The organism is Thauera sp. WH-1 (assembly GCF_047806685.1).
Classification (GTDB): Bacteria; Pseudomonadota; Gammaproteobacteria; order Burkholderiales; family Rhodocyclaceae; genus Thauera.
On record NZ_JBLQGP010000011.1, the window covers coordinates 1 to 54,310 of the forward strand.

Annotated in this window: 62 protein-coding genes and 4 tRNA genes (1 of these 66 cut by a window edge); 60 read left to right on the forward strand and 6 right to left on the reverse strand. The window is 64.5% G+C overall.

Annotated features, from left to right (window positions below; genetic code table 11):
• Window positions 1–136: 136 nt before the first annotated feature.
• Window positions 137–565: a DUF2721 domain-containing protein gene (locus ACMV5O_RS11795; RefSeq protein ID WP_416163660.1), complete on the forward strand. Its 429-nt coding sequence runs from the start codon at window positions 137–139 to the stop codon at window positions 563–565.
• A gap of 14 nt (window positions 566–579) precedes the next feature.
• Here the strand turns inward: ACMV5O_RS11795 and ACMV5O_RS11800 are convergent, their stop codons facing one another.
• Both ACMV5O_RS11800 and ACMV5O_RS11805 read right to left on the reverse strand, forming a co-directional pair.
• Entirely contained in the window at window positions 580–1,704 is a 1,125-nt protein-coding gene (locus ACMV5O_RS11800; RefSeq protein WP_416163661.1) for a peptidoglycan -binding protein, read from the reverse strand.
• 3 nt (window positions 1,705–1,707) lie between these two features.
• Window positions 1,708–2,787 (reverse strand): flagellar motor protein MotA, encoded by a 1,080-nt coding sequence (locus ACMV5O_RS11805; protein WP_324537439.1) that lies wholly within the window; start codon window positions 2,785–2,787, stop codon window positions 1,708–1,710.
• Between the two features lie 172 nt (window positions 2,788–2,959).
• On the opposite strand from ACMV5O_RS11805, the gene ACMV5O_RS11810 reads away from it, so the two are divergent.
• From ACMV5O_RS11810 to ACMV5O_RS11860, 11 genes are all read left to right on the forward strand, one after another.
• Entirely contained in the window at window positions 2,960–4,264 is a 1,305-nt protein-coding gene (locus tag ACMV5O_RS11810) for a signal protein (RefSeq protein WP_416163662.1), read from the forward strand.
• Window positions 4,265–4,274: 10 nt separating this feature from the next.
• On the forward strand, window positions 4,275–4,697 hold the full coding sequence (locus tag ACMV5O_RS11815; RefSeq protein ID WP_416163663.1) for a hypothetical protein: 423 nt from the start codon (window positions 4,275–4,277) through the stop codon (window positions 4,695–4,697).
• Window positions 4,698–4,731: 34 nt separating this feature from the next.
• Entirely contained in the window at window positions 4,732–6,324 is a 1,593-nt protein-coding gene (locus ACMV5O_RS11820) for a diguanylate cyclase (RefSeq protein ID WP_416163664.1), read from the forward strand.
• Window positions 6,325–6,519: 195 nt separating this feature from the next.
• On the forward strand, window positions 6,520–8,511 hold the full coding sequence (locus ACMV5O_RS11825; protein WP_416163665.1) for an AMP-dependent synthetase/ligase: 1,992 nt from the start codon (window positions 6,520–6,522) through the stop codon (window positions 8,509–8,511).
• A gap of 14 nt (window positions 8,512–8,525) precedes the next feature.
• Complete coding sequence (locus ACMV5O_RS11830; RefSeq protein ID WP_416163666.1) at window positions 8,526–9,344, forward strand: ABC transporter ATP-binding protein; 819 nt, start codon at window positions 8,526–8,528, stop codon at window positions 9,342–9,344.
• A gap of 12 nt (window positions 9,345–9,356) precedes the next feature.
• Entirely contained in the window at window positions 9,357–10,286 is a 930-nt protein-coding gene (locus ACMV5O_RS11835; RefSeq protein WP_324537428.1) for a branched-chain amino acid ABC transporter permease, read from the forward strand.
• 15 nt (window positions 10,287–10,301) lie between these two features.
• Window positions 10,302–11,378 (forward strand): branched-chain amino acid ABC transporter permease, encoded by a 1,077-nt coding sequence (locus ACMV5O_RS11840; RefSeq protein WP_416163667.1) that lies wholly within the window; start codon window positions 10,302–10,304, stop codon window positions 11,376–11,378.
• Between the two features lie 52 nt (window positions 11,379–11,430).
• Window positions 11,431–12,762, forward strand: a complete 1,332-nt coding sequence (locus tag ACMV5O_RS11845) for an ABC transporter substrate-binding protein (protein ID WP_416163668.1) — start codon at window positions 11,431–11,433, stop codon at window positions 12,760–12,762.
• A gap of 54 nt (window positions 12,763–12,816) precedes the next feature.
• Window positions 12,817–13,632 carry an ABC transporter ATP-binding protein gene (locus ACMV5O_RS11850; RefSeq protein ID WP_416163669.1) on the forward strand — a complete coding sequence of 272 codons (816 nt, stop codon included), beginning with the start codon at window positions 12,817–12,819 and terminating at the stop codon, window positions 13,630–13,632.
• A gap of 58 nt (window positions 13,633–13,690) precedes the next feature.
• A complete protein-coding gene (locus ACMV5O_RS11855) occupies window positions 13,691–14,926 on the forward strand; it encodes a phenylacetate--CoA ligase family protein (protein ID WP_416163670.1) in 1,236 nt (411 codons plus the stop codon).
• Between the two features lie 88 nt (window positions 14,927–15,014).
• Window positions 15,015–16,202 (forward strand): CaiB/BaiF CoA transferase family protein, encoded by a 1,188-nt coding sequence (locus ACMV5O_RS11860; protein ID WP_416163671.1) that lies wholly within the window; start codon window positions 15,015–15,017, stop codon window positions 16,200–16,202.
• Between the two features lie 29 nt (window positions 16,203–16,231).
• Here the strand turns inward: ACMV5O_RS11860 and ACMV5O_RS11865 are convergent, their stop codons facing one another.
• Window positions 16,232–16,660 carry a PhaM family polyhydroxyalkanoate granule multifunctional regulatory protein gene (locus ACMV5O_RS11865; RefSeq protein ID WP_416163672.1) on the reverse strand — a complete coding sequence of 143 codons (429 nt, stop codon included), beginning with the start codon at window positions 16,658–16,660 and terminating at the stop codon, window positions 16,232–16,234.
• A 70-nt stretch (window positions 16,661–16,730) separates the two neighbouring features.
• Window positions 16,731–18,683, reverse strand: coding sequence for an ATP-binding protein (locus ACMV5O_RS11870; RefSeq protein ID WP_416163673.1), 1,953 nt, complete (start codon window positions 18,681–18,683; stop codon window positions 16,731–16,733).
• A gap of 277 nt (window positions 18,684–18,960) precedes the next feature.
• Between ACMV5O_RS11870 and ACMV5O_RS11875 the strand changes: the two genes are divergently transcribed.
• Window positions 18,961–19,590, forward strand: coding sequence for a response regulator (locus ACMV5O_RS11875; RefSeq protein WP_416163674.1), 630 nt, complete (start codon window positions 18,961–18,963; stop codon window positions 19,588–19,590).
• A gap of 16 nt (window positions 19,591–19,606) precedes the next feature.
• On the opposite strand, the gene ACMV5O_RS11880 is transcribed toward ACMV5O_RS11875, so the two are convergent.
• Complete coding sequence (locus ACMV5O_RS11880; RefSeq protein WP_416163675.1) at window positions 19,607–20,314, reverse strand: hypothetical protein; 708 nt, start codon at window positions 20,312–20,314, stop codon at window positions 19,607–19,609.
• 128 nt (window positions 20,315–20,442) lie between these two features.
• Complete coding sequence (locus ACMV5O_RS11885) at window positions 20,443–21,189, reverse strand: class I SAM-dependent methyltransferase (RefSeq protein WP_416163676.1); 747 nt, start codon at window positions 21,187–21,189, stop codon at window positions 20,443–20,445.
• Window positions 21,190–21,411: 222 nt separating this feature from the next.
• Here ACMV5O_RS11885 and ACMV5O_RS11890 point away from each other — a divergent pair.
• From ACMV5O_RS11890 to galE, 47 genes are all read left to right on the forward strand, one after another.
• Window positions 21,412–21,496: transfer RNA gene (locus ACMV5O_RS11890), tRNA-Tyr, on the forward strand.
• Between the two features lie 87 nt (window positions 21,497–21,583).
• Window positions 21,584–21,657 (forward strand) — tRNA-Gly (locus ACMV5O_RS11895).
• Window positions 21,658–21,684: 27 nt separating this feature from the next.
• Window positions 21,685–21,759 (forward strand) — tRNA-Thr (locus ACMV5O_RS11900).
• A gap of 85 nt (window positions 21,760–21,844) precedes the next feature.
• The gene (gene tuf, locus ACMV5O_RS11905) at window positions 21,845–23,035 is read left to right on the forward strand and encodes an elongation factor Tu (RefSeq protein ID WP_416163677.1); all 1,191 of its coding nucleotides are present in this window, start codon (window positions 21,845–21,847) and stop codon (window positions 23,033–23,035) included.
• Between the two features lie 59 nt (window positions 23,036–23,094).
• Window positions 23,095–23,170, forward strand: a tRNA-Trp gene (locus ACMV5O_RS11910).
• A 24-nt stretch (window positions 23,171–23,194) separates the two neighbouring features.
• Entirely contained in the window at window positions 23,195–23,542 is a 348-nt protein-coding gene (secE, locus tag ACMV5O_RS11915; protein ID WP_416163678.1) for a preprotein translocase subunit SecE, read from the forward strand.
• A gap of 1 nt (window position 23,543) precedes the next feature.
• The gene (gene nusG / locus ACMV5O_RS11920; RefSeq protein ID WP_416163679.1) at window positions 23,544–24,077 is read left to right on the forward strand and encodes a transcription termination/antitermination protein NusG; all 534 of its coding nucleotides are present in this window, start codon (window positions 23,544–23,546) and stop codon (window positions 24,075–24,077) included.
• 119 nt (window positions 24,078–24,196) lie between these two features.
• Window positions 24,197–24,628 (forward strand): 50S ribosomal protein L11, encoded by a 432-nt coding sequence (gene rplK / locus ACMV5O_RS11925; protein ID WP_416163680.1) that lies wholly within the window; start codon window positions 24,197–24,199, stop codon window positions 24,626–24,628.
• A gap of 2 nt (window positions 24,629–24,630) precedes the next feature.
• Window positions 24,631–25,329: a 50S ribosomal protein L1 gene (rplA, locus tag ACMV5O_RS11930; RefSeq protein ID WP_416163681.1), complete on the forward strand. Its 699-nt coding sequence runs from the start codon at window positions 24,631–24,633 to the stop codon at window positions 25,327–25,329.
• Between the two features lie 254 nt (window positions 25,330–25,583).
• The gene (rplJ, locus tag ACMV5O_RS11935; protein WP_416163682.1) at window positions 25,584–26,087 is read left to right on the forward strand and encodes a 50S ribosomal protein L10; all 504 of its coding nucleotides are present in this window, start codon (window positions 25,584–25,586) and stop codon (window positions 26,085–26,087) included.
• A 57-nt stretch (window positions 26,088–26,144) separates the two neighbouring features.
• Window positions 26,145–26,519 (forward strand): 50S ribosomal protein L7/L12, encoded by a 375-nt coding sequence (gene rplL, locus ACMV5O_RS11940; RefSeq protein ID WP_004298409.1) that lies wholly within the window; start codon window positions 26,145–26,147, stop codon window positions 26,517–26,519.
• Between the two features lie 195 nt (window positions 26,520–26,714).
• The gene (gene rpoB / locus ACMV5O_RS11945) at window positions 26,715–30,848 is read left to right on the forward strand and encodes a DNA-directed RNA polymerase subunit beta (protein ID WP_416163683.1); all 4,134 of its coding nucleotides are present in this window, start codon (window positions 26,715–26,717) and stop codon (window positions 30,846–30,848) included.
• A gap of 76 nt (window positions 30,849–30,924) precedes the next feature.
• Window positions 30,925–35,139 (forward strand): DNA-directed RNA polymerase subunit beta', encoded by a 4,215-nt coding sequence (rpoC, locus tag ACMV5O_RS11950; protein WP_416163684.1) that lies wholly within the window; start codon window positions 30,925–30,927, stop codon window positions 35,137–35,139.
• 134 nt (window positions 35,140–35,273) lie between these two features.
• Window positions 35,274–35,651 (forward strand): 30S ribosomal protein S12, encoded by a 378-nt coding sequence (gene rpsL / locus ACMV5O_RS11955; RefSeq protein WP_002931569.1) that lies wholly within the window; start codon window positions 35,274–35,276, stop codon window positions 35,649–35,651.
• Window positions 35,652–35,684: 33 nt separating this feature from the next.
• A complete protein-coding gene (gene rpsG / locus ACMV5O_RS11960; protein ID WP_416163685.1) occupies window positions 35,685–36,155 on the forward strand; it encodes a 30S ribosomal protein S7 in 471 nt (156 codons plus the stop codon).
• A 107-nt stretch (window positions 36,156–36,262) separates the two neighbouring features.
• Complete coding sequence (gene fusA, locus ACMV5O_RS11965; RefSeq protein ID WP_416163686.1) at window positions 36,263–38,362, forward strand: elongation factor G; 2,100 nt, start codon at window positions 36,263–36,265, stop codon at window positions 38,360–38,362.
• 39 nt (window positions 38,363–38,401) lie between these two features.
• The gene (gene tuf, locus ACMV5O_RS11970; RefSeq protein ID WP_416163677.1) at window positions 38,402–39,592 is read left to right on the forward strand and encodes an elongation factor Tu; all 1,191 of its coding nucleotides are present in this window, start codon (window positions 38,402–38,404) and stop codon (window positions 39,590–39,592) included.
• Between the two features lie 77 nt (window positions 39,593–39,669).
• A complete protein-coding gene (gene rpsJ / locus ACMV5O_RS11975) occupies window positions 39,670–39,981 on the forward strand; it encodes a 30S ribosomal protein S10 (RefSeq protein ID WP_107494444.1) in 312 nt (103 codons plus the stop codon).
• Window positions 39,982–40,092: 111 nt separating this feature from the next.
• Window positions 40,093–40,731, forward strand: coding sequence for a 50S ribosomal protein L3 (rplC, locus tag ACMV5O_RS11980; RefSeq protein WP_416163687.1), 639 nt, complete (start codon window positions 40,093–40,095; stop codon window positions 40,729–40,731).
• 10 nt (window positions 40,732–40,741) lie between these two features.
• Window positions 40,742–41,362, forward strand: a complete 621-nt coding sequence (rplD, locus tag ACMV5O_RS11985; protein ID WP_324537978.1) for a 50S ribosomal protein L4 — start codon at window positions 40,742–40,744, stop codon at window positions 41,360–41,362.
• 5 nt (window positions 41,363–41,367) lie between these two features.
• Window positions 41,368–41,664, forward strand: a complete 297-nt coding sequence (gene rplW, locus ACMV5O_RS11990) for a 50S ribosomal protein L23 (RefSeq protein ID WP_306415759.1) — start codon at window positions 41,368–41,370, stop codon at window positions 41,662–41,664.
• A gap of 6 nt (window positions 41,665–41,670) precedes the next feature.
• Window positions 41,671–42,498: a 50S ribosomal protein L2 gene (gene rplB, locus ACMV5O_RS11995; RefSeq protein WP_416163688.1), complete on the forward strand. Its 828-nt coding sequence runs from the start codon at window positions 41,671–41,673 to the stop codon at window positions 42,496–42,498.
• A 10-nt stretch (window positions 42,499–42,508) separates the two neighbouring features.
• Window positions 42,509–42,784 carry a 30S ribosomal protein S19 gene (rpsS, locus tag ACMV5O_RS12000; RefSeq protein ID WP_004332378.1) on the forward strand — a complete coding sequence of 92 codons (276 nt, stop codon included), beginning with the start codon at window positions 42,509–42,511 and terminating at the stop codon, window positions 42,782–42,784.
• Between the two features lie 9 nt (window positions 42,785–42,793).
• Complete coding sequence (gene rplV, locus ACMV5O_RS12005; protein ID WP_416163689.1) at window positions 42,794–43,123, forward strand: 50S ribosomal protein L22; 330 nt, start codon at window positions 42,794–42,796, stop codon at window positions 43,121–43,123.
• Window positions 43,124–43,132: 9 nt separating this feature from the next.
• The gene (gene rpsC / locus ACMV5O_RS12010) at window positions 43,133–43,900 is read left to right on the forward strand and encodes a 30S ribosomal protein S3 (RefSeq protein ID WP_416163690.1); all 768 of its coding nucleotides are present in this window, start codon (window positions 43,133–43,135) and stop codon (window positions 43,898–43,900) included.
• On the forward strand, window positions 43,900–44,316 hold the full coding sequence (gene rplP / locus ACMV5O_RS12015) for a 50S ribosomal protein L16 (protein ID WP_324537987.1): 417 nt from the start codon (window positions 43,900–43,902) through the stop codon (window positions 44,314–44,316). Before rpsC ends, rplP begins: the two co-directional genes overlap by 1 nt.
• Before the next feature lie 2 nt (window positions 44,317–44,318).
• On the forward strand, window positions 44,319–44,513 hold the full coding sequence (gene rpmC / locus ACMV5O_RS12020) for a 50S ribosomal protein L29 (protein WP_324537975.1): 195 nt from the start codon (window positions 44,319–44,321) through the stop codon (window positions 44,511–44,513).
• Complete coding sequence (gene rpsQ / locus ACMV5O_RS12025) at window positions 44,510–44,779, forward strand: 30S ribosomal protein S17 (RefSeq protein WP_324537974.1); 270 nt, start codon at window positions 44,510–44,512, stop codon at window positions 44,777–44,779. Before rpmC ends, rpsQ begins: the two co-directional genes overlap by 4 nt.
• Before the next feature lie 155 nt (window positions 44,780–44,934).
• The gene (rplN, locus tag ACMV5O_RS12030; protein WP_075148071.1) at window positions 44,935–45,303 is read left to right on the forward strand and encodes a 50S ribosomal protein L14; all 369 of its coding nucleotides are present in this window, start codon (window positions 44,935–44,937) and stop codon (window positions 45,301–45,303) included.
• An 11-nt stretch (window positions 45,304–45,314) separates the two neighbouring features.
• Window positions 45,315–45,632: a 50S ribosomal protein L24 gene (gene rplX, locus ACMV5O_RS12035; RefSeq protein WP_002931597.1), complete on the forward strand. Its 318-nt coding sequence runs from the start codon at window positions 45,315–45,317 to the stop codon at window positions 45,630–45,632.
• Window positions 45,633–45,641: 9 nt separating this feature from the next.
• Entirely contained in the window at window positions 45,642–46,181 is a 540-nt protein-coding gene (gene rplE / locus ACMV5O_RS12040) for a 50S ribosomal protein L5 (protein ID WP_416163691.1), read from the forward strand.
• A gap of 7 nt (window positions 46,182–46,188) precedes the next feature.
• Window positions 46,189–46,494: a 30S ribosomal protein S14 gene (gene rpsN, locus ACMV5O_RS12045; RefSeq protein ID WP_002931601.1), complete on the forward strand. Its 306-nt coding sequence runs from the start codon at window positions 46,189–46,191 to the stop codon at window positions 46,492–46,494.
• Between the two features lie 13 nt (window positions 46,495–46,507).
• A complete protein-coding gene (gene rpsH, locus ACMV5O_RS12050) occupies window positions 46,508–46,903 on the forward strand; it encodes a 30S ribosomal protein S8 (protein WP_324537972.1) in 396 nt (131 codons plus the stop codon).
• Between the two features lie 10 nt (window positions 46,904–46,913).
• A complete protein-coding gene (gene rplF / locus ACMV5O_RS12055) occupies window positions 46,914–47,447 on the forward strand; it encodes a 50S ribosomal protein L6 (protein WP_416163692.1) in 534 nt (177 codons plus the stop codon).
• 11 nt (window positions 47,448–47,458) lie between these two features.
• The gene (gene rplR / locus ACMV5O_RS12060; protein ID WP_416163693.1) at window positions 47,459–47,812 is read left to right on the forward strand and encodes a 50S ribosomal protein L18; all 354 of its coding nucleotides are present in this window, start codon (window positions 47,459–47,461) and stop codon (window positions 47,810–47,812) included.
• A 12-nt stretch (window positions 47,813–47,824) separates the two neighbouring features.
• Window positions 47,825–48,349 (forward strand): 30S ribosomal protein S5, encoded by a 525-nt coding sequence (gene rpsE / locus ACMV5O_RS12065; RefSeq protein ID WP_324537969.1) that lies wholly within the window; start codon window positions 47,825–47,827, stop codon window positions 48,347–48,349.
• A 3-nt stretch (window positions 48,350–48,352) separates the two neighbouring features.
• Window positions 48,353–48,535: a 50S ribosomal protein L30 gene (gene rpmD, locus ACMV5O_RS12070; RefSeq protein ID WP_324537968.1), complete on the forward strand. Its 183-nt coding sequence runs from the start codon at window positions 48,353–48,355 to the stop codon at window positions 48,533–48,535.
• 1 nt (window position 48,536) lies between these two features.
• Window positions 48,537–48,974, forward strand: coding sequence for a 50S ribosomal protein L15 (rplO, locus tag ACMV5O_RS12075; protein WP_324537967.1), 438 nt, complete (start codon window positions 48,537–48,539; stop codon window positions 48,972–48,974).
• Window positions 48,975–48,989: 15 nt separating this feature from the next.
• Complete coding sequence (gene secY / locus ACMV5O_RS12080; protein WP_416163694.1) at window positions 48,990–50,315, forward strand: preprotein translocase subunit SecY; 1,326 nt, start codon at window positions 48,990–48,992, stop codon at window positions 50,313–50,315.
• A 4-nt stretch (window positions 50,316–50,319) separates the two neighbouring features.
• The gene (gene infA / locus ACMV5O_RS12085) at window positions 50,320–50,538 is read left to right on the forward strand and encodes a translation initiation factor IF-1 (RefSeq protein ID WP_004298457.1); all 219 of its coding nucleotides are present in this window, start codon (window positions 50,320–50,322) and stop codon (window positions 50,536–50,538) included.
• A gap of 25 nt (window positions 50,539–50,563) precedes the next feature.
• Window positions 50,564–50,677, forward strand: coding sequence for a 50S ribosomal protein L36 (rpmJ, locus tag ACMV5O_RS12090; RefSeq protein ID WP_004258276.1), 114 nt, complete (start codon window positions 50,564–50,566; stop codon window positions 50,675–50,677).
• A gap of 53 nt (window positions 50,678–50,730) precedes the next feature.
• A complete protein-coding gene (gene rpsM / locus ACMV5O_RS12095; RefSeq protein WP_324537965.1) occupies window positions 50,731–51,093 on the forward strand; it encodes a 30S ribosomal protein S13 in 363 nt (120 codons plus the stop codon).
• Window positions 51,094–51,105: 12 nt separating this feature from the next.
• Window positions 51,106–51,495: a 30S ribosomal protein S11 gene (gene rpsK / locus ACMV5O_RS12100; RefSeq protein ID WP_002931621.1), complete on the forward strand. Its 390-nt coding sequence runs from the start codon at window positions 51,106–51,108 to the stop codon at window positions 51,493–51,495.
• A 14-nt stretch (window positions 51,496–51,509) separates the two neighbouring features.
• The gene (rpsD, locus tag ACMV5O_RS12105; protein WP_324537964.1) at window positions 51,510–52,139 is read left to right on the forward strand and encodes a 30S ribosomal protein S4; all 630 of its coding nucleotides are present in this window, start codon (window positions 51,510–51,512) and stop codon (window positions 52,137–52,139) included.
• 33 nt (window positions 52,140–52,172) lie between these two features.
• On the forward strand, window positions 52,173–53,159 hold the full coding sequence (locus ACMV5O_RS12110) for a DNA-directed RNA polymerase subunit alpha (RefSeq protein WP_416163695.1): 987 nt from the start codon (window positions 52,173–52,175) through the stop codon (window positions 53,157–53,159).
• A 25-nt stretch (window positions 53,160–53,184) separates the two neighbouring features.
• On the forward strand, window positions 53,185–53,583 hold the full coding sequence (rplQ, locus tag ACMV5O_RS12115) for a 50S ribosomal protein L17 (RefSeq protein ID WP_416163696.1): 399 nt from the start codon (window positions 53,185–53,187) through the stop codon (window positions 53,581–53,583).
• Between the two features lie 99 nt (window positions 53,584–53,682).
• Window positions 53,683–54,310, forward strand: partial view of a UDP-glucose 4-epimerase GalE gene (galE, locus tag ACMV5O_RS12120; protein ID WP_416163697.1) — the 5' portion only. Its footprint extends 392 nt past the window's final position; the window shows 628 of its 1,020 coding nt (coding positions 1–628); it begins with the start codon at window positions 53,683–53,685; the stop codon falls past the right edge of the window.

Below are 54,310 nucleotides of genomic sequence, written 5' to 3' on the forward strand. Positions count from 1 at the left end.
ACCGCCCGGTGCGGACCCGCATGCCGGGTGGTGTGGGAGGGGAACGGTCAGGTAGGCTGACCGCCCCTATCCCGATTTGCGGCATCACGCTCCGCGCAGGCGAAAATGGGGGCTGCTCAGCCTTCCCCTTGCCCTCATGAACCTCACCACGCCTGCACTGCTGTTCCCGGCGATCTCCTTGCTGCTGCTCGCCTACACCAACCGGTTCCTGACCCTCGCCCAGGTGGTGCGCCAGCTCGCAGCCTCGCTCGATCGCACCGCGCCCCTGGTGCAGGGGCAGCTGCCCGGACTGAAGCGACGGATCGTGCTGACCCAGTACATGCAGAGCTTCGGGGTGCTCAGCTTCCTGTTGTGCGCGCTGTCAATGTTCGCGCTCTTCATGGAGGCGCAGACGACGGGGCAGCTCATGTTCGGCGCCAGCATCCTGACGCTTGCGCTGTCGCTTGTGCTGTCGCTGATCGAGGTGCTGATCTCCACCGAGGCGCTGTCGGTGGTGGTGAAGGATCTGGAGCAGGCTGCACGTCCTCAGGACAGCGTCGCCCGGGACCCCGCCGGGCGGCGCTGAGCAGGCCCGCGCGCTCAGCGGCTGGTGAGCTTGAGCTCGATGCGCCGGTTGCGCGCGTAGGCGTCCTCGGTGCCGCGTGCATCCAGGGGGTGGAACTCACCATAGCCGGTGGCGGCCAGGCGCTCGGGCGGAATGCCCTGGGTACGCAGGAACTTGACGATGGCGAGCGCACGCGCGGTGGATAGCTCCCAGTTCGACGGGAAGCGCGCGGTGGCGATCGGCCGGCGGTCGGTGTGGCCATCGACCTGCAGGACCCAGGGCAGGTCGGCCGGGATCTCGGCGGACAGCGCCTTCAGCGTCTCTGCCAGGCGGGTGAGCTGGATCATGCCCTCGGCGCTGACCTCGTCGGACGCAGTGGGGAACAGCACCTCGCTCGAGAACACGAAGCGGTCGCCGACGATCTGGATGTCCTTGCGCTCGCCGAGCACGGCCTGCAGGCGACCGAAGAATTCGGAGCGGTAGCGGGCGAGCTCCTGCACCCGCGCCGCCAGCGCGAGGTTGAGCTCGCGGCCCAGCTCCTCGATCTTGAGGTCCTTCTCGCGTGCGGCGAGTTCGGCGGTGGCGAGCGCTGCGTTGAGCTGTTCGAGCTGCTCGCGCACCGCGGCGAGCTGACGGTTGAGGAGTTCGACCTGGGCGATCGCGGCGGCCGACATCTCGGCCTGCTCCTTGAGGCCGCGCTCGCTGTCGTCGAGTGCACTGGCAAGCCTGGCCGCCTCGGCCTCGAGCTCGGCCTTCAGGCGCTGCAGCGCCGCGATGTCGGCAGTGAGTCGGGCGGCTTCCTCGCGTTGGGCCCGGGCGTCGTCCTGCGCGGCGTGGAGCTCGTCGCGAGCGGTCAGCAACTCGGTGGACAGGGCCTCGCGCTCGCGCTCGGAGGCGGTGAGGGAGGCGCTCAGCTCGCCAACCTGCAGGTCGGCACGCTCGCGGGCGGACTTCTCCAGACTCAGGGTCTGGGCGAGGGCGGCGAGTTCGGCGTTGAGCTGGGCCAGCGCGCGGTCGCGCCCGCTCACCGCGTCGGCGAGCACGAACTGGCCGATGACGAAGATCAGGATGACGAACACCAGCACCATCAGCAGTGAGGCGAGGGCGTCGACGAAGCCGGGCCAGAAGTCCATCGGCCGGCGGCGGGCGAGACGGGCCATGGTTCAATCCGCCTTGTGGCTGCCCTGGCCGCCGAGTGCGGCGGCGATGGTGCGCGACAGCAGGCGCAGCTCGGCGCGCAGATCCTCCGAGAACTGCGCGCCTTGTGCGGGTTGCTGGGCGAGCTGGCGAATCAGGCCGCGCAGATCGTCCTGCGAGGCCGACAGCGTCGACAGGTCGCGCGACTCGCGGGTGATGAGGTCGGCGAGGCGGCCGAGCTGATTGTTGAGTTCGCCCAGATGCTCGGCGGTGGCGCGGCGTTCGCGTTCGGACTCGGCAGCCGAGCGCTGCATGCGCTCGATGCTCTCGGCGGTTTGCTCGAGCAGGGCCTGGACGTAGGCGGGCACGTTGCCCTCGGCTTCGACGCCGACGCCCGAGGGCAGCTTGGTCATGTGCGACAGCCATTCTTCCAGCTCGTTGTAGAAGCGGTTCTGCGCGTGACCGGACTGCAGGTCGAGAAAGCCCACGATGAGCGAGCCGGCCAGACCGAACAGCGAGGTCGAGAAGCTCGTTGCCATGCCGCCGAGCGGTTCGTCGAGCTTGGTCTTGAGCGCTTCGAACATCGCCACCGGATCGGTGCCGACGCTCATGTTGCCGATGATCTCGCCGATCGAGCGGATGGTGACCAGCAGGCCCCAGAAGGTACCGAGCAGGCCGAGAAAGATCAGCAGGCCGATCAGGTAGCGCGACAGGTCGCGCTGCTCCTCGAGGCGGATCTGCACGCTGTCGAGGATGGAGCGGGTGGAAGTGGGCGAGAGGTTGAACTTGCCGCGCTGGCGCGTGGACAGCAGGCGCGCCATCGGTGCGAGCAGGACCGGGCGCAGCCCGCTGGGGGGACTGTTCGGCTCGGCGTGCTGGAAGTCCTCGATCCACAGCACCTCGCGCTGCAGCCGCCAGACCTGGCGCAGATTGACCGCGATGCCGATCGCCAGCACGAACAGGATGACGCCATTGAAGGCGGCATTGGCGAGGAAGGCATGCTTGAGCTGGGGAACGAGTGCGGCGGCGAGCAGGGCGACGAGGGCGAGGAAGACGGCCATCCAGGTCGTGACATGAACGGGTTTGGTGAAGGCCTTGCGTTCCATCGACGAAGCTTCCTGATCGCGGGGCGCCATAAAGGCGCCCATTACGGGTAGAGATCCGCGCGCCAGTCTAGCGCGAATCGTGCAGCATTCGGGCCGCGCGAATCCCCTTTTGTGATCCACGTCATGTTCAGCAACCACAATAATCGGTTACTAATTGCAAATGCGGCGCAGTATGGACAAAATAATTAAAAACATCAAAAACAAGAACGAATTCCGGATTCCCTGTGTGAAAACCAGATTACTCGCGGCACTCGGGACCTCGATCCTGGGTGCGAGCCTGTCCTGCTTCGCGGCGGAGCCCGTCGTGGCCGATCGCGCCCTGCCGCCGGTTTGGTCCGTGAGCGGCTTCGGCACGCTCGGTGTGGCTTACCACGATGAGGACGACACGCTCTTCAGGCGCAGCGTCGACCAGCGCGGCGGCGCGCGCAGCGGTCATTTGGAGACCCGGGTCGACAGCCTGCTCGGCCTGCAACTCAATGGCCAGATCGATGGCAACTGGTCGGTCATGGGCCAGATCGTGAGCCGCCAGGACATCGACCGCAAGTGGACGCCGCAACTGACCTGGGGCTTCGTCAAGTACGCGCCCAACGATTGGTCGGAGTTTCGTGTTGGCCGGATGGCGGTGGATATCTATCTCGATGGCGACTCACGCCATGTCGGCTACAGCTACACCACGGTGAGGCCCTACGCGGATGTGTATGGCCGGCTGACGTATGACACCTTCGATGGGGGGGATGCGGTCTTCCAGCGCATCGCGGGGGACAACCTGCTTCGGTTCAAACTCTTCGGAGGGCGAACCCGAGGTTCGGTGTTCCTGAACGGTGAGGAGCACGCTGTCCCGCTCGGGAGAACCTTTGGTGCGACCCTGGACTGGATGGGCCCGGAATGGAGCCTGAAGCTGTCCTGGGGCAGCATGGTCGCGACTCGGCGGGATATCCAGGCACCGTTGCGCGACGTTCTGCGTCAGGTCGCGACGCTCGGTATTCCGCAGGCTGGCGAGCGCGCAGACGAGATTGTTGGCAGCTACCGCGTCAGTTACTTCGGTGCGGGAGTTGGATGGGAGCGCGGGCCGTTCGCGCTGCAAGTCATGGGTACCGACATGTCGATGACCGTCTATCCTGGCTTTGATGGTTGGGGGGTCGGTGCCACGGCAGCGTACCGTATGGGGGTCTGGAAGCCCTACGCGACCTACTCGCGCAGCATTATCGACCCTCGGGAGCGCGCACTGACACTGCCAGCAGGGGCCATGTTCGAGCCCTTGAGGGGCGCATGGAGTCTCATTCACGAATACACTCGACACGACCAATACACAGTCGGAGCCGGCGTTCGCTACGACTTCGCCGACAACGCGGCCTTCAAGCTGCAAGTGGACCGCATCGAAGCCAAGCGTTCATCGTCCCTGCTCGACGACAGGGGTTTCAGGACAGGTCCGCGCGGAATGACGCTGTTCTCAGCCACGATCGACTTCGTGTTCTGAGAGGCCTGCCATGTATCGATTTTTCATCATCTGCATGGTGTCGCTGCTTGCTGTCGTGGGTAAGGATGCGCTTGCCGACGAACTGGTGGTCGTGACCCATCCGCAAAGCAGCATCGGCGAACTCAGTCGACAGCAGGCCAGCCACATCTTCCTGGGCCGCCTGCGGCAACTGCCGTCGGGTGAGCGAGTGACCGTCGTTGATGTCGAGCCTTTGCGCGCCGTCTTCTACGAGCGCCTGGTCGGACGCAATCTGGCCGAGATCAACGCCTACTGGGCCCGTCTGCAGTTCTCCGGGCGCACCCAGCCGCCCCTGCGTGTGGCAAGTGCGCAGGAGGCGATCGAAATGGTGCTCGACAGCCGCAGCGCGATCGCCTTCGTTCGGGCCGACCAACTCGATCCTCGTGCCAGGGTGGTGATGCGTCTTGGGCCCTGATCTGAAAGGTATCGCCGCGCAGGCGGTGGCCCCCGTGGCTCCGCCACCGCCTGCGCGGCGCGGGCTGGCAGTCCGCGCCACGCTGCTCATCCTGCTCTTCGGTGGCGTGATCGGCGTCGTCGTGGCCTGGTTCAGTGCGGTCTTGATCGAGCGGACCGAGCGCGACCGTCTCAATGGCGCGGTGGTCGAGCTGATGTCGACCGTCGAGCGCGCCGCCAGCGTGGCCGCCTTCGCCGGTGACGTCCAGCTTGCGACCGAGGTGGTGATCGGTCTGTTGAACAACCGCAGCATCGCGCAGGCGGTGATCGAAGACAACGGCATCGTCCTCGCGGTCGCGGGCGGGCTCGATGCGAGCCCCATGCGCTTGCGCCAGACTCCTGTCCTGAGCCAGCCCCTGCATTCGCCCTTTGACGACAGCGAGGTCATCGGCCAGCTTCGCATCGTGCCGGCAGTCGAGCTCATCGCCCGCGACGCCGCAAATTATTCGCGCTTCATGGCGTTCATTCTTGCAATCGAGGTCGTGCTGATTACCTTGGGTGTGAGCTGGGTCGTGACGCGCGGCGTCACGCGACCAATCTGGACGCTGTCCGACGATCTGCATCGACTCGATGCCGAGGGCGGGGCGCACGTGCCGGCGCCGCGCGGCCACGAGCATGACGAGATCGGCCGCCTGGCCGGGGACATCAATGGCTTGATCGACCGCATGGCCCTCAGCCTCGTCAGCGAGCGGCGGGCGCGTGAGCTGCACGCGGCGGCCGAGCGCAAGTGGCGGCTGATCTTCCACAATGCCGAGACCGGCCTGTTCACGATCGATGCCGAGGGCCGCCTGTCGGACTGGAATCCCTGGCTGGCAAGGGTGCTCAACCTGCCCATGCGCGACGACCGTGAAGGTCGTTTCATCCTCGGTGAGCATTTCGTCGACGCCGAGGGGCTCTTCGCTCACATGCTCGGTGAAGCGGCGCAGGGGCGCCCGCTGCCGGGCGCTGATTTCGAGTGTCGCGATTCGAGTGGCTACGTGCGCTGGCTGAATGTCGTGCTCAATCCGCTCGAAGGCTCGCCCAACATGCTGCAGGGGATCATCAACGATGTGACCGAGCGCAAGCGTGCCGAGGCACTGGCGCGCACCCAGGCCGAGCGCGATGCCCTGACCGGCCTCCTCAACCGTCGAGGTGTGGAGAAAGTCTATGGTGCCGCTGCACGGGAAAGCCGCGAGTCGGCCGGGCTGTGCCTGCTGATGCTCGATCTCGATGGCTTCAAGACCGTCAACGACACCCACGGGCACGAAGCGGGTGACGAGCTCCTGAAACTGGTCGCCCGTCGCGTCGAATCCATCGTACGCCGCAGCGACAAGGTCGCGCGGATCGGTGGCGACGAGTTTGTCGTCCTGCTCGAGCGTCTGAACTCGATCTCGATGGCGCGTCAGATTGCCGGCAAGCTGGTCGACCTGCTCGCTCAGCCGTTCACGGTGAGCGATGGCGTACTGGTCACGATCGGGGCCAGCGTCGGGGTGGCCTACACTCACTATCCGCCCGCGCAGCTCGCAGAGCTGTTGCGGCGTGCAGACGGGGCGATGTACGAGGCCAAGAGAAGCGGCAAGTGCCAGTACCGCTTCGCGTTTCCCGCCTGAGCCCGCGGGCGGATCTCGCCCCGCGCGCCACCTGCAACAATTCAGTACATTCCACAAACAGTTGCGCAAAAGTGGCTTGTCACACTCCATCCTGAACTGAATCGGGCGCAGCTTTGCGTCCCGCCCGGCCGTACAACGCACAACAGTGGCCGGGTGTCGAGACAGACAGGACAAAAACCGAAGGAGGAGTGTGGAATGGACGCAGGCAAGGACAGGTCCGATATCCACGGGCAGGGTGCAGAAGGCGGTCTGGATACGTTTCCGCGCTACCTGATGCACCACGCGAAAGCCCGGCCGCAGCAGCCGGCGATGCGCGAGAAGGCCTACGGGATCTGGCAGACCTACAGCTGGGCGCAGGTGGCGGAAAACGTGCGGGCAATCGCCTGCGGCCTGGCGCAGCTGGGCTTCAAGCGCGGCGACCGCCTTGCCATCGTCGGCGACAACCGGCCGCGCCTGTACTGGTCGGTCGCCGCCTGCCAGTGCCTGGGCGGCATCCCGGTGATGATGTACCAGGACGCCGTCGCGCAGGAGATGGTCTATGTGCTGCAGGACGCCGAGATCAAGTTCGCCATCGTCGAGGACCAGGAGCAGGTCGACAAGATGCTCGAGATCCAGCCCGAGGCGCCGCTGCTCGAGCATGTGATCTACGATGATGCGCGCGGCATGCGGCATTACACCCAGACCCTGCTGATGGGGCTGGACGAGCTGCAGGAGATGGGGCGCATCCACGACCGCAACCAGTCGGACTTCCTCGATGGCGAGATCGCCAAGGGGGCGTCGGATGACATCTCGATCATGCTGTACACCTCGGGCACCACCGGCAAGCCCAAGGGCGTGTGCCAGACCCATGGCGCCTTCATCGCCGCGGCGCGTGGCGGCATGCAGTTCGACAAGCTCACCGACCGGGAGGACATCCTGTCCTACCTGCCGATGGCCTGGGTGGGCGATCACCTGTTCTCCTTCGCCCAGGCCATGGTGGCGGGCTTCACGATCAATTGCCCCGAATCGGGCGAGACGGTCATGAACGACCTGCGCGAGATCGGTCCGACCTATTACTTCGCCCCGCCGCGCGTGTTCGAGAACCTGCTCACCCAGGTGATGATCCGCATGGAGGACGCCGGCGCCCTCAAGCGCAAGATCTTCAGTCACTTCATGGATGTCGCCCGCCGCTGCGGGGCCGACATCCTCGACGGCAAGCCGGTGTCGGGCGGCGACCGCTTCCAGTACTGGCTCGGCAACCTGCTGGTGTATGGCCCGCTCAAGAACGTGCTCGGCATGAGCCGCATCCGCGTCGCCTACACCGCGGGCGCGGCGATCGGCCCCGACCTCTTCCGCTTCTATCGTTCGATCGGCATCAACCTCAAGCAGCTCTACGGCCAGACCGAGACCTGCGCCTATGTGTGCCTGCAGCCCGACGGCCAGATCAAGCTCGATTCGGTCGGCAAGCCGGCACCCTTCGTCGAGGTCAAGCTCGCCGACAACGGCGAGATCCTGGTCAAGGGGCCGATGCTGCTCAAGGCCTACTACAAGCGCCCGGACGCCACCGCCGAGTCGATCAACGCCGAAGGCTACTTCATGACCGGCGACGCGGGCTTCTTCGACGAGGACGGCCACCTGAAGATCATCGACCGCGCCAAGGACGTCGGCAAGATGGCCGACGGCACGATGTTCGCGCCCAACTACATCGAGAACAAGCTCAAGTTCTTCCAGCACATCAAGGAGGCGGTCACCTTCGGCAACGGCAAGGCGTTTGTCACCGCCTTCATCAACATCGATCTCGAGGCGGTGGGCAACTGGGCCGAGAAGAAGGGCATGGCCTACTCCGGCTATGCCGATCTGGCCCAGCAGTCGGCGGTGTACGACCTCATCCGCGACTGCGTCGAGAAGGTCAATGCCGATCTCGCCAAGGACCCCAACATGAGTGGCTCGCAGATCAAGCGCTTCCTGATCCTGCACAAGGAGCTCGATGCCGATGACGGCGAGCTCACCCGTACGCGCAAGGTGCGGCGCAACTTCATCGCCGAGAAGTACGGCGCGCTGATCGACGCCATGTTCGAAGGCAGGAAGAGCCAGTTCATCGAGACCCAGGTCAAGTACGAAGACGGTCGCACCGCCAAGGTGTCCGCCGATCTGCGCATCGAGGAGGTCAAGACCTTCGCGCCGCAGGCCGGCAAGCAGGCCGCGTGAGGAGAGACGAGACAATGACGACTGCAAGCAATGCCGCGCCCGCGGCTCAGGCGGGGCGCCAGTTCGGCGACGTGATCCTCGACCTGCAGAACATCTCGCTGCGCTTTGGCGGGGTGAAGGCGCTGACCGACATCAGCTTCAACATCCGCGAGCACGAGGTGCGCGCCATCATCGGCCCCAACGGCGCCGGCAAGAGCTCGATGCTGAACGTGATCAACGGGGTGTATCACCCGCAGGAAGGCAGAATCATGTTCCGCGGCCAGGAGCGCAAGAAGATGGAGCCGCACATGGCGGCCCAGCAGGGCATCGCGCGCACCTTCCAGAACATCGCGCTGTTCAAGGGCATGAGCGTGCTGGACAACATCATGACCGGCCGCAATCTGAAGATGAAGTGCAACCTCTTCCAGCAGGCGCTGTGGATCGGCGCCGCACGCAACGAGGAGATCGCGCACCGCGCCAAGGTCGAGGAGATCGTCGACTTCCTAGAGATCCAGCACATCCGCAAGACGCCGGTGGGCGCGCTGCCCTACGGTCTGCAGAAGCGCGTCGATCTTGGCCGCGCGCTGGCGATGGAGCCGCAGATCCTGCTGCTCGACGAGCCGATGGCGGGCATGAACGTCGAGGAGAAGCAGGACATGTGCCGCTTCATCCTCGACATCAGCGACCAGTTCGGCACCACGATCGTGCTGATCGAGCACGACATGGGGGTGGTGATGGACATCTCCGACCGTGTGGTGGTGCTGGACTACGGCAAGAAGATCGGCGACGGCACGCCTGACGAGGTGCGCAACAACCAGGACGTCATCAACGCCTATCTGGGCAGCGGTCACTGAGCGGAGCGGGACATGGGATTCTTTATCGAAACGATGTTGGGCGGCCTGATGACCGGCATGCTGTACTCGCTGGTCGCCCTGGGCTTCGTGCTCATCTTCAAGGCTTCCGGGGTGTTCAACTTTGCCCAGGGGGCGATGGTGCTGGTCGCCGCGCTGGCGATGGCACGCTTCTCCGAGTGGTCGAACGCGGCGCTGGGCGGCGACAGTCTGTTCCTCGCCAACGTGATCGGCATCATCGGCGCGGGCATCGTGATGTTCGCCGTGGCGTGGACGGTGGAGCGCTTCGTGCTGCGCAAGCTGGTCAACCAGGAAGGTGCGACCCTGCTGATGGTGACGCTGGGCATCGCCTACGTGCTCGAGGGCCTGGGCCAGACCTTCTTCGGCAGCGAGATCTACTCGATCAACGTCGGCATGCCGAAGGACCCTGTGATCATGTTCGAGGGCCTGATCGAAGGCGGCGTCATGATCAACAAGGAAGACTTCATCGCCGCGGCGCTGGCGGCGGTGCTGGTCGCCGGCCTCACCGTGTTCTTCCAGAAGACCGCGGTGGGCCGGGCGCTGCGGGCGGTGGCCGATGACCACCAGGCGGCGCAGTCGGTGGGCATCCCGCTCAACAAGACCTGGGTGATCGTGTGGTGCGTGGCCGGCCTGGTGGCGCTGGTGGCGGGCATCATCTGGGGCTCGAAGATGGGCGTGCAGTTCTCCCTCGTCACCGTGGCGCTGCGCGCGCTGCCGGTGGTGATCCTCGGCGGCCTGACCTCGGTGCCGGGCGCGATCGTCGGCGGCCTGATCATCGGCGTCGGCGAGAAGTTGTCCGAGGTCTATCTCGGACCCTACGTCGGCGGCGGCATCGAGATCTGGTTCGCCTACGTGATGGCACTCATCGTGCTGCTGTTCCGGCCGCAGGGTCTGTTCGGCGAAAAGATCATCAACCGCGTCTGACCGGGAGAGAGAACAGTGATTTATCGTGAGAATGGCCAGTTCAAGACGAGCTACCTGGCCGACCAACAGATCTTCACGATCGCCCAGGACAAGTGGTTCGTCCTCGGCCTGATCGCCTTCGCTGCCATCGGCGTGCCGATGCTGGCCGACGAGTACCTGTTCCGTGCGGTGCTCATCCCCTTCCTGGTGCTGTCGCTGGCGGCGCTGGGGGTGAACCTGCTGGTGGGCTACTGCGGCCAGATCACCCTGGGGGCGGGCGCCTTCATGGCGATCGGCGCCTATGCGGCCTACAACTTCATGGTGCGCATCGACGGCATGCCGCTGGTGCTGGCGATGCTGCTGGGCGGTGCCGCGGCCGCGGCCTTCGGCATCCTGTTCGGCATTCCCAGCCTGCGCGTGCGCGGCCTCTACCTGGCGGTGGCGACGCTGGCGGCGCAGTTCCTGTGCGACTGGGCCTTCCTGCGCATCGGCTGGTTCACCAACTACTCGGCCTCGGGCTCGGTGTCGGTGGCCAAGCTGGAAGCCTTTGGCTGGGTCATCAACACGCCGGCAGAGAAGTACCTGTTCTGCCTGGTCTTCGTGGTGGTGTTCGCGCTGCTGGCCAAGAACATGACCCGCGCCAGCATCGGTCGCCAGTGGATGGCAATCCGCGACATGGACGTGGCTGCCGAAGTCATCGGCATCCGCCCGATGTTCGCCAAGCTGTCGGCCTTCGCGGTGAGTTCCTTCGTCGTCGGCGTCGCCGGCGCGCTGTGGGGCTTCGTGCACCTGGGCTCGTGGGAGCCGGCAGCGTTCTCGGTCGATCGCTCCTTCCAGCTGCTGTTCATGGTCATCATCGGCGGCATGGGCTCGATCATGGGCAGCTTCTTCGGCGCCGCCTTCATCGTGATCCTGCCGATCTTCCTCAACCAATTCCTGCCCTTCCTGGGCGGCCTGTTCGGTATCACGGTGTCGACCGCCGGCATCTCTCACGCCGAACTCATCATCTTTGGTTCGCTGATCATCTTCTTCCTGATCGTCGAGCCCCATGGCCTCGCCCGCCTGTGGTCGATCGCCAAGCAGAAGCTGCGCCTGTGGCCGTTCCCGCACTGATGCAGCGCCCATTTTTCGCAGTGCCCATGAAGCAATCATAAGGAGGAGACTCATGAAATTCCGCACCCTGGCCCTCGCGGCCGCCATCGCCTCGGTGGGCCTGTCGTCCGCCATGTTCACCCCCGCCGCCCACGCCCAGGCGTCCGAGCAGTTCTTCCCGGTGCTGGTCTATCGCACCGGCGCCTATGCCGCCAACGGCAACCCCTGGGCCAACGGCTACGTCGACTATCTAAAGCTGGTCAATGCCCAAGGCGGCATCAATGGCGTCAAGCTCTCCTTTGAGGAGTGCGAGTTCGGCTACGCCACCGACCGCGGTGTCGAGTGCTACGAGCGCCTGAAGGGCAAGGGCGCCACCGTGTTCCAGCCGCTGTCGACTGGCGTGACCTTTGCCATGACGGAAAAGGCCCCGGTGGACAAGATTCCGCTGATTACTTCCGGCTACGGTCGCAGCGAGTCGCAGGACGGCACGGTGTTCACCTGGAACTTCCCCCTGCTGGGCACCTACTGGGTCGGCGCCGACGTCGCCATTCAGCATATCGCCAAGCAGATGGGCGGGCTCGACAAGCTCAATGGCAAGAAGATCGCGCTGGTCTACCACGACAGCCCCTTCGGCAAGGAGCCGATCCCGCTGCTGCAGGAGCGCGCCAAGATGCACGGTTTCGACCTCCAGTTGCTGCCGGTCGCCCACCCGGGGGTCGAGCAGAAGGCCACCTGGCTGCAGATCCGCCGCGACCGCCCGGACCATGTGCTGCTGTGGGGCTGGGGTGTGATGAACTCCACGGCGATCAAGGAGGCTCAGGCCACCGGCTATCCGCGCGACAAGATGCTCGGCATCTGGTGGGCGGGCGCGGAACCCGATGTCAAGGATGTCGGTGCCGGCGCCAAGGGTTACAGCGCGCTCGCCCTGCAGCACGGTGCCGAGCCCAACAGCAAGGTGGTGAAGGACGTGCTCGCCCTGGTGCACGACAAGGGCCAGGGGACCGGGCCGAAGGACGAGGTCGGTTCGGTGCTCTACATGCGTGGCCTGATCTCGGCCATGCTCGGTGTCGAGGGCGTGGCGGCGGCGCAGGAGCGCTACGGCAAGGGCAAGGTCATGACCGGCGAGCAGGTGCGCTGGGGCCTGGAGAATCTCAACCTCGATCAGGCCAGGCTCGACGCGATGGGTTTCGAGGGGGTGATGCGCCCGGTCAAGACCTCGTGCAACGACCACATGGGCGCGGCCTGGGCGCGGGTACACACCTGGGATGGCGGCAAGTGGGAGTTCAGCTCCGACTGGTATGAGGCCGATGCGTCGGTGCTCGGCCCGATGGTGAACGACGCCGCCACCCGCTACGCCACCGAGAAGGGCATTCAGCGCCGTACCGCCGAGCAGTGCGCGGAGTAAGTTGAAACATGCCGCCGCGCCCTCGGGCGTGGCGGCCTTGCCGTGGAATCGAAGATGAACGCACCCAATTCAGCCTTCCTCAGCGTCAATAACGTCGAGGTGATCTACAACCACGTGATCCTCGTCCTCAAGGGCGTGTCGCTATCGGTTCAGGAGGGCAGCATCGTCGCCCTGCTCGGTGGCAACGGCGCGGGCAAGACCACCACCCTGCGTGCGGTCAGCAGCCTGCTCAAGGGCGAGCGTGGCGAGGTGACCAAGGGTTCGGTGGAGTACAACGGCGAACGCGTTGACGCGATGACGCCCGCAGACCTCGTCAAGCGCGGTGTCGTTCAGGTCATGGAGGGGCGCCACTGCTTCGGCCACCTCACCATCGAGGAGAACCTGCGCACCGGCGCCTACACCCGCACCGACGGCAAGGCCGCGGTCGAAGAGACGCTGGAAAAGGTCTACAACTACTTCCCGCGCCTGAAGACGCGCCGCAACAGCCAGGCGGCCTACACCTCGGGTGGCGAGCAGCAGATGTGCGCGATCGGTCGTGCGCTGATGGCCAAGCCCAAGCTGGTGCTGCTCGACGAGCCCTCGATGGGCCTGGCACCGCTGATCGTCGAGGAGGTGTTCGAGATCGTCAAGGACCTCAACACCAAGGAAAAGGTGAGCTTCCTGCTCGCCGAACAGAACACCATGGTCGCGCTGCGCTATGCCGACTTCGGCTACATCATGGAAAACGGCCGCATCGTGATGGAAGGTGCCGCCAAGGACCTGGCGACCAACGAGGACGTCAAGGAGTTCTACCTCGGCCTGTCGGGCGAAGGGCGCAAGAGCTTCCGTGACGTCAAGCACTACCGTCGCCGCAAGCGCTGGCTGAGCTGAGTCGCCGGGCGCGTCAGCGCCGTACCTCCTCGATACCGGATCGCGCAAGGATGCCGACATGAATTTTCACGACCACCGCGAAACCCTCGACCCCGCCGTGCGCGAACGCGAGCTGCTTGCGCGCCTGCCCGGCCAGATCGCCCATGCAAAGGCGAACGCCCCCGCATTCGCCAAATTGCTTGAGGACGTCGATCCCGACAGCATCGTCAGCCGCGAGGCCCTGGCCACGCTGCCGGTGACGCGCAAGTCCGAGCTGCTCGAGCGCCAGAAGGCGGCGCGCCCCTTCGGCGGCTTCGCGGCGGTGGGCTGGGGCCAGGGTTGCCGGCGCGTGTTCGCCTCGCCGGGGCCGCTGTACGAGCCCGAGGGGGCCCGACCCGACTACTACCGCCTGGCACGTGCGCTGCACGCGGCCGGCTTTCGTGCCGGCGACCTGGTGCACAATACCTTCTCCTATCACTTCACGCCGGCCGGTTCGATGATGGAGACCGCCGCTCATGCACTGGGCTGCACGGTGTTCCCGGCTGGTGTAGGCCAGACCGAGCAGCAACTGGCGGCGATTGCGGACCTGCAGCCGAACGCCTACGTGGGCACGCCATCCTTCCTGCGCATCCTGCTCGACAAGGGCGATGAGATGGGCGTTGCCGTCGCCTTCACCAAGGCCTTCGTGTCCGGCGAGGCCTTCCCGCCGAGCATGCGCGAGGCCTTTGCCGCGCGCGGCATCCAGGCCTTCCAGGCCTACGCGACCGCCGACATCGGGCTCATCGCGTATGAAACGCCAGCGCGTGAGGGCTTGGTAGTCGACGAGGACATCGTGCTCGAGATCGTCCGTCCCGGCACCGCCGACCCAGTCGAGGTGGGGGAGGTGGGCGAGGTGGTGGTCACCACCTTCAATCCCGACTACCCGCTGATCCGCTTCGGCACCGGCGACCTGTCGGCGGTGCTGCCGGGCGCCTCACCCTGCGGCCGCAGCAACCTGCGCATCAGGGGCTGGATGGGGCGTGCCGACCAGACCACCAAGGTCAAGGGCATGTTCGTGCATCCCGGGCAGATCGCGCAGGTGGTGCGCCGTCATCCGGAGATCACCCGCGCCCGCCTGGTGGTGGATAATCCCGACCTCAACGACCGCATGACATTGATGTGCGAGGTGGCCGGTGGCGGCAGCGAGACCCTGGCCGGTGCGATCGCCACCAGCATCCGGGAGCTGACCAAGCTGCGCGGCGAGGTTGCCTTCCTGCCGTCCGGGGCGCTCGCCAACGACGGCAAGGTCATCGACGACGTGCGGGTTTATGAGTAATCAAAAGGCGGGCGCACCGCTGCGCTGACCGGGCTCCCCGCTCGCGGGCCGGCGCGGAGCGTGCGCGCTGCCAGCATCGGGAGCATGCATGCAAGCAGCGACTCACGCTGAGCGCCGTCCGCTCGAGGGCGTGCGCATTCTCGACCTCACCCGTCTGCTGCCGGGGCCGCTCGCGACCCAGCATCTGGCTGACTACGGGGCCGAGGTCATCAAGGTCGAGGACACCGGCGCCGGGGACTACGCCCGCAGCATGGGGGCGATGGGCGGCGACACCAGTTATTTCTACCAGGTCGTCAACCGCAACAAGCGCAGCCTGCGGCTGGACCTCAAGCAGGCCGAGGGCAAGGCCTTGTTCCTGCGCCTGATCGAAGGCGTCGATGTGGTGGTCGAGGGCTTTCGCCCCGGCGTGATGGATCGCCTCGGGCTTGGCTACGCCGTGCTCGCCGCGCGCAATCCGCGCGTGGTTCTGTGCAGCATCACCGGCTATGGCCAGACCGGCCCCTATGCCGAGCGCGCGGGCCACGACATCAACTACATCGGCTACGCCGGCGTGCTCGACCAGATCGGTGCTGCAGGCGGCCCGCCGGTGCTGCCGAATCTGCAGATCGGTGATCTGCTCGGGGGTACGATGGCGGCGGTGATGGGCATCATGGTCGCCTTGTTCGATGCGCAGCGCAGCGGACGGGGCCGCCATGTGGACGTGTCGATGACTGACGCGGCGTTCGCCCATGCGATCTTTCCGCTGGCCGAGGTCCTGGCCACGGGGCGCGCGCCCCCACGCGGCGAGGACCTGGTGAGCGGCGGCGTGCCCTGCTATGGCGTCTATGAGACCGCCGACGGGCGGCACATGGCGGTGGGGGCGCTGGAGGAAAAGTTCTGGCACCTGCTGTGCGACACCCTGGGCCGGCCCGATCTGAAACCCGGCCATCTCGCCCGCGGCGAGGCCGGGGCGCAGGTGCGGGCCGAGCTCGAGGCGATCTTCGGCAGCCGCAGCCAGCAGTGCTGGGTCGAAGTGTTCGACCGCGTCGATTGCTGCGTCACGCCGGTGTTGCGGCTGGAGGAAAGCCTGGATGATGCCCAGCTTCGCGCGCGCAACATGGTGGTGGACGTCGGCGGTATCCGCCAGTTCGGGCCGCCGGTGCAGATGGACCGCATGGCGTGGACGACGCCCAGGTCGGCGCCTGCGCGCGTAGGGGAGGACAGCGAGGCGATTCTCGCTGCGCTGGGGGTGGGGAGCGGGGAGCTTGCCCGTCTGCGCGCGGCCGGCGTGATCTGAGCCAGCCCGGCGCGCAGGGGCGGCCCGATTTACTTGTCGGCGGGGGCCTTGCGCCGCCCGCCGCGGCTGGTCGCCTTGGCCGCGGCTTCTGCCGCGGCAGACTGCGATTCGCCGGCCGGCTGGGTGTTCATCATGTTCCACGGCCACATCGAGGCGGCGGCGGCGAAGGGGTTGGCCGCCGGATCGGCGCTCGGCGCTTCGCCCCCTTGCGCATGCTGGCTCATGGCCTTGACTGCGGCGATCGCGGCGCGCTGCATCTCCAGCCCCTGGGTGCTCATCTGGAGCATGTTCAGGTTCATCTTCAGCCAGCCTTCGACCGCCTTCATGTCGGCAATGCGCTTGTCGAGCTCATCCACATCCAGCGTCGGCGTCACCATGCCCGGCAGCGAAAAGCCCATGCTGCTCCACATGCCACGCACGAACTCGAGTGGGTCCTGGGCATTCTGATCCTGCGACATCGCGTGACTCCCGGCTGATTGAAGGATGTGCGCGGATATTACCCGATGCGCTGGGCTTGCTGTGCGTTGCTCATGCTCGGCATGCGTCGTCGGTCGCGCCGGCGGCCGGGGAGGCCGACAACAGGCGGTGCATCAGTGCGCGCAGGCGTGCGGGGCGCACCGGCTTGTGCAGCAATTGCACGCCGCTGGCGTGGATGCGCGCCAGCGTCTCGCTGGCGATCTCGCCACTGGCGACGATCGCCGGCAGGCGACGGGTGGCCGGTCGGGCGTGGACGCGTTCGATCAGGGTGAGGCCGTCACAGGCGCCGCGCAGGCGCAGGTCGGTGAGCAGGATGTCCGGGATCGCCCCGCCCTCGAGCTGGGCGATCAGCTCGTCCGCGCTGGCCGCGCTGATCACCGCGCAGCCCCAGCTCGACAGCAGGTCGTGCATCGCCCTGCAGGCCAAGGGGTCGTCATCGACCAGGGCCACGCGCAAACCGTCGAAGCGTCCGAGGGCGCGTGCGTTCTCCTCGATCCCGAGCGGGCTGGGCGGTTCGCCGCGCGGCAGGGTGACGGCGAACATCGAGCCGCGGCCCGGGGCCGAGCGCAGCTCGAGGCGAAGGCCGAGCAGGTCGACGAGGCGACGCACGATCGCCAGGCCAAGGCCGAGCCCCTTGTCGCGCGCGCGCTCGACGTTATCGAGCTGGACGAACTCCTGGAAGATGATGTGCTGCGCGTCCTCTGCAATACCGAGGCCACTGTCGCGCACTTCCACGCGCAGTTGCGTCTGATGCCGCCGGCAGGCGACCAGCACGCTGCCGGCGGGCGTGTAGCGGATCGCATTGCTGACGAGATTGGAGATGATGCGTTCGAACAGATGCGGATCGCTATAGACCCAGCAGGGCGCACAGCGCAGCCTGAGGCGAAGGCCGCGCGCCTCGGCGCTGGGCGAATGGCCGGCGACGACGCGTTCGAGCACGGCCTGCAGGTCGAAACTGCACGGCACCGGCTTCAGCACGCCGGCGTCGAGGCGGGAGATGTCGAGCAGGCCGTCGAGCAGGTTCTCCATCGCCTCTGCCGACGCGCCGATGCGCTCGGTGATCTGCCGGCTCCGGGCGTCGAGCGCCTGTTGCTGGAGCTCGGACAGGAACAGGCCGAGTGCGTGCAGGGGCTGGCGCAGGTCGTGGCTGGCGGCGGCGAGAAAGCGCGACTTGGCGAGGTTCGCCCGCTCGGCTTCGTCCTTGCGCGCGCGCAGCTCCGCCGTGGCCTCCTCGATCCGGCGCGACATCGAGGCGTGGGCGTCAGTCAGGCGTTCCGCCATCTCGTTCACGCCCTCGGCCAGCATGCGCAGGCTGCCCCCTTCGCGAATGTGGACGCGCTCGTGCAACTGGCCCTGGCCAATGCGTGCCACCGTCTCGGCGACGCTGCGGATCGGGCCGCTCACGGTGCGGCTCATGGCACGCGCGAAGAGCAGGCTGCCCAGCGCCACCACCAGCATCCAGCCCGCGCCAATCCACAGCAGCTGGGCGCGACGGTCGTGGATGCGGGCGAGGGACACCTCGACGACCACGGTGCCGAGTGCTGGCGACGTGGCGGCGCCGTCGCCCATGCCAAGCTCATTGGTCGGGTCGGTCGCGAGCGGGCTGTAGCGGATCGGCTCGACGATGCGAAGCCAGTGCCGCGAGCCCGCCGCCGCCATGCCCGAGCTCGTGGCGTCTGCATCGTCCGCTCGCGTATCCGGCGATCGCCCCGCTTGCGCCAGCACCTTGCCGTCGGGGTCGAGGATGGAGACCGAGGCGATGTCGTCTTCGAGCAGCAGTGCGCTGCTGAGCTGGTGCAGGGACTCCTGGTCGCCGGAGAACACCGCATATTCGCTCGCCGCCGCCAACTGGCGAGTATGCGCCTGGGCGCGGGCGACCAGCGCTTCGTCCAGGTCGGACAGGCGCAAGCTGGTATGGGTGGCCGTCGTCAGCGCGGCCAGCACCACCATCGGCACGAAGGCGACAAAGGTCACGCGGGCGCGTACGCCCCAGCGTTCGATCATGACCCGTGTCCTCGTTCAGTCGAAGCGCGGTGAGCAGAGGGTCGCGCAAGGGCTGGTCGCGACAGCGGTGCGCGACCGGGTGGTCGCCCACGCGCGCCGATCGCAGCGGGGCGCGGCGCGGCGAGCCGGGCAGGAGCAGGACGTGACATGGCGTGGAGAGGGTAGGGGCTCGGATTGTCCGCTGTTTCCCCGGTGCGGCATAGGGTCTCACGGATCTCGCATGCTATCCTGCGCGCCCTGCATGGCGAGCGGTACCAGAAACGTTGCGGAGCGCGTGTTGACCAAGATTCTGATCGTTGAGGACCATGCGCTGGTGCGTGAGGCCATGGCCCAGGCCTTGGCGCGCCTCGGCGAGGCGGTGTGCTGCATCGAGGCGGCGAGTGCCGACGAGGCGCTTGCGCGGCTCCAGCAGGATGGGGATCTGGATCTCGCGATCATCGACCTGATGCTGCCCGAGATGAACGGCTTCTCGCTCCTGGCGATCCTCGCCAAGCGCTTTCCCGACATGCCGGCGATCGTGGTCTCCGCCATGGACGACGAGGCCTCGGTGCAACGCGCGATCAAGGCCGGCGCCTCGGGTTTCGTATCCAAGTCCAGCTCGAGCGAGGTGTTGCTGCAGACCGTGCGCAGCGTGCTCGAGGGCGGCATGCCCATGGACCCGCCGACGCGATCCGCGGCCCCGGCGCACGCCCCCGCGCAGGTGGCTGCCGACTTTGTCCTGACCGCTGCCCAGGGCCGGGTGCTGGAACTGCTCGCCAGTGGGCGGACGAATCGTGAGATTGCCGATCTGCTGGGCTTGTCCGAGGGAACGGTCAAGGTCCACATGACCGCCATCTTCCGCGCGCTGGGCGTGGCCAATCGGGCCCAGGCGCTGGTTGCGCTGGCGCGCAGCGGCACCCGCCTGTAGCCTGCGCGGCGCTTCTTCAGTGCGAGCGCCGAACGCCCTGCGTCAGGCGTAGCGGCATGTCGGCTGCGGGCAGGCGTTCGACCGCCTCTTCCACCTCGTACTCCTGCCCGTCGTCAATGAAGTCGATTTCCAGCACCTCAAGCACCTGGCGCGCGATCGCGCGACAGGCGTTCGCCAGCGGCGTTGGCAAGTGCTCGGGAAGCTGTTTCTGCAGCAACAGCTTGGAAGACGAAAGCGCATTGACCGGACGCAGGATGCGATGACGATAGGCCCCCATCCATTGCGCCACGCTGCGGTCGGCGGCTTCGCGCTGCCAGGCGTTGTGTGGCCACTGCGTGGGTACGGCGTAGGCGCGCGGGAACATCTCGAGGTCGCGCAGCACGGTGCGGATATCCTCGTGCGACTCGCGGAAGGGTAGCAGCACGATGTCGGACAGGGCGTAGAGCTTGCGGTCCATCTCGGTGCGGTTGCCGCCGCCGTCGATGACGCCGATCCAGTCCTCCAGCGTGCGCAGCTTGTCCACGATCTTGGTCAGCGCGTCGCGCGTGCGTGCATCGGCGATCACATAGCGGCGCCCAGCGGGAATCAGCGGTTCGCGCGACGTGTCGGTGAGCACGCAGGCCGCGCGTTGGCCGAGCAGCCCCAGTCCCTGGCACAGCATGTGGGAGAGCGTGGTCTTGCCGGTCCCGCCCTTGTTGCCGATCACGCAGATGATCTCAGCCATGAATCCTCAGTCCTCAGCTTTGCACTCGCAAATCAGCGCGTGGCAGGCATTATCCGGTGCGGCCGACAGCTGCGAGCGCGCGAAAAGCGGGCTTTCATGCCGCCATTTCCGTCCATCGGCCGGGCGCCTCAGGTGGCCGTGGCCGGCGCGATCCGGTAGGCGTAGAGCTGCGTGCGACGTCGGTCTCCGACTTCGACGACGAACGCCGGTTCGCAGCCGGGAACAGGGAAGCTGTTGCTCAACAGCAGGCTGCCTGGGCGCATTTCGGCCCGGGCCTTGTTCCACACCGCGGCCATCGGCACCGGTGACAGGAAGGCATACACCACATCGTAGTCGCCCCATGGCTCAGCGAACAGGTCACCCCGCCGCCATTGCAGATTGGCGAGTCGGTGCGTCAGCAAACGCCCGAGCAGCCAGCTCGCAGGCGCCAGCTCGACGCCGGTGAACTGACAGTCGGGGCGCGACCGTGCCAGTGGCCGCAGCAGCGAGCCGGTGCCTGCGCCAATGTCCAGCAGCCGTGCCGACCTGGCGGGGAGCAGCGCGAGCACGGCCCGCGCCGTGTCACGATTGCTCAGGTAAAGCGGCACCTGGCTGCGAAAGCTTGTCCAATAGGTGAGGGCAAGCGCGATGAAGGCCAGCAGGTACCAGCCCGGGTGCAGTGCGAGCCGCTGCGCTGCCACAACGAGCGGAAGGAAGCCGAGGTGAATGGGCAGCCACCAGCGGTCGCTGCGCAGCAAGACCGCAACCAGGGCGGCCAGCGTCGCCTGGGCGACCACGAGCGGCCATAGCCCGTTCAAGGCGCCGCTGCGGGCGAGGAGGAAGGCGCCGGCAAGGCCGGCACCCTGGGCGAGCAGGGCTTTGAGGGCAGGCGCCATGGCAGGCTCGAGTCTGGCAGGATGCGGTGTGGGGGCAGAAGCTGCGGTGGCCCGATCGTCTGAAGACGGTCGCGGTGAGTGCCGTCATGATAGGGCCGCGCCCTCGGGTCTGGCGCTGCCCGTTTCACTGTCCGCCTTGTCGCGCATGGCAGATGACGCGGACTGTCGCAGAAAGTATTTGACAGGCCAATTTCGAGACACTATAGTGCGGGGCTTCCCGACGGAGGGATACCCAAGCGGTCAACGGGATCAGACTGTAAATCTGACGGCTCAGCCTTCGAAGGTTCGAATCCTTCTCCCTCCACCAGATACATTGTCGTCGTGTCGCGCTGAGTGTGCGGTCGGCGAAAGCGGTTGTAGTGAATCGACTGCAGTTTGCTGCGGCGTGGTAAGTGCGGGTGTAGCTCAATGGTAGAGCAGAAGCCTTCCAAGCTTATGACGAGGGTTCGATTCCCTTCACCCGCTCCAGATGTGCTGCGTTTGTACTGTTTCGGAGCCCATGTAGCTCAGTGGTAGAGCACTCCCTTGGTAAGGGAGAGGCCACGTGTTCAATCCACGTCATGGGCACCACTCATTTTCTGCCTGGCCTGGCGCGGCGGCCGATTCGATTGGCTGCCGCACTGGTTTTTCTGGTTCTGATTTTAAGGATAGCGATATGGCTAAGGGTAAGTTTGAGCGGACGAAGCCGCACGTGAACGTTGGCACGATTGGCCACGTTGACCATGGCAAGACGACGCTGACTGCAGCGATCACGACCGTGCTGACGAAGAAGTTCGGCGGCGAGGCCAAGGCCTACGACCAGATCGACGCGGCGCCGGAAGAAAAGGCGCGTGGCATCACCATCAACACCGCGCACGTCGAGTACGAGACCGCGAATCGTCACTACGCGCACGTGGACTGCCCGGGTCACGCCGACTACGTGAAGAACATGATTACCGGTGCGGCGCAGATGGACGGCGCGATCCTGGTGTGCTCGGCCGCCGATGGTCCGATGCCGCAGACGCGCGAGCACATCTTGCTGGCCCGTCAGGTGGGCGTGCCCTACATCATCGTCTTCCTGAACAAGTGCGACATGGTCGACGACGAAGAGCTGCTCGAGCTGGTCGAGATGGAAGTGCGCGAGCTGCTGTCGAAGTACGACTTCCCGGGCGACGACGTGCCGATCATCAAGGGTTCGGCGCTGAAGGCGCTCGAGGGCGACCAGTCCGACATCGGCGAGCCGGCGATCTTCCGCCTGGCCGAGGCGCTCGACAGCTACATCCCGACGCCGGAGCGTGCGATCGACAAGCCCTTCCTGCTGCCGATCGAGGACGTGTTCTCGATCTCGGGCCGCGGCACCGTGGTGACCGGTCGTGTCGAGCGCGGCATCGTCAAGGTTGGCGAGGAAATCGAGATCGTCGGCATCAAGCCCACGGTCAAGACCACCTGCACCGGCGTTGAAATGTTCCGCAAGCTGCTCGACCAGGGCCAGGCGGGCGACAACGTGGGCGTGCTGCTGCGCGGCACCAAGCGTGAAGACGTCGAGCGCGGCCAGGTGCTGTGCAAGCCGGGTTCGATCAAGCCGCACACCCACTTCACCGGTGAGGTGTATGTGCTGTCGAAGGAAGAGGGCGGCCGTCACACCCCGTTCTTCAACAACTACCGTCCGCAGTTCTACTTCCGTACCACCGACGTGACCGGCTCGATCGAGCTGCCCGAAGGTACCGAGATGGTCATGCCGGGCGACAACGTGTCGATCACCGTGAAGCTGATCGCCCCGATCGCCATGGAAGAAGGTCTGCGCTTCGCGATCCGCGAAGGCGGTCGTACCGTCGGCGCCGGCGTCGTCGCCAAGATCATCGAGTAATCTGCTCGCTGGTTGCCAGAAAGCGCGCCCGCTCGGGTGCGCTTTGCAGTCTCTGCTGCAGGGGTATAGCTCAACTGGCAGAGCGTCGGTCTCCAAAACCGAAGGTTGGGGGTTCGATTCCCTCTGCCCCTGCCATAATTTTCCGGGTGGTTATCCGCAATGGCCGATAAGTTGAAATTCGCGCTGGCGCTGGCTCTGTTGGCGGCCGGCGTGGTCGGCTTCTATCTGCTTTCCGAGCAGCCTCTCGTGCTGCGCGTGTTGTCCGTGCTGGTCGGTGTGGGGGCAGGCGTCGCCGTCGCCTCCTTTTCCGACCAGGGGCAGCGCTTCATCGGCTTTGCGCGCGAATCGATCACCGAAGTCAAGAAGGTCGTCTGGCCGAGCCGCAAAGAGACCATGCAGACCACGGGTCTGGTGTTCGCCTTCGTGGTCGTCATGGCAATCTTCCTGTGGCTGACGGACAAGACCCTGGAATGGGTTCTGTACGATCTCGTTCTGGGTTGGAAGTGATATGACCAAGCGTTGGTACGTGGTTCATGCCTATTCGGGCTTCGAGAAGTCCGTTCAGCGCGCGCTCATCGATCGCGTCAATCGCGCTGGCATGCAGGACAGTTTCGGCCAGATTCTGGTGCCGGTCGAGGAGGTCGTCGAGATGCGTGGCGGCCAGAAGACCGTCACCGAGCGCAAGTTCTTTCCCGGCTACGTACTCGTCGAGATGGAGATGAACGACGATAGCTGGCATCTGGTGAAGTCCACGCCCAAGGTCACGGGGTTCGTTGGTGGTACCGCCAACAAGCCTGCGCCGATCTCCGACAAGGAGGTCGAGAAGATCATGCAGCAGATGCAGGACGGCGTGGACAAGCCGCGTCCCAAAGTGCTGTTCGAGATCGGCGAGGTCGTGCGCGTCAAGGAAGGTCCGTTCACGGACTTCCATGGCTCGGTCGAGGATGCGAACTACGAAAAGAACAAGCTGCGCGTGTCGGTGACCATCTTCGGTCGCGCCACGCCGGTTGAACTGGATTTCGCCCAGGTCGAAAAGACCTGAGCGATACGGCGGGCCCGCGGGCCTGCCGTTGCCCGTTCACTCGACCGACGAGTGCGGGCATCGCGAGGAGCGCCGGACGGGGTCCGGTGCGCTAGCACTCAATACAGGAGCAAGCCGCAATGGCAAAGAAAATCATTGGCTACATCAAGCTGCAGGTGCCGGCCGGCAAGGCCAACCCCAGCCCCCCGATCGGTCCGGCGCTCGGTCAGCGCGGCCTGAACATCATGGAGTTCTGCAAGGCCTTCAACGCCAAGACCCAGGGTCTTGAGCCGGGCCTGCCGATTCCGGTGGTGATCACCGCCTTCGCCGACAAGTCCTTTACCTTCATCATGAAGACGCCGCCGGCGACCATCCTGATCAAGAAGGCGGCCGGTCTGCAGAAGGGTTCGCCCAAGCCGCACACCGACAAGGTCGGCAAGATCACCCGCGCTCAGGTCGAGGAAATCGCCAAGACCAAGCAGCCCGACCTGACCGCTGCCGATCTGGAAGCCGCCGTGCGCACCATCGCCGGTTCCGCCCGCAGCATGGGCATCACCGTGGAGGGCCTGTAATCATGGCGAAGCTGTCCAAGCGAGTTCAGGCGCTGCGCGCCAAGGTTGATCGCAACCAGGCCTACCCGGTCGCCGACGCCCTGCGTCTGGTGAAGGAATGCGCCACCGCCAAGTTCGACGAGTCGATCGATATCGCCGTCAATCTCGGCGTCGATGCACGCAAGTCCGACCAGGTCGTGCGTGGTTCCGTCGTGCTGCCCGCCGGTACCGGCAAGTCGGTCCGCGTGGCCGTGTTCGCCCAGGGCGAGAAGGCCGAGGCGGCCCGCGCCGCGGGTGCCGAGGTCGTCGGTTTCGACGACCTGGCCGAGCAGGTCAAGGCCGGCAACCTCAACTTCGACGTCTGCATCGCGACGCCGGACGCCATGCGTGTGGTCGGTCAGCTCGGCCAGATCCTCGGTCCGCGCGGCCTGATGCCGAACCCGAAGGTCGGTACCGTGACCATGGATGTGACCACCGCGGTCAAGAACGCCAAGGCCGGTCAGGTGCAGTACCGCACCGACAAGGCCGGTCTGGTGCACGCCACCATCGGCCGTGCTTCGTTTGAGGTTGATGCCCTGCAGCAGAACCTGGCGGCCTTCATCGACGCGCTCGTCAAGGCCAAGCCGGCCGCTGCCAAGGGCGTGTACCTGCGCCGCATCGCCGTCTCCAGCACCATGGGTGCGGGCGTGCGTGTGGAGCCGGGCAGCCTCAACCCAGCCTGATTGCCGTGACGCGCCGCCCACGTGGTGGCGCGTTCAAAGAACTTTGAGACGTGGCCGCGCACAGCGTGGCTGCGGATCGTCAAAGACCGCAGGTGTGCTTGCTGAAAGGCGGCGCTTAAGCAGAAATGGCCTGCGTAGACGGTGTGCTCAGAACAGGATTTGGCTGCCTCGGTGGCCGCGCTCCTGATCCAGGTCGCCGTGGGTGCGGATCGCCACGAGTGATCCGCGTGTGGACTTGAAAGGAGGAAAGGCCTGTGGGTCTCAATCTCGATGACAAGAAAGCCGTAGTGGCTGAGGTGTCGGCACAAGTGGCCAACGCCCAGACAATCGCGGTGGCCGAGTATCGCGGCATTGCGGTGGGTGATCTCACCGTGCTGCGTGCCAAGGCTCGCGAGTCTGGCGTTTATCTGCGCGTGCTGAAGAACACCCTAGTGCGTCGTGCCGTTGCCGGTACGCCGTTCGAAGGGCTGTCCGACCAGCTGACAGGGCCGTTGATCTATGGCATTTCGGCCGATCCGGTCGCTGCCGCGAAGGTGCTCAACGACTTTGCCAAGGGTAACGACAAGATCGTCCTGAGGGCCGGTTCCTATGCGGGCAACACGCTCGACAAGGCCGGTGTGCAGGCGCTCGCCTCGATCCCGAGCCGCGAAGAGCTGCTCGCCAAGCTGCTGGGTGTCATGCAGGCGCCGGTCTCCGGCTTTGCTGGCGCGCTCGCCGCCCTCGCCAAGAAGCGCGAGGAAGAAGGCGCTGCCGCCTGAGCGCAGCAGTCAGCTACCCAAGTTTTCTGAAAAGTATCGATTCTGGAGTGATTTGAAATGGCAATCAGCAAAGAAGACATCCTGGAAGCCGTTGCCGGCATGACCGTGATGGAACTGAACGACCTGGTCAAGGCGTTCGAAGAGAAGTTCGGCGTGTCCGCTGCCTCGCTGGCCGTGGCCGCCCCGGGTGCCGGTGCTGCCGCTGCCCCGGTGGAAGAGAAGACCGAATTCGACGTCGTGCTGCTCGAAGCCGGCGCCAAGAAGGTCGAGGTCATCAAGGTCGTGCGTGCTGCGACCGGCCTGGGCCTGAAGGAAGCGAAGGACGTGGTCGACGGCGCGCCGAAGACCGTGAAGGAAGGCGCGCCGAAGGCTGACGCCGAAGCGCTGAAGAAGCAACTGGAAGAAGCTGGCGCCAAGGTCGAGATCAAGTAATACTCGCGGAACCAGCGGGGCTGGCACTCTCAGGAGTGCCGGCCCTTTCGTGCTTTCTAATCGAGGTTGCGGCATGCTCCGCAATCAACGATGGCAGGCCAGAACGTTTGCCGAATCCGGGCCTCGGCCCTTGACCGGTTCGAGCCGAACTTTGTGTCCTGTCTTTCCGATGTTAGCCCTCTAGCCGGAGCATCCATGGCGTATTCCTACACCGAAAAGAAACGTATCCGCAAGAGCTTCGCCAAGCGCGATGCCGTGCTCGATGCGCCTTTCCTGCTCGCCACCCAGATCGAGTCATTTGCTGAATTCCTGCAGGCGGACACCCCGCCCGAGGCGCGGCGGAACCAGGGTCTGCAGGCCGCATTCACCTCGATCTTCCCGATCTCGAGCCACAGCGGCAACGCCCGTCTCGAGTACGTGCAGTACATGCTTGGTGAGCCGGCGTTCGACGTCACCGAATGCCAGCAGCGCGGCCTCACCTTCGCCTCGCCGCTGCGCGCGCGCGTGCGCCTGGTGATCATGGATCGTGAAGCGCCGAAGGAAACGATCAAGGAAGTGAAGGAGCAGGAAGTGTACATGGGCGAGATTCCGCTCATGACGACGACCGGTTCCTTCGTCATCAACGGCACCGAGCGCGTCATCGTGTCGCAGCTTCACCGCTCGCCGGGCGTGTTCTTCGAGCACGATCGCGGCAAGACGCACTCCTCGGGCAAGCTGTTGTTCTCGGCGCGCATCATTCCCTATCGCGGCTCCTGGCTGGACTTCGAGTTCGACCCCAAGGATTACCTCTACTTCCGCGTCGACCGCCGGCGCAAGATGCCGGTCACGATCCTGCTGCGCGCGATCGGCATGACGCCGGAAGAGATCCTCGACACCTTCCACGACTCCGACACCTTCCACCTGCAGGGCGAAGGCGCGCAGTTCGAACTGGTGCCGGAGCGCCTGCGCGGCGAGGTCGCCCGCTTCGACATCACCACGCCCGACGGCAAGGTCATCGTCGCGCGCGAGAAGCGCATCACCTCGAAGCACATCCGCGAGATCGACCAGGCCGGCGTCAAGACCATGGCCGTGCCGGATGACTTCCTCCTTGGCCGCGTCATCGCCACCAACATCGCCGATCCCGAGACCGGCGAGGTGCTCGCGCGCGCCAACGACGAGATCACCGAGGATCTGCTCGACAAGCTGCGCCTGGCCGGTGTGACCGAGCTGCGCACCCTGTACATCAACGACCTCGATCGCGGCGGCTACATCTCGCAGACGCTGCGCATCGACGAGACCGCCGACCAGTGGGCAGCCAAGGTCGCGATCTACCGCATGATGCGTCCGGGCGAGCCGCCCACCGAGGACGCCGTGGAAGGCCTCTTCAACGGCCTCTTCTACGCCGAGGAGCGCTACGACCTGTCTTCGGTCGGTCGCATGAAGTTCAACCGCCGCGCCTACCCCGAGAAGATCGACGACAAGGCACCGGGCTGGCTCAAGCGCTTCTACGAGCGTGTCGGCGCGCAGGGCGAGGACGGCCCGGGCGTGCTGGTGAACGAGGACATCCTCGCCGTCGTCGGCGTGCTGGTCGAGCTGCGCAATGGTCGCGGCGAGATTGACGACATCGACCACCTCGGCAACCGTCGCGTGCGTTCGGTGGGCGAACTGGCCGAGAACCAGTTCCGCGCCGGCCTGGTGCGCGTCGAGCGCGCGGTCAAGGAGCGCCTGTCGCAGGCCGAGTCCGACAACCTGATGCCGCACGACCTGATCAACGCCAAGCCGATCTCGGCCGCGATCAAGGAGTTCTTCGGCTCCAGCCAGCTGTCGCAGTTCATGGACCAGACCAACCCGCTGTCCGAGATCACGCACAAGCGTCGCGTGTCCGCACTCGGCCCGGGCGGCCTGACCCGCGAGCGTGCCGGCTTCGAGGTGCGCGACGTGCATCCGACGCACTACGGCCGCGTGTGCCCGATCGAGACCCCGGAAGGCCCGAACATCGGCCTGATCAACTCGCTCGCCGTGTACGCCCGCACCAACCGCCACGGCTTCCTCGAAACGCCGTACCGCAAGGTCATCGACGGCAAGGTCAGCGACCAGATCGATTTCCTGTCGGCGATTGAGGAAGGCCAGTACGTGATCGCGCAGGCCAACGCCGAGATCGACGAGGCCGGCATGCTGGCGGGCGACCTGGTGTCCTGCCGCCACAAGGGCGAGTTCCTGCTTGCGACCTCGGACATGGTGCAGTACATGGACGTGGCGCCCGGCCAGATCGTGTCGGTGGCGGCCTCGCTGATTCCCTTCCTCGAGCACGACGACGCCAACCGCGCGCTGATGGGTGCCAACATGCAGCGCCAGGCCGTGCCCTGCCTGCGCCCCGAGAAGCCGCTGGTCGGCACCGGCATTGAGCGCCGCGTGGCGGTCGACTCGGGCACCGCGGTGCAGGCGCGCCGCGGTGGCGTGGTCGACTATGTGGATGCGAACCGGATCGTGATCCGCGTTCACGATGCCGAGACCCTGCCGGGGGAAGTCGGCGTCGACATCTACAACATGATCAAGTACACCCGCTCGAACCAGAACACCAACATCAACCAGCGTCCGGTGGTGAAGGTGGGCGACGTGCTCGCAAAGGGCGACGTGATTGCCGACGGCGCATCGACCGATCTCGGCGAGCTGGCGCTGGGCCAGAACATGCTGGTCGGCTTCATGCCCTGGAACGGCTACAACTTCGAAGACTCGATCCTGATCTCCGAACGCGTGGTTGCCGACGATCGCTTCACCTCGATCCACGTCGAGGAACTGACGGTCGTTGCTCGTGACACCAAGCTCGGACCCGAGGAGATCACCCGCGACATCGCCTCGCTGGGCGAGGCCCAGCTGTCGCGTCTCGACGAATCGGGCATCGTGTATATCGGTGCCGAGGTCGAGGCCGGCGACGTGCTGGTGGGCAAGGTCACGCCCAAGGGCGAAACCCAGCTGACGCCGGAAGAGAAGCTGCTGCGCGCGATCTTCGGCGAGAAGGCGTCCGACGTGAAGGACACCTCGCTGCGCGTGCCCTCGGGCATGGTCGGTACCGTCATCGACGTGCAGGTGTTCACCCGTGAAGGCATCGAGCGCGACAAGCGTGCGCAGTCGATCATCGACGACCAGCTGCGCAGCTTCAAGACCGACCTCGCCGACCAGATGCGCATCGTCGAGCGGGATGCCTTCGCGCGTATCCGCCGCATGATCCTGGGACAGGTGGCCAACGGCGGTCCGAAGAAGCTGGCCAAGGGTAGCGAGCTGACCGACGCCTACCTCGACGGCCTCGAGCCCTACCACTGGTTCGACATCCGCCTGGCCGACGAGGCGCTGGCGGTGCAGCTCGAGGCGGTGCGTGAAGGCCTTGAGAACACCCGCAAGGACTTCGAGCAGGCCTTCGAGATCAAGAAGAAGAAGCTCACCCAGGGCGACGAACTGCCGCCGGGCGTGCAGAAGATGGTCAAGGTGTACCTCGCCGTCAAGCGTCGCCTGCAGCCGGGCGACAAGATGGCGGGCCGTCACGGCAACAAGGGCGTGGTGTCAAAGATCGTGCCGGTCGAAGACATGCCCTACATGGAAGACGGCACGCCGCTCGACATCGTGCTGAACCCGCTCGGCGTGCCGTCGCGGATGAACATCGGGCAGATCCTCGAGACGCACCTGGGCTGGGCGGCGAAGGGGCTGGGTCAGCAGATCGACAAGATGCTACAGGCGCAGGCGTCGGCCACCGAGCTGCGCGGTTTCCTCGACCAGATCTACAACGGTAGCGGCAAGTCCGAGGACATCGTCGGCCTGAAGGACGAAGAAGTGAGCGAGCTGGCGGCCAACCTGAAGAAGGGCGTGCCCTTTGCCACCCCGGTGTTCGACGGTGCCAAGGAGTCGGAGATCCAGCAGATGCTGGAGCTCGCCGGCCTGCCCACCGGTGGCCAGGTCACGCTGTACGACGGGCGCACCGGAGAGGCTTTCGAGCGCAAGGTCACCGTGGGCTACAAGCATGTGCTGAAGCTGCACCACCTGGTCGACGACAAGATGCACGCGCGTTCGACCGGTCCGTACTCGCTCGTCACCCAGCAGCCGCTGGGCGGCAAGGCGCAGTTCGGCGGCCAGCGTTTTGGCGAAATGGAAGTGTGGGCACTGGAAGCTTACGGCGCGGCCTACACGCTGCAGGAGATGCTGACGGTCAAGTCCGACGACGTGACCGGCCGGACGAAGGTGTACGAAAACATCGTGAAGGGCGAGCACAAGATCGATTCCGGCATGCCGGAGTCCTTCAATGTGCTGGTGAAGGAAATCCGTTCGCTCGCGATCGACATCGATCTCGACCGCAACTGATTCCGACCCGACCAACCGCCTGCGATTGAATCCCGGGGGCGTGGCCAAGGCGGCTGCGCCCCGGATGGAGTGAACAATGAAGAGCCTGCTCGCTGACCTGTTCAAGCAAACCCTGCCGAACGAGGAAGAGTTCGACGCGATCACCATCGGTCTCGCGTCGCCGGACAAGATCCGGTCGTGGTCCTACGGCGAAGTGAAGAAGCCCGAGACCATCAACTACCGCACCTTCAAGCCCGAGCGCGATGGCCTGTTCTGCGCCAAGATCTTTGGCCCGGTGAAGGATTACGAGTGCCTGTGCGGCAAGTACAAGCGTCTCAAGCACCGCGGCGTGATCTGCGAGAAGTGCGGCGTCGAGGTGACCCTGTCCAAGGTGCGCCGCGAGCGCATGGGCCACATCGAACTGGCTTCGCCGGTGGCCCACATCTGGTTCCTGAAGAGCCTGCCGAGCCGCCTCGGCATGGTGCTCGACATGACCCTGCGTGACATTGAGCGCGTGCTCTACTTCGAGGCCTTCGTCGTCGTCGAGCCGGGCATGACCCCGCTCAACCGCGGTCAGCTGCTGACCGAGGATGACTACCTGGCCAAGGTCGAGGAATACGGCGACGAGTTCGACGCCGTGATGGGGGCCGAGGGCATCGGCTCGCTGCTGCGCACGCTCGACATCAACCTCGAGGTCGAGAAGCTGCGCGGCGACCTCGAGACCACCAACTCCGAAGCCAAGATCAAGAAGTTCTCCAAGCGGCTGAAGGTGCTCGAGGCCTTCCAGCAGTCGGGCATCAAGCCCGAATGGATGGTGCTCGAGGTCCTGCCGGTGCTGCCGCCCGACCTGCGCCCGCTGGTGCCGCTGGACGGCGGCCGCTTCGCGACCTCCGACCTCAACGACCTCTATCGTCGCGTCATCAACCGCAACAACCGTCTGAAGCGGCTGCTCGAGCTCAAGGCCCCCGACATCATCGTGCGCAACGAGAAGCGCATGCTGCAGGAGGCGGTCGACTCGCTGCTCGACAACGGCCGTCGCGGCAAGGCCATGACCGGCGCCAACAAGCGTCCGCTGAAGTCGCTCGCCGACATGATCAAGGGCAAGGGCGGCCGCTTCCGCCAGAACCTGCTCGGCAAGCGCGTCGACTACTCGGGCCGTTCGGTGATCACCGTGGGTCCGCAACTCAAGCTGCACCAGTGCGGCCTGCCCAAGCTGATGGCACTCGAGCTGTTCAAGCCCTTCATCTTCAACAAGCTCGAGCTGATGGGGCTGGCCACGACCATCAAGCAGGCCAAGAAGATGGTGGAGTCGCAGGAGCCGGTGGTGTGGGACATCCTCGAAGAGGTGATCCGCGAACATCCGGTCATGCTCAACCGAGCGCCGACCCTGCACCGCCTCGGCATCCAGGCCTTCGAGCCGGTGCTGATCGAAGGCAAGGCGATCCAGCTTCACCCGCTGGTCTGCGTGGCCTTCAACGCCGACTTCGACGGCGACCAGATGGCGGTCCACGTCCCGCTGTCGCTCGAGGCGCAGATGGAAGCCCGCACCCTGATGCTGGCCTCCAACAATGTCCTGTCGCCCGCCAACGGCGAGCCGATCATCGTGCCCTCGCAGGACATCGTGCTCGGCCTCTACTACGCCACCCGCGAAGGCGTGAACGTGCCCGGCGAGGGCATGATCTTCACCGACGTGTCGGAAGTGAAGCGCGCCTACGAGTCCGGCCAGATCGCGCTCCATGCCCGCATCACGGTCCGCCTCAAGGAGGCCGACCTCGGCCCCAATGGCGAGCGCATCGAGAAGATCGTGCGTCACGAGACGACCGCCGGTCGCGCCATCCTGTCCGAGATCCTGCCTGCCGGCCTGCCCTTCAGCGTGATCGACAAGGCGCTGAAGAAAAAGGAGATCTCCAAGCTCATCAACGCCTCGTTCCGCCGCTGCGGTCTGCGTGCGACGGTGATCTTCGCCGACAAGCTCATGCAGTTCGGCTACGGCCTGGCCACGCGCGCGGGTCTGTCGATCGCGGTCAAGGACATGCTGGTGCCCAACGCCAAGCATGACCTGATCCGTGCTGCTGAGTCCGAGGTCAAGGAGATCGCCCAGCAGTACACCTCCGGTCTGGTGACCGACGGCGAGCGCTACAACAAGGTGGTGGATATCTGGGGCCGCTGTGGCGATCAGGTCGCCAAGGCGATGATGGAGCAGCTCGGCTCGGAAGAAGTCGTCGATCGCACCGGCAAGACCGTGCGTCAGGAGTCCTTCAACTCGATCTACATGATGGCTGACTCGGGTGCGCGCGGTTCGGCGGCTCAGATCCGTCAGCTCGCCGGCATGCGCGGCCTGATGGCGAAGCCGGACGGCTCGATCATCGAGACGCCGATCACGACCAACTTCCGTGAAGGCCTGAACGTCCTGCAGTACTTCATCTCGACGCACGGCGCCCGTAAGGGTCTGGCCGATACCGCGCTGAAGACCGCGAACTCCGGCTACCTGACGCGTCGCTTGGTCGACGTGACGCAGGATCTGGTGGTCATCGAGGACGATTGCGGCACCCGCGAAGGCTTCTCGATGAAGGCCCTGATCGAGGGCGGTGAGGTCATTGAGCCGCTGCGCGAGCGCATCCTCGGGCGTGTCTGCGCCGAGGACGTGGTCAACCCGGAGACGCAGGAGACGGCGATCGAGGCCGGTAGCCTGCTCGACGAGGACGCTGTCGAACTGATCGAGAGCCTCGGCGTCGATGAGGTCAAGGTGCGTACGCCGCTGACCTGCGAGACCCGTTACGGCCTGTGCGCCAAGTGCTACGGCCGCGACCTCGGTCGTGGCTCCATGGTCAACGCCGGCGAGGCGGTGGGCGTCATCGCTGCCCAGTCGATCGGCGAGCCGGGCACCCAGCTGACCATGCGTACCTTCCACGTCGGTGGTGCGGCCTCGCGCGCGGCGTCGGCCAGCGGGGTCGAGTCGAAGTCGGCGGGCACGCTGCGCTTTGCCGGCAACATGCGCTACGTCTCCAACGGCAAGGGCGAGAAGATCGTCATCGCGCGTTCGGCGGAACTGGTGGTGGCCGACGACATGGGCCGCGAGCGCGAGCGTCACAAGCTGCCCTACGGCGCGCTGCTGCTGGTCGACGATGGTGCCGCGATCAAGGCGGGCACCCAACTCGCGACCTGGGATCCGCACACCCGCCCGATCGTGACCGAATACGCCGGTACGGTGAAGTTCGAGAACGTCGAGGAGGGCGCGACGGTCGCCAAGCAGATCGACGAGGTCACCGGCCTGTCGACGCTGGTGGTCATCGACTCCAAGCGGCGCTCGAGCACCGGCACCGCCAAGGGCGTGCGGCCGCAGGTCAAACTGCTCGACGAGAGCGGCGAGGAAGTGAAGATCGCCGGCACCGAGCACTCGGTGGCGATCACCTTCCAGGTCGGCTCGCTGATCACGGTGAAGGACGGCCAGCAGATCAACGTCGGCGACATCCTGGCGCGGATTCCGCAGGAATCGGCCAAGACGCGCGACATCACCGGCGGTCTGCCGCGCGTGGCCGAGCTGTTCGAGGCCCGTGCGCCCAAGGACGCGGGCATGCTCGCCGAGTACACCGGCACGGTGTCCTTCGGCAAGGAGACCAAAGGCAAGCAGCGCCTGGTGATCACCGAGCCCGACGGCAACTCACACGAGTTCCTGATCCCGAAGGACAAGCACCTGATGGTGCACGACGGCCAGGTGGTGAACAAGGGCGAACTGATCGTCGATGGACCGGCCGATCCGCACGACATCCTGCGCCTGCAGGGCATCAACGAACTCGCCCGTTACATCATCGACGAGGTGCAGGACGTCTACCGACTGCAGGGCGTGAAGATCAACGACAAGCACATCGAAGTGATCGTGCGCCAGATGCTGAGGCGCGTTGTCATCACCGATTCGGGCGACAGCCGCTTCATCCGCGAGGAACAGGTGGAACGCTCCGAGGTGCTCGACGAGAACGATCGCCTCGAGGCCGAAGGCAAGCTGCCGGCGCAGTATGAGAATGTGCTGCTCGGCATCACCAAGGCTTCGCTGTCGACCGACTCCTTCATCTCCGCGGCGTCCTTCCAGGAGACCACCCGCGTGCTGACCGAGGCGGCGATCATGGGCAAGCGCGACGAGTTGCGTGGCCTGAAGGAGAACGTCATCGTCGGCCGCCTGATCCCGGCGGGTACCGGTCTGGCTTACCACCGCAGCCGCAAGGCGCAGGAAGAGGGTGCCGACCTGGGCGCCGAACATGCCTGGGCGCCGGCGGAGGACGTTGTCGAAACGCAGCAGGATATCGAGGCCAGTTGACTTCGGTTCGGGTCTCGGACTAAACTCCGGCCTCTTTTTTGTGGACTGACCAATCGTAGTCAGTCGCAGCCGGAATAATCCGCCCGCGGCGGCCCATGGTGGGCTGCCGCGGTCTTATGGGAAATTCTTAAGCTATGCCAACAATCAATCAGCTTGTCCGCAAGCCGCGCCAGATGGAAGTTGCGAAGAGCAAGGTCCCGGCGCTCGAGGCCTGCCCGCAGAAGCGTGGTGTGTGCACCCGCGTCTACACCACGACCCCGAAGAAGCCGAACTCGGCGCTGCGTAAGGTCGCCAAGGTGCGTCTCACCAACGGCTTCGAGGTCATCTCGTACATCGGCGGTGAAGGCCACAACCTGCAGGAGCACTCGGTGGTGCTGATCCGCGGCGGTCGTGTCAAGGACTTGCCTGGTGTGCGCTACCACATCGTCCGCGGTTCCCTTGATCTCCAGGGCGTCAAGGATCGTAAGCAGTCGCGCTCGAAGTACGGTGCCAAGCGCCCGAAGAAAGCCTGATTGTTGGCCCAAGAAATTTAGCGAGAGGTTGTCATGCCGCGTCGTCGTGAAGTACCCAAGCGCGAGGTTCTGCCGGATCCGAAGTTCGGAAACCAGGATGTCTCGAAGTTCATCAACGTGATCATGCAGTCGGGCAAGAAGTCCGTTGCGGAGCGCATCGTCTATGGTGCGTTTGATCACATCACGTCCAAGTCCGGCAAGGATCCGCTCGAGGTGTTCTCGTCGGCGGTGGCGAACGTCAAGCCGGTGGTCGAGGTCAAGAGCCGTCGCGTCGGTGGTGCCAACTACCAGGTGCCGGTCGAGGTGCGTCCCTCGCGTCGCATGGCGCTGTCGATGCGCTGGCTGCGTGAGGCGGCCCGCAAGCGCGCCGAGAAGTCGATGGCGCAGCGCCTCGCCGGTGAGCTGCTCGAGGCGGCCGAAGGTCGCGGCTCCGCCATGAAGAAGCGTGAAGAAGTTCACCGCATGGCCGAAGCGAACAAGGCGTTCTCGCACTACCGCTTCTGATTTTCGTCGCCAGCGGTAAATCGGGCCCTGTAAAGGGCTCGAATGTTTTCTAACGCACAGAACAGTTCATCGCGCCAGAAGCGCGCATAACGGAAGGCAGGTATAACGTGGCTCGCAAGACTCCCATCGAGCGCTACCGCAACATCGGTATCTCCGCTCACATCGACGCCGGTAAGACGACTACCACCGAGCGCATCCTTTTCTACACTGGCGTGAGCCACAAGCTGGGTGAGGTGCACGACGGCGCGGCGACCACCGACTGGATGGTGCAGGAGCAAGAGCGCGGGATCACCATTACCTCCGCGGCGGTGACCTGCTTCTGGAAGGGTATGGATCAGTCCTACCCCGAGCACCGCTTCAACATCATCGACACCCCGGGTCACGTCGACTTCACCATTGAGGTGGAGCGTTCGATGCGCGTGCTCGATGGTGCGTGCATGGTGTATTGCGCGGTCGGTGGTGTGCAGCCGCAGTCGGAGACGGTGTGGCGCCAGGCGACCAAGTACAAAGTGCCGCGTCTTGCCTTCGTGAACAAGATGGACCGTTCCGGTGCCAACTTCTTCAAGGTCGTCGATCAGATGAAGACCCGCCTGAAGGCGAATCCGGTGCCGGTGGTGATTCCCATCGGGGCGGAAGACAGCTTCAAGGGCGTGGTCGATCTGCTCAAGATGAAGGCGGTGATCTGGGACGAGGCTTCCCAGGGCATGAAGTTCGAATACCACGAAATCCCGGCCGAGCTGCTGGCGACGGCTGAAGAGTGGCGCTCGAACATGGTCGAGGCGGCTGCCGAGGCCAACGAAGAGCTGATGAACAAGTACCTCGAGGAAGGCGAGCTTTCCGAGGAGGAGGTCATCGCCGGTCTGCGTGCGCGCACCCTGGCGTGCGAGATCCAGCCGATGCTGTGCGGCACCGCGTTCAAGAACAAGGGCGTGCAGCGCATGCTCGATGCGGTCATCCAGTACCTGCCGTCGCCGATCGACATCCCGCCGGTCGCTGGCGTCGATGACGACGAGAAGGAAGTCGTGCGCTATGCCAAGGATGACGAGAAGTTCTCGGCGCTGGCCTTCAAGCTGATGACCGACCCCTTCGTTGGGCAGCTCACCTTCATCCGCGTCTACTCGGGCGTGCTGGAGTCGGGCTCGACCGTGCTGAACTCGGTCAAGAACAAGAAGGAACGCATCGGTCGCATCCTGCAGATGCACGCCAACGATCGCGAAGAGATCAAGGAAGTGCTGGCGGGCGACATCGCTGCCGTGGTCGGCCTCAAGGACGTGACGACGGGCGAAACGCTGTGCGATCTGTCCGCGCCGGTCATCCTCGAACGCATGGTCTTTCCGGACCCGGTGATCCACGTCGCTGTCGAGCCGAAGACCAAGAGCGACCAGGAGAAGATGGGCCTCGCGCTGGGTCGCCTGGCGGCCGAGGATCCGTCCTTCCGCGTGCGTACCGACGAGGAGTCGGGTCAGACCATCATCTCGGGCATGGGCGAGCTGCACCTCGAGATCATCGTCGACCGCATGAAGCGCGAGTTCAACGTCGAGGCCAACGTCGGCGCGCCGCAGGTCGCCTATCGCGAAACCATCCGCAAGGCGGCCAACGACGTCGAAGGCAAGTTCGTCAAGCAGTCGGGCGGTCGCGGCCAGTACGGTCACGTCGTCATCAATCTCGAGCCGGCCGAGCAGGGCAAGGGCTATGAGTTTGTCGATGCGGTCAAGGGTGGCGTGGTGCCGCGTGAATACATTCCCGCAGTGGACAAGGGTATCCAGGAAACCCTGAACAACGGCGTGCTCGCCGGCTTTCCGGTGGTCGATGTCAAGGTCACGCTGCACTTCGGTTCGTACCACGATGTGGACTCGAACGAAAACGCCTTCAAGATGGCCGGCTCGATGGCCTTCAAGGACGCGATGCGCAAGGCCAGCCCGGTGCTGCTCGAGCCGATGATGGCCGTGGTGGTCGAGACGCCGGAAGACTACATGGGCAACGTCATGGGTGACCTGTCGGGTCGTCGTGGCATCGTCCAGGGCATGGACGACATCCCGGGTGGCATGAAGGAAATCAAAGCCGAGGTGCCGCTGGCCGAGATGTTCGGTTACGCTACCCAGCTGCGCTCGCTGACGCAGGGTCGTGCAACGTACTCGATGGAGTTCAAGCACTACGCCGAAGCACCCAAGAGCGTTGCCGAAGCCGTCATCAGCAGCCGCAAGTAATCCTGTCATTCAGTAACCACAACACGAGGACCCACGAACATGGCGAAGGGTAAGTTCGAACGTACCAAGCCGCACGTGAACGTTGGCACGATTGGCCACGTTGACCATGGCAAGACGACGCTGACTGCAGCGATCACGACCGTGCTGACGAAGAAGTTCGGCGGCGAGGCCAAGGCCTACGACCAGATCGACGCGGCGCCGGAAGAAAAGGCGCGTGGCATCACCATCAACACCGCGCACGTCGAGTACGAGACCGCGAATCGTCACTACGCGCACGTGGACTGCCCGGGTCACGCCGACTACGTGAAGAACATGATTACCGGTGCGGCGCAGATGGACGGCGCGATCCTGGTGTGCTCGGCCGCCGATGGTCCGATGCCGCAGACGCGCGAGCACATCTTGCTGGCCCGTCAGGTGGGCGTGCCCTACATCATCGTCTTCCTGAACAAGTGCGACATGGTCGACGACGAAGAGCTGCTCGAGCTGGTCGAGATGGAAGTGCGCGAGCTGCTGTCGAAGTACGACTTCCCGGGCGACGACGTGCCGATCATCAAGGGTTCGGCGCTGAAGGCGCTCGAGGGCGACCAGTCCGACATCGGCGAGCCGGCGATCTTCCGCCTGGCCGAGGCGCTCGACAGCTACATCCCGACGCCGGAGCGTGCGATCGACAAGCCCTTCCTGCTGCCGATCGAGGACGTGTTCTCGATCTCGGGCCGCGGCACCGTGGTGACCGGTCGTGTCGAGCGCGGCATCGTCAAGGTTGGCGAGGAAATCGAGATCGTCGGCATCAAGCCCACGGTCAAGACCACCTGCACCGGCGTTGAAATGTTCCGCAAGCTGCTCGACCAGGGCCAGGCGGGCGACAACGTGGGCGTGCTGCTGCGCGGCACCAAGCGTGAAGACGTCGAGCGCGGCCAGGTGCTGTGCAAGCCGGGTTCGATCAAGCCGCACACCCACTTCACCGGTGAGGTGTATGTGCTGTCGAAGGAAGAGGGCGGCCGTCACACCCCGTTCTTCAACAACTACCGTCCGCAGTTCTACTTCCGTACCACCGACGTGACCGGCTCGATCGAGCTGCCCGAAGGTACCGAGATGGTCATGCCGGGCGACAACGTGTCGATCACCGTGAAGCTGATCGCCCCGATCGCCATGGAAGAAGGTCTGCGCTTCGCGATCCGCGAAGGCGGTCGTACCGTCGGCGCCGGCGTCGTCGCCAAGATCATCGAGTAATTCGCCCAGACGCGGGCGGCGGCGCTGCCGCCGCCCGCTCGTTCTTTTCGCTCTTTCCGCTCTTTAGGAAACACATCATGCAAAGCCAGAAGATTCGCATCCGCCTCAAGGCCTTCGACTACCGCCTGATCGATCAGTCGGCACTCGAGATCGTCGACACCGCCAAGCGTACCGGTGCCGTCGTGCGCGGCCCCGTGCCGCTGCCCACCCGGATCGAACGCTTCGACCTGCTGCGCTCGCCGCACGTCAACAAGGCGTCGCGCGACCAGATGGAAATCCGTACCCACCAGCGTCTGATGGACATCATCGACCCCACCGACAAGACCGTCGATGCCCTGATGAAGCTGGATCTGCCTGCCGGCGTGGATGTCGAGATCAAGCTCCAGTAAGTCTTCGCCGCTTGCGGAAGTTTGGAATAGGCCGGTATAATCCGGCCTTTGTGCCTTTTGGCGCAATAATTTGACCCCCGGTCAATCGCAACCGGGATTCAGGAGAAAAAAATGAGTCTAGGCCTTGTTGGACGCAAGGTCGGCATGACTCGCATCTTCGCCGAGGATGGTAAGACCATTCCGGTGACGGTGCTTGACGTGTCGGACAATCGTGTGTCCCAGATCAAGACGGTCGAAACCGACGGCTACGCCGCGGTCCAGATCGCTTATGGCAAGCGTCGCGCCAGTCGCATCACCAAGCCGGTTGCGGGTCATCTCGCCAAGGCGGGTGTCGAGCCTTGCCGTGGCATCAAGGAATTCCGTATCGAGTCCGAGCAGGCCGGCGGCATGAATGCCGGTGATGCCATCGGTGCGGACCTCTTCCAGGTCGGGCAGAAGGTCGATGTCACGGGTGTGACGATCGGCAAGGGCTTCTCCGGGCCGATCAAGCGCCACAACTTCTCGTCGAACCGTGCCTCGCATGGTAACTCGATCTCGCACAACTCCCCGGGTTCGATCGGTATGGCCCAGGATCCGGGTCGTGTCTTCCCCGGTAAGCGCATGGCCGGTCAGTACGGAAACGTGCAGCGCACCACCCAGGGTCTCGAGGTCGTTCGTGTTGATGTCGAGCGCCAGCTCCTTCTCGTGAAGGGTGCGGTGCCGGGTGCCAAGGGTGGCGACGTGGTCGTCCGTCCGGCGGTCAAGGCCTGAGGAGCGCGCTATGGAATTGAAGCTGTTGAATGATCAGGGTCAGGCTGCGTCGACGCTCGAGGCGTCGGACGTGCTGTTCGGCCGTGACTACAATGAAGCGCTTGTGCACCAGGTCGTGACCGCCTATCTGGCGAACGCGCGCTCGGGCAACCGCAAGCAGAAAGGGCGTTCCGAGATCGCCAAGTCGACCCGCAAGCCGTTCCGCCAGAAGGGTACGGGTAATGCGCGTGCCGGTATGGCGTCGAGCCCGCTGTGGCGCGGGGGCGGCAAGATCTTCCCGAACACCCCGGACGAGAACTTCAGCCAGAAGGTTAACCGCAAGATGTACCGTGCCGGCGTGGCTGCGATCCTGTCGCAACTGGCCCGCGAAGACCGTCTTGCAGTGGTCGACTCCTTCAGCGTCGAGGCGCCGAAGACGCGCCTGCTGTCGCAGAAGCTAAAGGGTATGGGCCTGGACTCCGTCCTCGTCATTACCGACCAGATGGATGAAAACCTTTTCCTGTCCTCGCGCAACCTGCATCAGGTGTTGGTGCTTGAAGTGAGTGAGGCGGATCCGGTGTCGCTCGTGCGTTTCCCGAAGGTGCTCGTCACCAAGGGCGCGCTGGCGAAGATGGAGGAAGCGTGGCAATGAGCGCGATCAGTCAGGAACGTCTGCTGCAGGTGCTGCTCGCCCCGCAGATCTCCGAGAAGGCAACCTTCGTTGCCGACAAGAACGAGCAGGTGGTGTTCAAGGTTGCATCTGACGCGACCAAGCCCGAAGTGAAGGCGGCGGTCGAGGCCTTGTTCAAGGTCGAAGTCAAGTCCGTGCAGGTTCTGAACGTCAAGGGCAAGGCCAAGCGTTTTGGCAAGACCATGGGTCGCCGCAAGGACTGGAAGAAGGCTTTCGTGTGTCTGAAGCCCGGCCAGGAAATCAACTTTGCGGCCGGGGAGTGATAGATCATGGCAATCGTAAAACTCAAGCCGACTTCCGCCGGTCGCCGCGCCCAGGTCAAGGTTGTTAATCCCAGCCTGTACAAGGGGCGCCCGGTTGCTTCGCTTGTCGAGAAGCAGAGCAAGAATGCCGGTCGTAACAACAACGGCCGCATCACCGTGCGCCACCAGGGTGGTGGCCACAAGCAGCACTATCGTCTGGTGGATTTCCGTCGCAACAAGGACGGTATTCCGGCCAAGGTCGAGCGTATCGAGTATGACCCCAACCGCTCCGCACACCTCGCGCTGCTGTGCTACGCCGACGGCGAGCGCCGCTACATCATCGCGCCGCGTGGCGTCGAGGTGGGGACGCAGCTGATCAGCGGCTCGGAAGCGCCGATCAAGCCGGGCAACAGCCTGCCGATCCGCAACATTCCGGTCGGTTCGACGATCCACTGCATCGAGATGATTCCGGGCAAGGGTGCGCAGATCGCACGCGCTGCCGGTACGTCGGTCCAGCTGCTCGCGCGCGAGGGCTCCTACGCCCAGCTGCGTCTGCGCTCGGGCGAGATTCGCCGCGTGCACGTCGAGTGCCGCGCGACCATCGGTGAAGTCGGTAACGAAGAGCATGGCCTGCGCAAGATCGGCAAGGCTGGTGCCAATCGCTGGCGCGGTATCCGCCCGACCGTTCGCGGTGTGGCGATGAACCCGGTCGATCACCCGCATGGTGGTGGTGAAGGCCGTACCGGCGAAGCGCGCGAGCCGGTGAGCCCGTGGGGTACGCCGAGCAAGGGTTATCGGACGCGTTCGAACAAGCGCACCGACAACATGATCGTGCAGCGTCGTCACAAGCGTTAAGGGGTAAAAGATGGCACGTTCTATCAAGAAAGGCCCGTTCATCGACGCGCACCTGCTGAAGAAGGTCGACGCCGTCCGGACGAGCAACGACAAGCGCCCGATCAAGACCTGGTCGCGCCGCTCCACGATCCTGCCCGACTTCATCGGGCTCACGATCGCGGTGCACAACGGCAAGCAGCACATTCCGGTATTCGTGACCGAGAACATGGTCGGTCACAAGCTCGGCGAATTCGCGCTGACGCGTACCTTCAAGGGTCACGCCGCCAGCAAGAAGGCCAAGCGTTAAGGGGACGACATGGAAACCAAAGCTATTCTCCGTGGCGTTCGGCTGTCGGCCCAGAAGGGTCGTCTGGTGGCCGACCTGGTCCGCGGCAAGCCCGTCGATCTGGCGCTCAACACGCTCGCTTTCTCGCCCAAGAAGGGCGCGAAGATCATCCGCAAGGTGCTCGAATCGGCAATCGCGAATGCCGAGCACAACGACGGCGCCGACATCGACACGCTGAAGGTCAAGACCATTCACGTGGAAGAGGGCATGACGCTCAAGCGCTTCACCGCGCGTGCGAAGGGTCGCGGCAACCGCATCCTGAAGCCCACCTGCCACGTCTACCTGACCGTTGGCGAGTAAGGAGTAAACATGGGTCAGAAAATCCATCCCACTGGGTTCCGCCTCGCCGTCACGCGTGACTGGGGTTCGCGCTGGTTCGCTTCCAGCAAGGACTTTCCGGGCATGCTGCACGAGGACCTGAAGGTTCGCGATTACCTGAAGAAGCGCCTGTCGCACGCTTCGGTCGGTCGCGTGGTGATCGAGCGTCCGGCGAAGAACGCCCGGATCACTTTGTTCAGCGCCCGTCCCGGTGTTGTCATCGGTAAGAAGGGCGAGGACATCGAGGCGCTCAAGCGTGATCTGCAGAAGATCATGGGCGTGCCGGTGCATGTGAACATCGAGGAGGTGCGCAAGCCCGAACTCGACGCCAAGCTCGTCGCCGATTCGATCGCCCAGCAGCTCGAGAAGCGCATCATGTTCCGTCGCGCCATGAAGCGTGCGATGCAGAACGCCATGCGACTCGGTGCCCAGGGCATCAAGATCATGAGCGCGGGCCGCCTGAACGGCGCCGAGATCGCCCGTACCGAGTGGTATCGCGAAGGTCGTGTGCCCCTGCACACCCTGCGCGCGAACATCGACTACGGCGTTTCGGAAGCGAAGACGACCTACGGCATCATCGGCATCAAGGTGTGGGTGTTCAAGGGCGAGATGCTCGGTCGCAACGAGCAGCCCGCCGCTGCCGAGCCGGAAGCCGATAACCGCCGTGGCCGTCGTGGCGCCCCGCGCGACGGTGAGCGTCCGGGTCGCCGCCCCGCCCGTCGTGGCGAAGGCCGGCAAGAAGAAAGCAGGAGTGAATGATGCTGCAGCCGACTAGAAGGAAGTACCGGAAGGAGCAGAAAGGCCGCAACACCGGCATTGCAACGCGCGGTGCGAAGGTGTCGTTCGGCGAGTACGGTCTCAAGGCGGTTGGTCGCGGTCGACTGACTGCGCGGCAGATCGAGTCGGCCCGTCGTGCGATGACCCGTCACATCAAGCGTGGCGGCCGCATCTGGATCCGGATTTTCCCGGACAAGCCGATCTCGAAGAAGCCGGCTGAGGTTCGTATGGGTAACGGTAAGGGTAACCCCGAGTACTGGGTCGCAGAGATTCAGCCGGGCAAGGTGCTCTACGAAATGGACGGCGTGGATGAAGCCCTCGCTCGTGAAGCTTTCCGGCTTGCTGCCGCCAAGCTGCCGATCGAGACGGTGTTTGTTGTCCGCCAGATTGGGGGTTGAACATGAAGGCGAATGAACTCCGCGCAAAAAGCGCCGATGAGTTGAACAAGGAGTTGCTGGAACTGCTGAAGGCGCAATTCTCGCTGCGTATGCAGCACGCTACCCAGCAGCTTGGCAACACGAGTCAGATTGGGAAGGTTCGTCGTGACATCGCACGCGTGCGTACCATCCTGCGCGAAAAGGCGGGGCAGCAATGAGCGAACAAGTTGAAAAGGTTCGCCGCGCGCTGGTTGGGCGTGTGGTGAGCGACAAGATGCAGAAGACCGTGACCGTTCTCGTCGAGCGCCGGGTCAAGCACCCGCTGTATGGCAAGATCATCACCCGTTCCGCCAAGTACCACGCGCACGTGGAAGACGGCGTTGCGGCCCAGGGCGACCTGGTGGAGATCGAGGAATGCCGTCCCATCTCGCGCACCAAGACCTGGCGTGTTGCCAAGGTGCTCGAGAAGGCACGCATCATCTGATCAGAGTTACTGGCAAGTCGCAGAAAAAAACAGCTTGGCGCTTCGGTGCCAGGCTGTTATACTTACGCCTCTTTGCTCCGGGGCTCGCTCGGGGCATCCTACCCTGACGGGTTCCAAGACTGTCCGCGAATGCGGGATAAGTTGGAGATACTTTCATGATTCAAATGCAGTCCAAGCTGGACGTGGCCGATAACTCCGGCGCACGCTCGGTGATGTGCATCAAGGTCCTGGGTGGTTCCAAGCGCCGATATGCCGGCGTGGGTGACATCATCAAGGTGACCGTCAAGGATGCTGCGCCGCGCGGTCGTGCGAAGAAGGGCGATGTCTACAATGCGGTCGTCGTTCGCACTGCGAAGGGTGTTCGTCGTCCCGACGGTTCGCTGATCAAGTTCGACAACAACGCGGCCGTGCTTCTGAACAACAAGCTCGAGCCGATCGGCACCCGCATTTTCGGGCCGGTCACGCGCGAGCTGCGCACCGAGCGGTTCATGAAGATCGTCTCGCTGGCGCCCGAAGTGCTCTGAGGAGTCCGTAGATGAACAAGATCCGCAAGGGTGACGAAGTGTTGGTGCTGACGGGCAAGGATCGTGGCCGTCGTGGCACCGTGCTGCGCCGCGTTGATGATGAGCGTGTCGTGGTCGAGGGTGTGAATCGGGTGAAGAAGCACGTCCGCCCGAATCCGCTCAAGGGTGAGGTGGGGGGCATTGTCGAAAAGGAAATGCCGATCCACGTGTCGAATGTCGCGCTGTTCAATCCCGCCACCCAAAAAGGTGATCGCGTCGGGATCAAGACGCTTGAGGACGGTCGCAAGGTCCGTTTCTTCAAGTCGAACGGCGAGCTGGTGAACGCCTAAGGAGTGACGATGGCTCGCTTGCAACAAGTTTACAAGGACGAAGTCGCGCCGGCGCTCAAGCAGCAGTTCGGCTACAAGTCCGTCATGGAAGTGCCGCGCATCACCAAGATCACCCTCAACATGGGTGTCGGCGAAGCGGTCGGCGACAAGAAGATCCTCGAGAACGCGCTTGGTGACATGACCAAGATCGCCGGCCAGAAGCCGGTGAGCACCAAAGCGCGCAAGTCGATCGCGGGTTTCAAGATTCGCGACGGCTATCCCATCGGCTGCATGGTCACGCTCCGTGGTCCGCGCATGTTCGAATTCCTCGATCGTCTGATCACCATCGCGCTGCCGCGCGTGCGTGACTTCCGCGGGATTGCTGCGAAGGGCTTCGACGGTCGTGGCAACTACAACCTCGGTGTCAAGGAACAGATCATTTTCCCTGAGATCGAGTACGACAAGATCGATGCGCTGCGCGGGATGAACATCAGCATCACGACGACGGCGAAGACCGACGAGGAGGCCCGTGCGCTCCTCGCCGCGTTCAAGTTCCCGTTCAAGAATTGAGGGTCATATGGCGAAACTCGCTCTGATCAATCGCGAAGTGAAGCGCGCGAAGCTGGTGGAAAAATTTGCCGCCAAGCGTGCCGCCCTGGTCGCAAAGGTCAAGGACAGCAGCCTGTCCGAAGAAGAACGCATGGCTGCACGCCTGGCCCTGCAGCAACTGCCCCGCAACGCCAACCCGACCCGCCAGCGCAACCGCTGCGCGCTCACCGGGCGCCCGCGTGGTGTCTTCCGCAAGTTCGGTCTGTGCCGCAACAAGCTGCGCGAGATCGCTTTCCGCGGTGAAGTGCCTGGCATGACCAAGGCGAGCTGGTAAGGAGAATTCGAAGATGAGTATGTCCGATCCCATCGCCGACATGCTGACGCGCATCCGCAATGGCCAGCAGGCCCAGAAGGTTTCGGTGTCGATGCCTTCGTCCAAGCTGAAGATTGCGATCGCCAAGGTATTGCAGGATGAAGGTTACATCGACGGCTTTGCCGTTCGCGACGAGGCTGGCAAGGCGTCGCTCGATGTGACGCTCAAGTACTACGCCGGACGTCCGGTCATCGAGCGCCTGGAGCGCGTGAGCCGTCCCGGCCTGCGCATCTACAAGGGCAGTGACGATCTGCCGCGCGTGATGAACGGCCTGGGCGTGGCCATCGTGTCCACGCCGCGTGGTGTGATGACGGATCGCTCGGCGCGCGCCAATCGCGTTGGCGGCGAAGTCATCTGCCTGGTTGCCTAAGGGGGAAGCGATGTCTCGTGTAGCCAAGAATCCGGTGGCCATTCCTCAGGGCGTCGAAGTGACGATTTCTGCGGGTGAGATCGCCGTCAAGGGGCCGCTGGGTACCCTGCGCCAGTCGCTGAGCGACGCCGTGACCGTCGAGCGCGACGGCGATACGGTGGTGTGCAAGGCGCGCGACGGCGTGGCCAATGCCCGCGCGATGTCCGGTACCGTGCGCGCGCTGGTGAACAACATGGTCGCAGGCGTGAGCAAGGGTTTCGAGCGCAAGCTCAACCTGGTGGGCGTCGGTTATCGCGCCCAGGCTCAAGGCGACAAGCTCAACCTGTCGCTCGGCTTCTCGCATCCGGTGGTCCATCAGATGCCCGCGGGTGTAAAGGTGGAGACGCCGACCCAGACCGAGATCGTGATCAAGGGCATCGACAAGCAGCAGGTCGGCCAGGTCGCAGCCGAGGTGCGTGCCTACCGCGCTCCCGAACCCTACAAGGGCAAGGGCGTCCGTTACTCGGACGAGGTGGTGGTGCTCAAGGAAACCAAGAAGAAGTAAGGCGGTTCGTCATGAACAAGAAAGAAACTCGTCTTCGCCGTGCGCGCAAAACTCGCGCCAAGATTGCGGAGCTCAAGGCGGTTCGCCTGACGGTGTTCCGGTCCAACTGCCACATCTACGCCCAGGTCATCGACGGCAGCGGCGCACGCGTGCTTGCTGCGGCCTCGACGGTCGAACCCGAGGTCCGCTCGCAGGTCGCCAACGGCGGCAACACGGCTGCGGCCGAGTTCGTCGGCAAGCTGATCGCCGAACGGGCAAAAGCTGCCGGTGTCGAGCAGGTCTCGTTCGACCGCTCGGGCTTCCTGTATCACGGCCGCGTCAAGGCGCTGGCCGAGGCTGCCCGCGAAGGCGGCCTCAAGTTCTAAGCGAGGAATCGAATGGCTAAGCAGCAAACCAAACGTGCGCAAGCCTCCGACGAGCGCGATGACGGCCTGAAGGAGAAGATGGTCGCGATCAATCGCGTGACCAAGGTCGTCAAGGGCGGCCGGATCCTCGGCTTCGCTGCGCTGACCGTGGTCGGCGACGGCGACGGCGCGATCGGGATGGGCAAGGGCAAGTCGCGGGAAGTGCCGGTGGCGGTGCAGAAGGCGATGGACGAAGCCCGCCGCAAGATGCGCAAGGTGTCGCTCAAGAATGGCACCCTCCAGCACACCGTGATCGGCAAGCATGGCGCCGCCTCGGTGCTGATGCAGCCCGCTCCGGCCGGTACCGGCATCATCGCCGGCGGTCCGATGCGTGCGGTGTTCGAGGTGATGGGCGTGACCGACGTGATCTGCAAGTGCATCGGCTCCGCCAATCCGTACAACGTCGTCCGTGCCACGATCAACGGCCTGATGGCGATCAACACCCCGGCGGAGATTGCAGCCAAGCGCGGCAAGTCCGTCGAAGAAATTCTGGGGTAAGCGATGTCGGACAAGAAAATCAAGGTGACGCTCGTCAAGAGCGTGATCGGCACCAAACAGTCCCACCGCGCAACCGTGCGCGGCCTCGGTCTGCGCCGCCTCAACCACACGGTTGAGCTGGCCGACACGCCCGAGATTCGGGGCATGGTCAACAAGGTGTCCTACCTGCTGAAGTGTGAGGGTTGATATGCGCCTGAATACCATCAAGCCGGGCGAAGGCTCGAAGAAGGCTGCGCGCCGCGTCGGTCGCGGGATCGGCAGTGGCCTCGGCAAGACCTGCGGGCGCGGCCACAAGGGTCAGAAATCGCGTGCCGGCGGCTTCCACAAGACCGGTTTCGAAGGCGGCCAGATGCCGCTGCAGCGTCGCCTGCCGAAGCGTGGCTTCGTGTCGCTGACGCGCGCCCGCAACGTCGAGGTGCGTCTGTCCGAGCTGGACAAACTGCCGGTGGACGAGGTCGATTTGCTGACGCTCAAGCAGGCGGGCGTGATCGCGGCTGACGCGCTGTCCGCCAAGGTCGTGCTCTCCGGCGCGATCAACCGCAAGGTTGTGCTGCGCGGTGTCGGTGCTACCCAGGGTGCCAAGGCGGCGATCGAAGCTGCTGGCGGCTCCGTGGCGGCCGAGTAAACAAGGAAAACGGTTGTGGCGAATACTGCTGCCACGCTCGGAAAGCCGGGGCGGTTCGGCGACCTCAAGCGTCGCCTGCTGTTCCTGCTGGGCGCGCTGATCGTCTATCGCATCGGCGCGCACATCCCGGTCCCGGGTATCGACCCCGAGCGCCTGGCCGAGCTGTTCCAGTCGCAGGCAGGTGGCATCCTCGGGGTGTTCAACCTGTTCTCTGGTGGCGCGCTGTCGCGCTTCACCATCTTCGCGCTGGGCATCATGCCCTACATTTCGGCATCGATCATCATGCAGTTGATGACGGTTGCGGTGCCGTATCTGGAGGCGCTGAAGAAGGAAGGTGAGGCCGGCCGGCGCAAGATCACGCAGTACACCCGCTACGGGACACTGGTGCTTGCCTTCGCTCAGGCGCTCGGTATCGCGATTGCACTCGAGGGGCAGCCTGGACTGGTGCTGGATCCTGGGTTCATGTTCCGCTTCGTGACGGTGGCGACACTGGTGACCGGCACCATGTTCCTGATGTGGATGGGTGAGCAAATCACCGAGCGCGGGATCGGCAACGGGATCTCGCTGATCATCTTCGCGGGTATCGTTGCGGGTCTGCCCAGCGCCATCGGCGGTCTGTTCGAGCTGGTGCGCACGGGGGCGATGCATCCCTTCACGGCGCTGTTCATCTGCGTGCTGGTCGTGCTGGTAACGGGCTTCGTGGTCTTCGTGGAGCGGGGGCAGCGCAAGATCCTGGTCAATTACGCCAAGCGACAGGTGGGCAACAAGGTGTATGGCGGGCAAAGCTCCCATCTGCCGCTGAAGCTGAACATGTCGGGCGTGATTCCACCGATCTTTGCGTCGAGCATCATCCTGTTTCCGGCGACGCTGGGGCAGTGGTTCGGTTCGTCGGAGGGCATGTACTGGCTGCGCGACATCGCCTCCACGCTGTCGCCGGGCCAACCGATCTACGTCCTGCTTTACGCGCTGGCGATCGTGTTCTTCTGCTTTTTCTACACGGCACTCGTATTCAATGCGCGTGAGACGGCAGATAACCTGAAGAAGAGCGGTGCTTTTGTTCCCGGGATCCGTCCCGGGGATCAGACGGCACGGTATATCGACAAGATTCTCATGCGGCTGACGCTCGCCGGGGCGGTGTATATCACCCTGGTCTGTCTGTTGCCCGAGTTCCTGATCCTGAGGTGGAACGTCCCGTTCTATTTCGGTGGCACCTCGCTGCTGATCATCGTGGTGGTCACGATGGACTTCATGGCCCAGGTTCAGGCCGTCGTGATGTCGCATCAGTACGAGAGTCTGCTGAAGAAGGCGAATTTCAAGGGGGCGGGTTTCCCGGGCAGGTAAGTCCATGACGAAGGAAGATGTCATCGAGATGCAGGGCGAGGTCACCGAGAACCTGCCCAATGCAACATTCCGAGTCAGGCTGGAGAACGGTCACATGGTCCTTGGTCATATCTCGGGAAAGATGCGGATGCATTACATCCGCATCCTGCCGGGTGACAAGGTGACCGTGCAGCTCACCCCCTACGACCTGACCAAGGGCCGGATCGTGTTCCGGACCAAGTGAAGATTAGAGAAACAGGAGCAAGTCCATGAGAGTCCAGGCATCGGTAAAGCGGCTGTGCCGCAATTGCAAGATCATCCGCCGCAAGGGTGTGGTTCGCGTCATTTGTACCGATCCGCGGCACAAGCAACGTCAGGGTTGATCTAGTCAACCTTAGGCATTAGAATTCAACGTTTTGCGTTTTGGGGTAGACGGATGGCCCGTATTGCTGGGGTAAACATTCCCAATCACAAGCATGCCGAGATCGCGCTGACCGCCATCTATGGGATCGGCCGTTCGCGTGCTCAGAAAATCTGCGACGCTGCCGGTATCCAGCGCTCGGTCAAGATGAAGGATCTGACCGAGTCGGACATGGAGAAGCTGCGTGACGAGGTTGCTCGCTTCGTTGTCGAAGGCGATCTGCGTCGTGAAGTGACGATGAACATCAAGCGACTGATGGACCTGGGCTGCTACCGCGGCGTTCGTCATCGTCGCGGCCTGCCGATGCGTGGTCAGCGTACCCGCACGAACGCCCGCACCCGCAAGGGCCCGCGCAAGGCGATCGCCGGCAAGAAGTAACAGGAAACGATAATGGCTAAGACTGGAACGAAGGTTCGTAAGAAGGTCAAGAAGAACGTCGCCGAGGGTATCGCGCACGTTCACGCGAGCTTCAACAATACGATCATCACCATCACCGACCGTCAGGGCAACGCGCTGTCGTGGGCGACCTCGGGTGGTGCGGGCTTCAAGGGCTCGCGCAAGAGCACGCCGTTTGCTGCCCAGGTGGCGGCGGAGGCGGCCGGCAAGGTCGCGCAGGAGTGCGGCATCAAGAACCTCGAAGTGCGCATCAAGGGCCCCGGCCCGGGTCGCGAATCGTCGGTTCGCGCGCTCAACGCGCTGGGGATCAAGATTTCCAGCATTACGGACATCACCCCCATCCCGCATAACGGCTGCCGTCCGCCGAAAAAGCGCCGTATCTGACAAGGAGTTGATAAGTGGCTCGTAATCTCGATCCCAAGTGCCGTCAGTGCCGTCGCGAAGGCGAAAAGCTGTTCCTGAAGGCCGAGAAGTGTTTTACCGACAAGTGCGCCATCGAGCGCCGCGCCTATGCGCCTGGCCAGCACGGCCAGCGTTCGGGTCAGCGTCTGTCTGGCTACGGTGTTCAGCTGCGTGAAAAGCAGAAGATCCGTCGTCTCTATGGCGTGCTCGAGCGTCAGTTCCGCAAGGTCTACGCCGAGGCCGATCGTCGTCGCGGTCAGACCGGCGAGAACCTGCTGCAGCTGCTCGAGGGTCGTCTGGACTCCGTCGCCTATCGCATGGGCTTCGGCGGTTCGCGCGCCGAGGCACGTCAGGTCGTTCGCCACAACGGCGTGCTGGTCAATGGCAAGCGCGTGAATATTCCGTCCTACATCGTGCGTCCGGGCGACGTCATCGAAGTGACGGAGCGTGCGCGTGCCCACCTGCGTGTGAAGGCGGCGCTCGAGGCGGCTGAGTCGCGCGGCTTCCCCGAGTGGCTCGAAGTCGATGCCAAGGCCGGCAAGGGCGTGTTCAAGGCGTACCCCGTGCGCGCCGAGCTGCCCGCAACGATCAATGAAGGCCTGGTTGTGGAACTGTACTCCCGCTGATCGGGAGACTGATCCTCTTCTAGTTCCGAGGGAATGCTGATGCAAAGCAATGCACTGCTGAAACCGCGCATCATCGACGTCCAGAGCACCTCGCCGGTTCAGGCGCGGGTGACGATGGAGCCGTTCGAGCGCGGTTTCGGCCATACGCTGGGGAATGCGCTGCGGCGCATCCTCCTGTCGTCGCTGCCCGGCCATGCGGCCACGGAAGTGACGATCGAAGGGGTGCTGCACGAGTACTCCACGCTGGATGGCGTGCGTGAGGACATCGTTGACCTGCTGCTGAATCTGAAGGGCGTGGTGTTCAAGCTCAACGGGCGCAGTGAGGTAACCGTGCGTCTGGCCAAGTCTGGCGAAGGTGTCGTCACCGCGGCGGATATCGAGGTGGGACATGACGTCGAGATCATCAACCCCGAGCACGTGATCGCGCATCTTGCCCCTGGCGGCAAGATCGACATGCAGATCAAGGTCGAGGAAGGTCGCGGCTACGTGCCGGGGAACGCCCGTCCGGACAACGCCGAGAGCAAGAGCATCGGGCACATCGTGCTTGACGCCTCGTTTGGCCCGGTGCGCCGTGTCAGCTACCTGGTGGAGAGCGCGCGTGTCGAGCAGCGTACCGACCTCGATCGTCTGATCATCGACATCGAGACCAACGGTGCGGTTGATCCCGAGGAGGCGATCCGCTACGCCGCGCGCGTCCTGATGGATCAGCTGTCAGTGTTCGCGGATCTGGAGGGCACGCAGCCCGAGCGCGAAGTCGCGCCCTCGGTCACGATCGATCCGGTGCTGATGCGCCCGGTGGACGATCTCGAACTGACCGTGCGTTCGGCGAATTGCCTGAAGGCTGAGAACATCTACTACATCGGCGACCTGATCCAGCGTACCGAGACCGAGTTGCTGAAGACCCCGAACCTGGGTCGCAAGTCGCTCAACGAGATCAAGGAAGTGTTGGCCTCACGTGGGCTGACGCTTGGCATGAAACTGGAAAACTGGCCTCCGGCCGGGCTTGAGAAGCTCGGTTGAATTGCCGGGCAAGTGAGGAATTGAAATGCGTCACCGTAACGGTCTTCGCAAGCTGAATCGTACCAGCAGCCACCGCCAGGCGATGTTCCGCAACATGGCCAACTCGCTGCTGCAACACGAAGTCATCAAGACGACCCTGCCGAAGGCGAAGGAACTTCGCCGTGTGGTCGAGCCGATGATCACCCTGGGCAAGAAGCCCAGTCTCGCCAACCGCCGCCTGGCTTTCGACCGCCTGCGCGACCGTGACATGGTCGTCAAGCTGTTTGACGAGCTGGGCCCGCGCTACGCTGGCCGCAACGGCGGTTACCTGCGCATCCTGAAGTGCGGTTTCCGCGATGGCGACAACGCGCCGATGGCCTACATCGAGCTGCTGGATCGCCCCGATGTGGAAGCGGTCGAGGTGGAAGAGGCGGAAGCGGCCTGATCGGGCTGTCACGCACCAGAGGAACCGGGCGCTGCCCGGTTTTTTTACGCCTGTCATCGGCCAGTGCGAGGATGCGGGCGGCTGTCGGGGAGAGATCGGATGAGTGTGACGTTGGTGACGGGGGGCGCGGGCTACATTGGCTCGCACACCTGCGTGGAACTGCTGGCGGCAGGGCGGGAGGTCGTGGTCATCGACGACCTGTCGAATTCCTCGCTCGAGGCGGTACGCCGTATCGAGGAACTGGGCGGGCGGCCGCTTGCCGGTTTCGTGCGGGCCGACGTGCGGGACCGGGATGCGCTGCAGACCTTGTTTGCCGCGCACCAGGTGGAGGCAGTGATCCACTTCGCGGCCAGGAAGGCGGTCGGCGAGTCGGTGGCGCAGCCTCTGGCCTACTACGACAACAACCTGCAAGGCTTGTTGAGCGTCTTGCAGGCGATGGAAGCGGCAGGCTGTCGGCAGATGGTGTTCAGCTCCTCGGCCACCGTGTATGGCGATCCAGCGCGGGTGCCGATCGACGAGGAGTTTCCGACCACCGCCACCAACCCGTACGGCTGGACCAAGTTGATGGGTGAGCAGATCCTGCGCGACCTGGCCAAGGCTGACGCGCGCTGGAAGGTGGTGCTGTTGCGCTACTTCAATCCGGTCGGGGCGCACGCGAGCGGGCGCATCGGCGAGGACCCGCAGGGGCAGCCGAACAACCTGATGCCCTTCGTCAGCCAGGTCGCGG

What these genes read in the sequence shown, in the direction of transcription:
- rplA (WP_416163681.1), top strand. Translation starts at nt 24,631, where the DNA reads ATGGCGAAGCTGTCCAAGCGAGTTCAGGCGCTGCGCGCCAAGGTTGAT.
- ACMV5O_RS12110 (WP_416163695.1), top strand. Translation starts at nt 52,173, where the DNA reads ATGCTGATGCAAAGCAATGCACTGCTGAAACCGCGCATCATCGACGTC.
- ACMV5O_RS11795 (WP_416163660.1), top strand. Translation starts at nt 137, where the DNA reads ATGAACCTCACCACGCCTGCACTGCTGTTCCCGGCGATCTCCTTGCTG.
- tuf (WP_416163677.1), top strand. Translation starts at nt 21,845, where the DNA reads ATGGCTAAGGGTAAGTTTGAGCGGACGAAGCCGCACGTGAACGTTGGC.
- rplR (WP_416163693.1), top strand. Translation starts at nt 47,459, where the DNA reads ATGAACAAGAAAGAAACTCGTCTTCGCCGTGCGCGCAAAACTCGCGCC.
- ACMV5O_RS11805 (WP_324537439.1), bottom strand. Translation starts at nt 2,787, where the DNA reads ATGGAACGCAAGGCCTTCACCAAACCCGTTCATGTCACGACCTGGATG.
- rplD (WP_324537978.1), top strand. Translation starts at nt 40,742, where the DNA reads ATGGAATTGAAGCTGTTGAATGATCAGGGTCAGGCTGCGTCGACGCTC.
- rpsQ (WP_324537974.1), top strand. Translation starts at nt 44,510, where the DNA reads ATGAGCGAACAAGTTGAAAAGGTTCGCCGCGCGCTGGTTGGGCGTGTG.
- ACMV5O_RS11830 (WP_416163666.1), top strand. Translation starts at nt 8,526, where the DNA reads ATGACGACTGCAAGCAATGCCGCGCCCGCGGCTCAGGCGGGGCGCCAG.
- rpsK (WP_002931621.1), top strand. Translation starts at nt 51,106, where the DNA reads ATGGCTAAGACTGGAACGAAGGTTCGTAAGAAGGTCAAGAAGAACGTC.
- ACMV5O_RS11800 (WP_416163661.1), bottom strand. Translation starts at nt 1,704, where the DNA reads ATGGCCCGTCTCGCCCGCCGCCGGCCGATGGACTTCTGGCCCGGCTTC.
- infA (WP_004298457.1), top strand. Translation starts at nt 50,320, where the DNA reads ATGACGAAGGAAGATGTCATCGAGATGCAGGGCGAGGTCACCGAGAAC.
- rplB (WP_416163688.1), top strand. Translation starts at nt 41,671, where the DNA reads ATGGCAATCGTAAAACTCAAGCCGACTTCCGCCGGTCGCCGCGCCCAG.
- ACMV5O_RS11850 (WP_416163669.1), top strand. Translation starts at nt 12,817, where the DNA reads ATGAACGCACCCAATTCAGCCTTCCTCAGCGTCAATAACGTCGAGGTG.
- ACMV5O_RS11815 (WP_416163663.1), top strand. Translation starts at nt 4,275, where the DNA reads ATGTATCGATTTTTCATCATCTGCATGGTGTCGCTGCTTGCTGTCGTG.
- rpoC (WP_416163684.1), top strand. Translation starts at nt 30,925, where the DNA reads ATGAAGAGCCTGCTCGCTGACCTGTTCAAGCAAACCCTGCCGAACGAG.
- rplK (WP_416163680.1), top strand. Translation starts at nt 24,197, where the DNA reads ATGGCAAAGAAAATCATTGGCTACATCAAGCTGCAGGTGCCGGCCGGC.
- tuf (WP_416163677.1), top strand. Translation starts at nt 38,402, where the DNA reads ATGGCGAAGGGTAAGTTCGAACGTACCAAGCCGCACGTGAACGTTGGC.
- ACMV5O_RS11845 (WP_416163668.1), top strand. Translation starts at nt 11,431, where the DNA reads ATGAAATTCCGCACCCTGGCCCTCGCGGCCGCCATCGCCTCGGTGGGC.
- rplF (WP_416163692.1), top strand. Translation starts at nt 46,914, where the DNA reads ATGTCTCGTGTAGCCAAGAATCCGGTGGCCATTCCTCAGGGCGTCGAA.
- rplN (WP_075148071.1), top strand. Translation starts at nt 44,935, where the DNA reads ATGATTCAAATGCAGTCCAAGCTGGACGTGGCCGATAACTCCGGCGCA.
- rplX (WP_002931597.1), top strand. Translation starts at nt 45,315, where the DNA reads ATGAACAAGATCCGCAAGGGTGACGAAGTGTTGGTGCTGACGGGCAAG.
- rpsE (WP_324537969.1), top strand. Translation starts at nt 47,825, where the DNA reads ATGGCTAAGCAGCAAACCAAACGTGCGCAAGCCTCCGACGAGCGCGAT.
- rplL (WP_004298409.1), top strand. Translation starts at nt 26,145, where the DNA reads ATGGCAATCAGCAAAGAAGACATCCTGGAAGCCGTTGCCGGCATGACC.
- rpsN (WP_002931601.1), top strand. Translation starts at nt 46,189, where the DNA reads ATGGCGAAACTCGCTCTGATCAATCGCGAAGTGAAGCGCGCGAAGCTG.
- secE (WP_416163678.1), top strand. Translation starts at nt 23,195, where the DNA reads ATGGCCGATAAGTTGAAATTCGCGCTGGCGCTGGCTCTGTTGGCGGCC.
- ACMV5O_RS11885 (WP_416163676.1), bottom strand. Translation starts at nt 21,189, where the DNA reads ATGGCGCCTGCCCTCAAAGCCCTGCTCGCCCAGGGTGCCGGCCTTGCC.
- rpmC (WP_324537975.1), top strand. Translation starts at nt 44,319, where the DNA reads ATGAAGGCGAATGAACTCCGCGCAAAAAGCGCCGATGAGTTGAACAAG.
- rpsS (WP_004332378.1), top strand. Translation starts at nt 42,509, where the DNA reads ATGGCACGTTCTATCAAGAAAGGCCCGTTCATCGACGCGCACCTGCTG.
- rpsG (WP_416163685.1), top strand. Translation starts at nt 35,685, where the DNA reads ATGCCGCGTCGTCGTGAAGTACCCAAGCGCGAGGTTCTGCCGGATCCG.
- rplC (WP_416163687.1), top strand. Translation starts at nt 40,093, where the DNA reads ATGAGTCTAGGCCTTGTTGGACGCAAGGTCGGCATGACTCGCATCTTC.
- rpmJ (WP_004258276.1), top strand. Translation starts at nt 50,564, where the DNA reads ATGAGAGTCCAGGCATCGGTAAAGCGGCTGTGCCGCAATTGCAAGATC.
- rpsC (WP_416163690.1), top strand. Translation starts at nt 43,133, where the DNA reads ATGGGTCAGAAAATCCATCCCACTGGGTTCCGCCTCGCCGTCACGCGT.
- ACMV5O_RS11870 (WP_416163673.1), bottom strand. Translation starts at nt 18,683, where the DNA reads ATGATCGAACGCTGGGGCGTACGCGCCCGCGTGACCTTTGTCGCCTTC.
- ACMV5O_RS11860 (WP_416163671.1), top strand. Translation starts at nt 15,015, where the DNA reads ATGCAAGCAGCGACTCACGCTGAGCGCCGTCCGCTCGAGGGCGTGCGC.
- rpoB (WP_416163683.1), top strand. Translation starts at nt 26,715, where the DNA reads ATGGCGTATTCCTACACCGAAAAGAAACGTATCCGCAAGAGCTTCGCC.
- ACMV5O_RS11825 (WP_416163665.1), top strand. Translation starts at nt 6,520, where the DNA reads ATGGACGCAGGCAAGGACAGGTCCGATATCCACGGGCAGGGTGCAGAA.
- rplO (WP_324537967.1), top strand. Translation starts at nt 48,537, where the DNA reads ATGCGCCTGAATACCATCAAGCCGGGCGAAGGCTCGAAGAAGGCTGCG.
- rplE (WP_416163691.1), top strand. Translation starts at nt 45,642, where the DNA reads ATGGCTCGCTTGCAACAAGTTTACAAGGACGAAGTCGCGCCGGCGCTC.
- ACMV5O_RS11855 (WP_416163670.1), top strand. Translation starts at nt 13,691, where the DNA reads ATGAATTTTCACGACCACCGCGAAACCCTCGACCCCGCCGTGCGCGAA.
- rplV (WP_416163689.1), top strand. Translation starts at nt 42,794, where the DNA reads ATGGAAACCAAAGCTATTCTCCGTGGCGTTCGGCTGTCGGCCCAGAAG.
- rpmD (WP_324537968.1), top strand. Translation starts at nt 48,353, where the DNA reads ATGTCGGACAAGAAAATCAAGGTGACGCTCGTCAAGAGCGTGATCGGC.
- rplQ (WP_416163696.1), top strand. Translation starts at nt 53,185, where the DNA reads ATGCGTCACCGTAACGGTCTTCGCAAGCTGAATCGTACCAGCAGCCAC.
- rpsJ (WP_107494444.1), top strand. Translation starts at nt 39,670, where the DNA reads ATGCAAAGCCAGAAGATTCGCATCCGCCTCAAGGCCTTCGACTACCGC.
- rpsL (WP_002931569.1), top strand. Translation starts at nt 35,274, where the DNA reads ATGCCAACAATCAATCAGCTTGTCCGCAAGCCGCGCCAGATGGAAGTT.
- ACMV5O_RS11835 (WP_324537428.1), top strand. Translation starts at nt 9,357, where the DNA reads ATGGGATTCTTTATCGAAACGATGTTGGGCGGCCTGATGACCGGCATG.
- ACMV5O_RS11865 (WP_416163672.1), bottom strand. Translation starts at nt 16,660, where the DNA reads ATGTCGCAGGATCAGAATGCCCAGGACCCACTCGAGTTCGTGCGTGGC.
- rpsM (WP_324537965.1), top strand. Translation starts at nt 50,731, where the DNA reads ATGGCCCGTATTGCTGGGGTAAACATTCCCAATCACAAGCATGCCGAG.
- rpsH (WP_324537972.1), top strand. Translation starts at nt 46,508, where the DNA reads ATGAGTATGTCCGATCCCATCGCCGACATGCTGACGCGCATCCGCAAT.
- nusG (WP_416163679.1), top strand. Translation starts at nt 23,544, where the DNA reads ATGACCAAGCGTTGGTACGTGGTTCATGCCTATTCGGGCTTCGAGAAG.
- ACMV5O_RS11880 (WP_416163675.1), bottom strand. Translation starts at nt 20,314, where the DNA reads ATGGCTGAGATCATCTGCGTGATCGGCAACAAGGGCGGGACCGGCAAG.
- rplP (WP_324537987.1), top strand. Translation starts at nt 43,900, where the DNA reads ATGCTGCAGCCGACTAGAAGGAAGTACCGGAAGGAGCAGAAAGGCCGC.
- ACMV5O_RS11810 (WP_416163662.1), top strand. Translation starts at nt 2,960, where the DNA reads ATGGACAAAATAATTAAAAACATCAAAAACAAGAACGAATTCCGGATT.